General features: G+C 62.9%; 52 protein-coding genes and 2 pseudogenes (2 of these 54 running past the window's edge). 19 read left to right on the top strand and 35 right to left on the bottom strand.

The features are described from left to right. The 4 genes from P0204_RS17390 to P0204_RS17375 form a co-directional block, all read right to left on the bottom strand. Nucleotides 1-484 carry the 5' portion of a DUF1028 domain-containing protein gene (locus tag P0204_RS17390; protein WP_276223370.1) on the bottom strand. The gene continues 206 nt to the left of window position 1, outside the view, so the window shows 484 of its 690 coding nt (coding positions 1-484); the start codon lies at nt 482-484; its stop codon lies off the left edge, out of view. A 334-nt stretch (nt 485-818) separates the two neighbouring features. Beyond that, a complete protein-coding gene (locus P0204_RS17385; RefSeq protein ID WP_276223369.1) occupies nt 819-1583 on the bottom strand; it encodes a pirin family protein in 765 nt (254 codons plus the stop codon). A gap of 182 nt (nt 1584-1765) precedes the next feature. Then, nucleotides 1766-2470, bottom strand: a complete 705-nt coding sequence (locus tag P0204_RS17380; RefSeq protein ID WP_276223367.1) for a universal stress protein — start codon at nt 2468-2470, stop codon at nt 1766-1768. Then, nucleotides 2470-3894: an APC family permease gene (locus P0204_RS17375; RefSeq protein WP_276223365.1), complete on the bottom strand. Its 1425-nt coding sequence runs from the start codon at nt 3892-3894 to the stop codon at nt 2470-2472. The genes P0204_RS17380 and P0204_RS17375 overlap by 1 nt, the downstream gene beginning before the upstream one ends. A 209-nt stretch (nt 3895-4103) precedes the next feature. Between P0204_RS17375 and P0204_RS17370 the strand changes: the two genes are divergently transcribed. Further along, nucleotides 4104-5450: a 5'-deoxyadenosine deaminase gene (locus P0204_RS17370; protein WP_276223363.1), complete on the top strand. Its 1347-nt coding sequence runs from the start codon at nt 4104-4106 to the stop codon at nt 5448-5450. Between the two features lie 359 nt (nt 5451-5809). Here P0204_RS17370 and xacF read toward each other — a convergent pair whose 3' ends face one another. Next, on the bottom strand, nt 5810-7252 hold the full coding sequence (gene xacF, locus P0204_RS17365) for a 2,5-dioxovalerate dehydrogenase (protein WP_276223361.1): 1443 nt from the start codon (nt 7250-7252) through the stop codon (nt 5810-5812). Nucleotides 7253-7336: 84 nt separating this feature from the next. Here xacF and P0204_RS17360 point away from each other — a divergent pair, with 84 nt between their 5' ends. Then, nucleotides 7337-8203, top strand: a complete 867-nt coding sequence (locus P0204_RS17360; protein ID WP_276223359.1) for a fumarylacetoacetate hydrolase family protein — start codon at nt 7337-7339, stop codon at nt 8201-8203. Between the two features lie 6 nt (nt 8204-8209). Here P0204_RS17360 and P0204_RS17355 read toward each other — a convergent pair whose 3' ends face one another. From P0204_RS17355 to P0204_RS17345, 3 genes are read right to left on the bottom strand one after another with little or no spacing between them, the layout of a single operon-like run. Next, nucleotides 8210-8467 carry a DUF7968 family protein gene (locus tag P0204_RS17355; RefSeq protein WP_276223358.1) on the bottom strand — a complete coding sequence of 86 codons (258 nt, stop codon included), beginning with the start codon at nt 8465-8467 and terminating at the stop codon, nt 8210-8212. Nucleotides 8468-8523: 56 nt separating this feature from the next. Next, a complete protein-coding gene (locus P0204_RS17350; RefSeq protein ID WP_276223356.1) occupies nt 8524-9621 on the bottom strand; it encodes a Gfo/Idh/MocA family protein in 1098 nt (365 codons plus the stop codon). 1 nt (nt 9622) lies between these two features. Next, on the bottom strand, nt 9623-10798 hold the full coding sequence (locus P0204_RS17345; protein WP_276223355.1) for a mandelate racemase family protein: 1176 nt from the start codon (nt 10796-10798) through the stop codon (nt 9623-9625). Between the two features lie 84 nt (nt 10799-10882). On the opposite strand from P0204_RS17345, the gene P0204_RS17340 reads away from it, so the two are divergent. From P0204_RS17340 to P0204_RS17330, 3 genes are all read left to right on the top strand, one after another. Further along, nucleotides 10883-11689: an SDR family NAD(P)-dependent oxidoreductase gene (locus tag P0204_RS17340; protein ID WP_276223354.1), complete on the top strand. Its 807-nt coding sequence runs from the start codon at nt 10883-10885 to the stop codon at nt 11687-11689. A 2-nt stretch (nt 11690-11691) separates the two neighbouring features. Further along, the gene (locus tag P0204_RS17335; RefSeq protein ID WP_276223352.1) at nt 11692-12561 is read left to right on the top strand and encodes an amidohydrolase family protein; all 870 of its coding nucleotides are present in this window, start codon (nt 11692-11694) and stop codon (nt 12559-12561) included. 132 nt (nt 12562-12693) lie between these two features. Continuing rightward, nucleotides 12694-13149, top strand: coding sequence for a universal stress protein (locus tag P0204_RS17330; protein WP_276223350.1), 456 nt, complete (start codon nt 12694-12696; stop codon nt 13147-13149). 191 nt (nt 13150-13340) lie between these two features. On the opposite strand, the gene P0204_RS17325 is transcribed toward P0204_RS17330, so the two are convergent. The 3 genes from P0204_RS17325 to P0204_RS17315 form a co-directional block, all read right to left on the bottom strand. Continuing rightward, nucleotides 13341-14099, bottom strand: a complete 759-nt coding sequence (locus P0204_RS17325) for an IclR family transcriptional regulator (RefSeq protein WP_276223349.1) — start codon at nt 14097-14099, stop codon at nt 13341-13343. A 67-nt stretch (nt 14100-14166) separates the two neighbouring features. Beyond that, complete coding sequence (locus tag P0204_RS17320) at nt 14167-15138, bottom strand: carbohydrate kinase family protein (protein WP_276223348.1); 972 nt, start codon at nt 15136-15138, stop codon at nt 14167-14169. Nucleotides 15139-15189: 51 nt separating this feature from the next. After that, entirely contained in the window at nt 15190-15846 is a 657-nt protein-coding gene (locus P0204_RS17315; protein ID WP_276223347.1) for a transaldolase family protein, read from the bottom strand. A gap of 355 nt (nt 15847-16201) precedes the next feature. Here P0204_RS17315 and P0204_RS17310 point away from each other — a divergent pair, with 355 nt between their 5' ends. The 5 genes from P0204_RS17310 (at nt 16202) to P0204_RS17290 (ending at nt 20974) form a co-directional block, all read left to right on the top strand. Beyond that, the gene (locus tag P0204_RS17310; protein WP_276223346.1) at nt 16202-17416 is read left to right on the top strand and encodes a sugar ABC transporter substrate-binding protein; all 1215 of its coding nucleotides are present in this window, start codon (nt 16202-16204) and stop codon (nt 17414-17416) included. Nucleotides 17417-17424: 8 nt separating this feature from the next. Further along, a complete protein-coding gene (locus P0204_RS17305) occupies nt 17425-18432 on the top strand; it encodes an ABC transporter permease (RefSeq protein ID WP_276223345.1) in 1008 nt (335 codons plus the stop codon). After that, a complete protein-coding gene (locus P0204_RS17300) occupies nt 18429-19256 on the top strand; it encodes an ATP-binding cassette domain-containing protein (RefSeq protein WP_276223343.1) in 828 nt (275 codons plus the stop codon). The genes P0204_RS17305 and P0204_RS17300 overlap by 4 nt, the downstream gene beginning before the upstream one ends. A 165-nt stretch (nt 19257-19421) precedes the next feature. After that, the gene (locus P0204_RS17295; RefSeq protein WP_276223341.1) at nt 19422-20315 is read left to right on the top strand and encodes an SMP-30/gluconolactonase/LRE family protein; all 894 of its coding nucleotides are present in this window, start codon (nt 19422-19424) and stop codon (nt 20313-20315) included. A 314-nt stretch (nt 20316-20629) separates the two neighbouring features. Next, nucleotides 20630-20974 (top strand): L-rhamnose mutarotase, encoded by a 345-nt coding sequence (locus P0204_RS17290; RefSeq protein WP_276223340.1) that lies wholly within the window; start codon nt 20630-20632, stop codon nt 20972-20974. Between the two features lie 21 nt (nt 20975-20995). On the opposite strand, the gene P0204_RS17285 is transcribed toward P0204_RS17290, so the two are convergent. The 13 genes from P0204_RS17285 to P0204_RS17225 form a co-directional block, all read right to left on the bottom strand. After that, the gene (locus P0204_RS17285; RefSeq protein ID WP_276223338.1) at nt 20996-22021 is read right to left on the bottom strand and encodes an aldo/keto reductase; all 1026 of its coding nucleotides are present in this window, start codon (nt 22019-22021) and stop codon (nt 20996-20998) included. Nucleotides 22022-22086: 65 nt separating this feature from the next. After that, nucleotides 22087-23088, bottom strand: coding sequence for a TIGR03560 family F420-dependent LLM class oxidoreductase (locus tag P0204_RS17280; protein ID WP_276223982.1), 1002 nt, complete (start codon nt 23086-23088; stop codon nt 22087-22089). A gap of 86 nt (nt 23089-23174) precedes the next feature. After that, nucleotides 23175-23963 (bottom strand): SDR family NAD(P)-dependent oxidoreductase, encoded by a 789-nt coding sequence (locus P0204_RS17275; protein ID WP_276223980.1) that lies wholly within the window; start codon nt 23961-23963, stop codon nt 23175-23177. A gap of 77 nt (nt 23964-24040) precedes the next feature. Further along, nucleotides 24041-24634 carry a DUF4864 domain-containing protein gene (locus P0204_RS17270; protein WP_276223978.1) on the bottom strand — a complete coding sequence of 198 codons (594 nt, stop codon included), beginning with the start codon at nt 24632-24634 and terminating at the stop codon, nt 24041-24043. A gap of 336 nt (nt 24635-24970) precedes the next feature. Further along, a complete protein-coding gene (locus P0204_RS17265) occupies nt 24971-25819 on the bottom strand; it encodes a fumarylacetoacetate hydrolase family protein (protein ID WP_276223977.1) in 849 nt (282 codons plus the stop codon). Nucleotides 25820-25868: 49 nt separating this feature from the next. After that, complete coding sequence (locus tag P0204_RS17260) at nt 25869-26627, bottom strand: IclR family transcriptional regulator (RefSeq protein ID WP_276223975.1); 759 nt, start codon at nt 26625-26627, stop codon at nt 25869-25871. A gap of 84 nt (nt 26628-26711) precedes the next feature. After that, on the bottom strand, nt 26712-27743 hold the full coding sequence (locus tag P0204_RS17255; protein ID WP_276223972.1) for an LLM class flavin-dependent oxidoreductase: 1032 nt from the start codon (nt 27741-27743) through the stop codon (nt 26712-26714). A gap of 2 nt (nt 27744-27745) precedes the next feature. After that, complete coding sequence (rhcD, locus tag P0204_RS17250) at nt 27746-28951, bottom strand: L-rhamnonate dehydratase (protein ID WP_276223971.1); 1206 nt, start codon at nt 28949-28951, stop codon at nt 27746-27748. Nucleotides 28952-29064: 113 nt separating this feature from the next. Further along, nucleotides 29065-30093, bottom strand: a complete 1029-nt coding sequence (gene rhcE, locus P0204_RS17245; RefSeq protein ID WP_276223970.1) for a 2-keto-3-deoxy-L-rhamnonate dehydrogenase — start codon at nt 30091-30093, stop codon at nt 29065-29067. 33 nt (nt 30094-30126) lie between these two features. Continuing rightward, complete coding sequence (locus P0204_RS17240) at nt 30127-31293, bottom strand: ABC transporter ATP-binding protein (protein ID WP_276223969.1); 1167 nt, start codon at nt 31291-31293, stop codon at nt 30127-30129. 63 nt (nt 31294-31356) lie between these two features. After that, nucleotides 31357-32322 (bottom strand): carbohydrate ABC transporter permease, encoded by a 966-nt coding sequence (locus P0204_RS17235; RefSeq protein WP_276223967.1) that lies wholly within the window; start codon nt 32320-32322, stop codon nt 31357-31359. Then, nucleotides 32319-33248, bottom strand: coding sequence for a carbohydrate ABC transporter permease (locus tag P0204_RS17230; protein ID WP_276223965.1), 930 nt, complete (start codon nt 33246-33248; stop codon nt 32319-32321). The genes P0204_RS17235 and P0204_RS17230 overlap by 4 nt, the downstream gene beginning before the upstream one ends. A 59-nt stretch (nt 33249-33307) precedes the next feature. Further along, nucleotides 33308-34696 carry an ABC transporter substrate-binding protein gene (locus P0204_RS17225; protein WP_276223997.1) on the bottom strand — a complete coding sequence of 463 codons (1389 nt, stop codon included), beginning with the start codon at nt 34694-34696 and terminating at the stop codon, nt 33308-33310. Between the two features lie 262 nt (nt 34697-34958). Here P0204_RS17225 and P0204_RS17220 point away from each other — a divergent pair, with 262 nt between their 5' ends. Beyond that, the gene (locus tag P0204_RS17220; RefSeq protein WP_276223963.1) at nt 34959-35480 is read left to right on the top strand and encodes an LUD domain-containing protein; all 522 of its coding nucleotides are present in this window, start codon (nt 34959-34961) and stop codon (nt 35478-35480) included. A gap of 2 nt (nt 35481-35482) precedes the next feature. Continuing rightward, complete coding sequence (locus P0204_RS17215) at nt 35483-37663, top strand: LUD domain-containing protein (RefSeq protein WP_276223962.1); 2181 nt, start codon at nt 35483-35485, stop codon at nt 37661-37663. A gap of 18 nt (nt 37664-37681) precedes the next feature. On the opposite strand, the gene P0204_RS17210 is transcribed toward P0204_RS17215, so the two are convergent. Further along, nucleotides 37682-38551: an amidohydrolase family protein gene (locus P0204_RS17210; RefSeq protein ID WP_276223960.1), complete on the bottom strand. Its 870-nt coding sequence runs from the start codon at nt 38549-38551 to the stop codon at nt 37682-37684. Nucleotides 38552-38629: 78 nt separating this feature from the next. Between P0204_RS17210 and P0204_RS17205 the strand changes: the two genes are divergently transcribed. Next, nucleotides 38630-38932 carry an L-rhamnose mutarotase gene (locus P0204_RS17205; protein WP_276223959.1) on the top strand — a complete coding sequence of 101 codons (303 nt, stop codon included), beginning with the start codon at nt 38630-38632 and terminating at the stop codon, nt 38930-38932. 1 nt (nt 38933) lies between these two features. On the opposite strand, the gene P0204_RS17200 is transcribed toward P0204_RS17205, so the two are convergent. Then, nucleotides 38934-39755, bottom strand: a complete 822-nt coding sequence (locus tag P0204_RS17200) for an SDR family NAD(P)-dependent oxidoreductase (protein ID WP_276223958.1) — start codon at nt 39753-39755, stop codon at nt 38934-38936. A gap of 1261 nt (nt 39756-41016) precedes the next feature. Here P0204_RS17200 and P0204_RS17195 point away from each other — a divergent pair. Beyond that, nucleotides 41017-42672 (top strand): sensor histidine kinase, encoded by a 1656-nt coding sequence (locus P0204_RS17195; protein WP_276223957.1) that lies wholly within the window; start codon nt 41017-41019, stop codon nt 42670-42672. Between the two features lie 384 nt (nt 42673-43056). On the opposite strand, the gene P0204_RS17190 is transcribed toward P0204_RS17195, so the two are convergent. Further along, on the bottom strand, nt 43057-44628 hold the full coding sequence (locus P0204_RS17190; RefSeq protein WP_276223956.1) for a methyl-accepting chemotaxis protein: 1572 nt from the start codon (nt 44626-44628) through the stop codon (nt 43057-43059). A gap of 196 nt (nt 44629-44824) precedes the next feature. On the opposite strand from P0204_RS17190, the gene P0204_RS17185 reads away from it, so the two are divergent. From P0204_RS17185 to arsB, 3 genes are all read left to right on the top strand, one after another. Beyond that, complete coding sequence (locus P0204_RS17185) at nt 44825-45223, top strand: ArsR/SmtB family transcription factor (protein WP_276223955.1); 399 nt, start codon at nt 44825-44827, stop codon at nt 45221-45223. Further along, complete coding sequence (locus P0204_RS17180; protein ID WP_276223954.1) at nt 45220-45660, top strand: arsenate-mycothiol transferase ArsC; 441 nt, start codon at nt 45220-45222, stop codon at nt 45658-45660. The genes P0204_RS17185 and P0204_RS17180 overlap by 4 nt, the downstream gene beginning before the upstream one ends. 92 nt (nt 45661-45752) lie before the next feature. Further along, the gene (gene arsB / locus P0204_RS17175) at nt 45753-46916 is read left to right on the top strand and encodes an ACR3 family arsenite efflux transporter (protein WP_276223953.1); all 1164 of its coding nucleotides are present in this window, start codon (nt 45753-45755) and stop codon (nt 46914-46916) included. A 106-nt stretch (nt 46917-47022) separates the two neighbouring features. On the opposite strand, the pseudogene P0204_RS17170 reads toward arsB, so the two are convergent. Continuing rightward, nucleotides 47023-49263 (bottom strand): annotated as a pseudogene (locus tag P0204_RS17170) (PAS domain-containing sensor histidine kinase); the annotation flags it as partial. 87 nt (nt 49264-49350) lie between these two features. On the opposite strand from P0204_RS17170, the gene P0204_RS17165 reads away from it, so the two are divergent. Further along, complete coding sequence (locus P0204_RS17165) at nt 49351-50166, top strand: IS5 family transposase (RefSeq protein ID WP_276223952.1); 816 nt, start codon at nt 49351-49353, stop codon at nt 50164-50166. A 213-nt stretch (nt 50167-50379) separates the two neighbouring features. On the opposite strand, the pseudogene P0204_RS17160 reads toward P0204_RS17165, so the two are convergent. From P0204_RS17160 to dgoD, 4 genes and pseudogenes are all read right to left on the bottom strand, one after another. Beyond that, nucleotides 50380-51198, bottom strand: a pseudogene (locus P0204_RS17160) (PAS domain-containing protein); the annotation flags it as partial. 98 nt (nt 51199-51296) lie between these two features. Then, a complete protein-coding gene (locus P0204_RS17155) occupies nt 51297-51620 on the bottom strand; it encodes a hypothetical protein (protein ID WP_276223951.1) in 324 nt (107 codons plus the stop codon). A 529-nt stretch (nt 51621-52149) separates the two neighbouring features. Beyond that, the gene (locus P0204_RS17150) at nt 52150-53181 is read right to left on the bottom strand and encodes an NAD(P)-dependent alcohol dehydrogenase (protein ID WP_276223950.1); all 1032 of its coding nucleotides are present in this window, start codon (nt 53179-53181) and stop codon (nt 52150-52152) included. Between the two features lie 39 nt (nt 53182-53220). Further along, nucleotides 53221-54372 carry a galactonate dehydratase gene (dgoD, locus tag P0204_RS17145; protein ID WP_276223949.1) on the bottom strand — a complete coding sequence of 384 codons (1152 nt, stop codon included), beginning with the start codon at nt 54370-54372 and terminating at the stop codon, nt 53221-53223. Nucleotides 54373-54481: 109 nt separating this feature from the next. On the opposite strand from dgoD, the gene P0204_RS17140 reads away from it, so the two are divergent. Next, entirely contained in the window at nt 54482-55255 is a 774-nt protein-coding gene (locus P0204_RS17140; protein ID WP_276223948.1) for an SDR family NAD(P)-dependent oxidoreductase, read from the top strand. Between the two features lie 46 nt (nt 55256-55301). On the opposite strand, the gene P0204_RS17135 is transcribed toward P0204_RS17140, so the two are convergent. The 3 genes in view from P0204_RS17135 to P0204_RS17125 are tightly spaced (at most 54 nt apart) and all read right to left on the bottom strand, a layout consistent with a single transcriptional unit that may run on beyond the window. Further along, nucleotides 55302-56762, bottom strand: coding sequence for a rhamnulokinase (locus P0204_RS17135; protein ID WP_276223947.1), 1461 nt, complete (start codon nt 56760-56762; stop codon nt 55302-55304). Nucleotides 56763-56766: 4 nt separating this feature from the next. After that, nucleotides 56767-57417: a class II aldolase/adducin family protein gene (locus P0204_RS17130; protein WP_276223946.1), complete on the bottom strand. Its 651-nt coding sequence runs from the start codon at nt 57415-57417 to the stop codon at nt 56767-56769. A 54-nt stretch (nt 57418-57471) separates the two neighbouring features. Further along, nucleotides 57472-57671 carry the 3' end of an ABC transporter ATP-binding protein gene (locus tag P0204_RS17125; RefSeq protein ID WP_276223945.1) on the bottom strand. It continues 973 nt past the right edge of the window, so 200 of the gene's 1173 nt are visible here — the last part of the coding sequence; the start codon falls outside the window, past its right edge — the gene reads right to left on this strand; the stop codon is at nt 57472-57474.

Below are 57671 nucleotides of genomic sequence, written 5' to 3'. Positions count from 1 at the left end.
CTCGGTCGTCGCCACCGGCCGCCACACCGGCTTCGAGTGCCGAGACGAGACGCTCGGCCATGTCGCCGTCCACGTCGAGGTACGCATCCTCGACGGCCTCGACGACGCCGGGGCCGGCAAGGAGGTTCCCCGCGACCGTGTGCTGCTCCCCGACGCGGTGTCCGGCCCACCCGCTGCAGCGCTCGCCGGTGAAACCGAACTCGCTGTCGGACCCGACGCCGTGGACCTGCCGGAAAGCAGCGTGCTCGTCGGCCGTCAGTAGCGCCTCGCACGCGTCGTCGATCCGTTCGCCGTCGTCGGCCCGTTCGATCGCGTTCCGGCCGTGTTCCGTCTTCGTGAACGCCTGTGTCACTGCTGCCCCGTTGGCGCTGACGTACGGACAGGTCGCGCCGACTGCGACCGTGCCGGTCGTGACTGCGGCGCCGAAGGTATCCGTCTCGGGATCGCGTGCGGCTATCGAGAAGGTTCCTGGTGTATGTCGCATACTGTCCACTCTCCCGGCGAGGGCCTATATTTTTGCCTGTCGGTGAGCAAGCTATTCATACCAGCATACCCGATAGTACGTAGATGAGTGGGATATCTATCATCAGATATTCCGTATATAAACGCGTCCTATGAGAATAGAGAGTCCGAAAGGCCAGAATGCTTCAGAACAGTACAGATACAAATACAGATATGATCAATAGAGATATTGGTAGAAGTTTTACATGGTTTTCCCGTTCACATCGGGACGTATCCGTCGCTCGATAGCTGTTCCGGCTGTCCTCGGTGACTCGTCCTGACCGCCGAGAGGCGGGGTACCGAGCGTCGGCCCTGCCTCACCGGCCGATCGTCCCCTGGCGCGTGATCGGGGCGTCGGGGTCGATGGAAAACGCGACGATAATCGAGTCCTCGGTTGCGGTGACGGCTACGTCGCCGTCGTCGGTCACGAGTGCACTCTCGGTGTATCCGACGGACTCCTCGCCGATCTCGACGGCCCCCTCGAAGACGTATAGATAGGTGTGCCAGCCCGACCGGGACGGGAGCGTGGTCGTGGCACCGGCCTCCAGGCGACAGTCGGAGAAGTGGACGTCGTTGCGGACGAAAAGCGGCGCGTCACTCCCTTCGGGGCCGAACAGGTGTCGCCATTCCCCGGCGACCGAGTCGGGGATCGGCTCGTGTTGGATATGCGGATCGAGATCGAGACTGTGTGGTCGGACGAAGATCTGGAGCATCCGCAACGGTGGGTCGTCCGCGAGCGTCTCTTCCGCGTGCCAGAAACCGCTGCCGGCGTTCATCACCATCACGTGCTCGGAATCGGTCACGAGTTCGTTGCCCTGGCGGTCGTCGTGGCGCATCACGCCGTCGGGCACCCACGAGATGATCTCCTCGTTGCGGTGCTGGTGCATCCGGATCAGCGTCCCCGGGTCCATGAACGACTCGACGACGGTCGCCAGCGGCCCGTAGCCGTGGTCGTCGTGGTCGGGGACCGCTCTGCCGGGGAAGTTGAAGTGGGTCCGGAACTTGCCTTGGTTCTGCGAAACGTCGGTTCGTGGTGCCGTGTGGAGACGGGGCTGTGTCCGTGTCGAAGACGAATCGTCCATTACCGAACAAACGTCTCTCAGGCGTATATGGGTTCTGTGTGGTTGTCCTCGATGTGCCACGCTCCCCGTGACCGATCCCGATCCGCGACCGTGACAGTTCTGGTTCTGGTGAGCCGGAACCGAGTTCCTGACACGCTTGGCTGTGAGACAGTGATTCGTTGTCAGTTCCGCTCTGGGGGACGCTACACCGCTTCGTCGTCGGACGGTTCGTCGCTCCGGACGACCAGGACCGGCCCGACCGACGCCGCAGCCACGCGCTCGGATTCGTCGCCGAAGACGAGCGACCGCAGCGAGGGCGCGGATTCGCCCATGACGATAGCGTCGTGGTTCGGGACCGAATCCATCAGCGACTCGAACGGGGAGCCAGTCGACACCGACGTTTCGACGTCGATTCCGGCTTCTCGGAGCTGGGACGCGGCAGTATCTAACCGGCCGTCCGACCCGGCTTCGGGTTGGCCGGCGAGCAACAGCGTGACACCGATCTCGCGGTCACCGATTACCTCGATCACGAAATCGAGGATCCGATCGACCGCAACGTCACCGGACAACGAGACGAGCAAACTGTCGATGTCGCCGGTTACTCCGGAGATGGCGAGCGCTCGCGCACCGACTTCGTCGGCGATGCGGTCGACGGTCTGTTCTCGATCGTGGGTGAACACGAGCCGGTGATCGGCTGCCCCGCCGGCAGTCCGGAACTCCTGGCCCAGATCTTCCAGGGCGGCGGTCGCACGCTCCTCGTACTGGAGTCGAGCCTGATCCGGCGGCGTCTGTTCCGGCAGGACGTGGTAGCCGAGGACGGTTACGTCAACCGTTCCCAGCAGCTGCATCAGTCCCGGTGAGACCGTCTTCCCGGCCAGGACTTCGACGGGGACGAGTACGCGAGTCATTATAGGGCTCCTTTGAGACGTATATCGCGGGCATAATAGAAGTACCACCCGGCTGTGGCACCGATGACGCCGATGCCGACGACGATCGAGAACGGGTCCATGAACGCGATGAGACCGAAACTCGCCACTGCGCCGATCACTGGGATCACCGGACCACCCGGGACCGTGAAGTCCGGATCGTACCAGTCCGGTTCGTCCCGACGGATCGCCACCAGCGCGACACACATCAACCCGTACATGATCAGGTGGAGGAACGAGGCGACTTCGGCCAGTAACTGCACCTGTCGGGTCGCCGCCAAGACGATGACGGGGCCGCCGGCCATCCCGAGCGCGACGTGTGGCGTTCCGTATTTGAGGTTGATCCGACTGGCCCACCGCGGGAGGAGTGCGTCCTTCGAGACCCCATAGATGGCCCGTGAGGTGCTGAGAATCGAGGCGTTGGCCGACGACATCGTCGCTAACAGGCCGCCGACGATGATCACGAGCGCACCGGGAGTACCGAGTAACGCGCGGCCGATTTCGACCATCGCGGTCTCCCCAGCCGCTGCCAGCGCGTCCTGGGTGAAGACGCTCGTCGCCACGAAGATCGTCAACACGTACATCGCCGTGACGATCACCACCGAGCCGATCATCGCCAGCGGGAGGTTCCGTCCCGGCGACTTCATCTCGCCCGCGACGGTCGCGACCTGGGCAAAGCCCAGATACGACGTGAAGACCAGCGCGGCCACGGACATGATCGGTCCGATGGCCCAGACGTCTCTGGCTTCCCCGGGCGGGGTACCGGCGTCGACGAACCCGAGTGCGTCGGCCATCCCGAAAGCGAGAAACGCGAGGAGCATCGACAACAGCAACGCCACGATCCCGTTCTGGAGTTTCGCCGCGTTCTCCGTCCCAGTGACGTTCAACACCGTAAACCCGATCCCGGCGACGACTGCGATCCCGGAGACGATGGTTTCCGGACTCGAACCGACGGTAATCCCGACCAGGGCGAGGCCGTCCAGCGCGTAAAAGCCCAGGCCGACTAAGTAGAACGCCGTCGCGAACACCAACCCGAGCCACAGCGAGAGTCCGATGACAGTTCCGGCAAGCGTCCCCAGCCCGCGGGAGATGAAGTAGTACCCCCCACCGCTTTTCGGCATCGCCGTCGCCAACTCGGAGGTCGGCAGTGCGACCAGGAGTGCGATGACGCCGCCGACCCCGAACGACGCCGCGGCGGCCGCCCCGACCTCCGCGCCGGCCAGCCCGGGAAAGACGAAGATCCCGGCGCCGATCATCGTCCCGATCCCGATAGCCAGCCCACCTGAGAGCCCGATCGTCCGTTCGAGTTCGGCGTCGTCCGTGATCGTCGCCTCGTCGGTCTCGACGACGTGCTCTGCGTCCGGTGCCGTCCCCTCGATGTTGGTTCCGGTCGGTTCGCTGCTCATGTGTGTGGCGTTTCATCTCCGGGCCGGGAATAGGTACGGGGCTGTCTCGTGCCGGCGTCCGGAGAGCCGACGATAGTCGAGAGTCCCAGCCATATCTAAAACGGACAACGGGTGTTACGAAGGTCGGCGGCCCGGAGCGCTCCCGACGGACGGTTCGGGCAACGGTCCTCCCCCTGCCTTTTTTCCGGTGTCGATACTACTCCGAGTGGATGTTGCTATCAGGAACCGTCCTGCAGGATTCGACGACGGTCATCGAGGACGGGGCTGTCGTCGTCGAGGGGGCCGAGATCGTTGCTGTCGGTGATCGGGCCTCGCTCGCCGATCAGTATCCCGACCACAGGACGAAGCGATACGGCGTCGTCATGCCGGGGTTGGTGGGGAGCCATATCCACTCCGTCCAGAGCCTCGGACGGGGTCTCTCGGACGACCAGGAGCTACTCGATTGGTTGTTCGACGCCGTCCTGCCGATGGAAGCGTCGCTGACGGCCGACGAGATGGAAGTCGCGGCCAGGTTGGGCTATCTCGAACTCATCGAGACGGGGACGACGACGGTCGTCGATCACCTCTCGGTCAACCACGCCCACCGTGCGTTCCAGGCAGCCGGCGACATGGGAATTCGGGGACTGCTGGGGAAGGTACTGATGGACCAGCACGCGCCCGATGGGCTCCTCGAAGAGACGCAGGTCGGTCTCGACCGGACGGAGACGCTGATCGAGGACTACCACCGAAGTTTCGACGACCGTATCCGCTACGCCGTGACGCCACGGTTCGCCGTGTCCTGTTCAGAAGCGTGTCTCAGGGGAGCACGCGAACTCGCGGACGAACACGACGGCGTCCGCATCCACACCCACGCCAGCGAGACCCGCGACGAGATCGAGACCATCGAAGATGACACCGGGAAGCGGAACATCCACTGGCTCGACGAGGTCGGACTCACCGGCGAGGATGTCGTCCTCGCACACTGTGTCTGGACCGACGAGTCCGAACGGGAACTGCTGGCCGAGACCGGGACCAACGTCACGCACTGCCCGACCTCGAACATGAAGCTCGCGAGTGGCATCGCCCCGATCGTCGACTATCTCGACCGCGGGATCAACGTCGCGCTTGGCAACGACGGCCCGCCCTGTAACAACACGCTCGATCCGTTCACCGAGATGAAACAGGCGAGCACCCTCCAGAAGGTCGATCGACTCGATCCGACGGTGACGCCGGTCCAAACCATCTTCGAGATGGCGACGGTAAACGGGGCGAAAGCCGCCGGGTTCGATCGCCTCGGCGAACTGAAACCCGGCTGGCGGGCCGATATCGTCGGTCTGTCGGCCGACGGAACCCGTGCGACCCCGCTTTACGACGTGCTGTCGTACATCGTCTTCGCTGCCCGGGGCGACGATGTCGAGTTCACGATGGTCGACGGCGAGGTACTCATGGAGGACGGTGAGGTAAAGAGCGCAGACGCGGACGGGATCAGACGGTCGGCAAACGAGGTCGCGGAATCGCTCGATCTCAGCCACCCACGGATGCGCTCGGAGGGCGACGGACCCACCTCGGACCGGTAACCCATTCCCTACCGCTGAGGTTTTAGACAGATAGATGGGCATATTAGAAGTAGTATCCGTGATTCTAGGTACAATCATCCTAATATAGTTCCAGTAGTGCCATAGTCCGACACAAACACGGAGTGAATGAATCTATCCACCCATTTACGAGATGTCATCTGGATATTTCGGACGATATCTTCACATCCACCTCTATTTATCCGAAGGCGTCCTCGAATACTGGTTCGTTCGACCCACTCGTTCGAAGGGGTTCCGCTCTATCGTGGTGTCATCGGGATCTCCGTCTTGATGTTCCAGGTCGAGTCGGAAATCGACCTGTCCCGATTCCCTCGACGGGACCGCTCCTCGGAGGCGCCCCGTCAGTAGTTCATGTACACCGTCTTCGAGATGGTGTAGAAGTCGAGTCCGGCGTCGCCCTGTTCGCGGTAGGTCTCGCTGGAGGAGTCTTTCATCCCGCCGAAGGGGACGTGTAACTCCAGTCCGGTCGTCTTCTCGTTGACTTTCACGACGCCGGATTCGGAATCCCCGACGAACTGGTTGGCTTCAGAGAGGTCCTGCGTGACGATACTGGCCGAAAGGCCGTAGCGAACGCCGTTAGCGACCTCGACGGCCTCCTCGTAGCTTCCGACCGGGATGACGGCAAGCACCGGCCCGAAGATTTCCTCCTGTGCGATCCGCATGTCTGGCTCGACATCGGAGAACACGGCCGGTTCGACGAAGAAGCCGTCGCCGGCGTCGACCTCACCGCCGCCGGTTTCCAGGGTCGCTCCCTCGTCGACGCCGATGTCGACGTACTCCAGCGTGCTGTCGAGTTCGCTCTCGCTGACCTGCGGCCCCATCTCGGCCCCGTCCAGTCCCGGACCGACTTCGATGGCCTCGGCCGCGGCGACGACGCCCTCGACGAACTCGTCGTAGATATCCTCGTGGACAATCGCCCGCGAGGTGGCCGTACAGGCCTGTCCGGTGACGCCGAAGGCCCCGCTGGCGGCGATGTCGACGGCCTCGTCCACGTCGGCGCTGGGCATCACGACGGCGGGGTTCTTGCCGCCCATCTCCAGTTGGATCCGCTTGCCGGTCTCCTGTGCCTGGTCGCCGACGGTGTCGCCGACCGCCGAACTCCCCGTGAACGAGACAGCGTCGACGGCCTCGTGTGTCGAGAAGGTTTTGCCGACCTCGCTGCCGGGGCCGGTGACGTAGTTGAGAACACCGTCGGGGAGCCCGGCTTCGTCCAGACACTCGACGAGCTTCCGCGAGACGTTGGGGGCTTGCGAGGCCGGCTTGAACACGATCGTGTTCCCCGTCGCCAGGGCCGGCGCGATCTTCCAAGCCGGGATGGCAACCGGGTAGTTCCACGGGGTGATGAGACCCGCGACACCCAGTGGTTCGTTCACCGTGTACAGCCGCGTGTTCTCGCTGCTGGAGGCTTTCACCGTGCCCCCGAGGTCGCTGGCTTTCGCGCCGTAGTACGCGAAGATGTCGATGGCGCGCTGGACCTCGCCGGCCGCCTCGGGCCGGGCCTTCCCCTCCTCGCGGACGAGTGTCTCGGTGAGTTCGTCCTTGCGGTCCGCGAGGTTCTGCCCGGTCGCGCGCAGAACGCGCCCCCGCTCCGGGCCAGGCGTGTCGGCCCACGCTGTGCTCGCCCCGGCAGCGGCTTCGACGGCCGCCTCGGCGTCCGCTGTCCCCGACTGCTGGAACTCGCCGACGATGTCCGATCGGTCTGCAGGGTTGTGGACCGTGAAGGTCTCCCCGGTGTCAGCGGCGACCCATTCGCCGTCCACGTAGTTGTGGTAAGTTTCCGTCATCAACCGCACTGACGCGGTCGACTTACGAGAAGCTTTGGGACGAGCATCGGAACCGACAAGTCGATGCCCACCACAGTCAAACGTATGCGATATTATCGGACAGTCGGAGCCGGCGGTCCCCGCCTCGTTGCCAGGGCGGGCGCCGACGCCTACGACCTGACTGCCGTCCGGCCGAACGTGACAGCGTTCGAAGACCTCGCGTACGTCGCGAACGTGAGCGATCGGACCGTCGACGAGGTGGCCAGCGACCTCATCGACGCGACCGAGACGATCGCTGTTCCGGAGGAGACGGCCGTCGGTGTCCCGACTCTCGTCGACGAGGTGTGGGCGGCGGGGGTCACTTACGAGATCAGCGAGCAGGCCCGCGAAGCGGAGAGCGGGATGCCGGAGATGTATCTCGATGTCTACGGCGCCGAGCGTCCGGAGGTGTTCTTCAAGGCGACCTGGGACCGAGTGGTCGGTCCGGGCGACGCCGTCGGTGTCCGTGGGGACTCCGAATGGAACGTCCCCGAACCCGAACTGGGGATCGTCCTCTACGAGGGCGATATCGTCGGCTACACCGTCGGCAACGACGTGAGCAGCCGCTCTATCGAGGGCCAGAACCCGCTCTATCTCCCGCAGGCGAAAGTGTACGACCGCTGCTGTTCGCTCGGCCCGTGTGTCGCGACACCCGATGCCGTCGGGGACCCTCACGATCTCACGATGACGATGACCGTCGAACGCGACGGCGAGACGGTCTACGAGGGGGAGACCTCGACCGGGGAGATGGTCCGGACCTGCGAGGAGTTGGTCTCGTACCTCCGTCGGCACAACACCGTCCCCGAGTCGGCAGTCCTCCTGACGGGGACCTCGCTCGTTCCGGAGGAAGGGTTCACGCTGACACCGGCCGACGAGATCCACATCGACATCGAAAACATCGGTGGCCTCACGAACGACGTGACGACTGTCTGATCCCGGTCAGCCGTCGCTCCGCTCGTAGTCGAACGCCGTCTCCGGGCCGATCCGGTGGCCGCCCTCGACTGCGCGCACCCGGAGCGTGACTGCCGTCGTCTCGCCACAGCCGTCCGGCACGACCTCGGTCCACTCGTCGCCGACCGCCACCGGACCGGCCTTCGATCGGCGGAGGTACTGCACGTAGACAGTCTCGCGTAGTTCCTCGGCGACGGCGTCGTCTCCGGTGTAGGCGAGCACGACGCGGTCGGCGTCGGGAGGCATACCGACGTTGAGCGCCGAGCCGAAAAAACACTTCCGCCCGCTCTCGTGGGCCTGAGTTACCAGGAGGTGATATTCACGTCCCGAAGCGGGCGGTCCAGCGGGACCGACACCTGTCCGCCGGTGTAGTGAGAGATGTAGAAGCCGGCGATGATCTCCAGCGATCGGGTCGCCTCCTCACCCGTCGAGGGGTTCTCGATGGCCCCGTCCAGGACAGCCACGGCGTCGCCAGCGGCGTTGGCGAAGGCGTCGCGGTAGTCCTCGTCCCACGTCCAGGCACTCTCGATTCCCGGCAGGTCGGCCTCGACGTGGGTGCCGTCGTCGAGCCGCCAGTACCGCCACTCCCCGTCGTCGTTGTTGAGGTAGAGTTTGCCCTCGCTGCCGACGAACTGGAGCGTCATCGAGGACGCCTCCCGAGGGATCGTGCAGTCGATCGTGACGAAGCTCCCGTCGTCCATCACGACGAACCCGCCGCCGCCGGCGTCGTCGACACGCTCCCCCGCTTTCAGCGAATCGACTGCCTCGTTCTCGCCGGTGATGTAGCCGGAGACGCGCTCCGCACGGGCGTCTAGCAGATACACCAGCGTGTCAAGCAGGTGTGTGGAGTTGCGCAACAGTTCCATCCGGAACTGTGTAGCGACGGAGTGGACCTCGCCCAGGAGATTCTCGTTCTGAATGAGCTCCCTGAGCTGCTGGAGTTTCGTCGTGAACCGGAACGAGTGGTTGATCAGCAGTTCCGTCTCCGTCTCCTCGCAGACGGCGACCATCTCCTCGGCGTCGCTGACCGAGGAAGCGATGGGCTTCTCACACCAGATCAGCCCGGGATCGGCCGCCGATTCGGCGGCGTCGATGACGTGGTCCGCGTGGAGATACGACGGCGTACAGACCGAGACCATATCGAGGTCCTCCGCCGCGAGCATCGACTCGTGGCCGACGTACCGCCTGTCGGATGGAATCTCCCAGGCCTCACCGAACCGGTCGAGTTTCTCCTCGTCGACGTCGGCGACGGCAACCAGTTCGACGCCCTCGGTCGCGTCGTACCCTCCGGCGTGGCTGGCCTTGACCTTCTTCTGGCCGATGTCTTCCTCGTCGTGCATCCCGAGGATACCCATCCCGGCGATCCCGCCAGTCCCGATGATGCCAGCTCTGTAGGTCATATCACTCGTAGGTGTGGACGCTGCCGGTGGCGTTTGCCTCGATGTAGTCCCAGTCGTAGTCGACGCCCAGGCCCGGCCCCTCGGGGACCTCGACCATGCCGTCGTCGTCGACCGTATCGAGCATGTCCGAGTAGCCGCCCTCGTACACCGGCGGCTGGGTGTTCGGACAGTCGGGGTGGACCAGGGCGAGTTCGTAGTAGTTCGTGTTGCGGATCGCCGCGATACAGTGTCGCTGGGCCGGTCCCGGCGCGTGGAACTCCACGTCCATCCCGAACCCTTCGGCCACCTTCGCCCGCTTCATCGCGCCGGTGATCCCGCCGTCGTACTCGGGATCTGCCCGCAGGAAGTCGGTCGACTCGTTGGCGGCGAAGTCGGTTGCCGGCTCCAGGCCCCGGACGTGCTCGGTCTGGAGGATGGGAGTGTCGAGGGTCTGTCGGAGTTTCCGGTGGGCATGCTGGGAGACCCCGCCGTCGCGGTAGGGGTCCTCGTACCAGAAAAAGCCCTCCTCGTCGAGCGCGCGACCGAGTTTCAGGGCGTCGGCGTAGGTCTCTAGTTCGCAGGCGGGATCGTGCATCAGGTCCATCTCGTCGCCGACGCGCTCGCCGACGGCGTGGACCGCGTCGACCTCGCGGTCGAGGTCGCGGGACCCCTCGCTGCCGCCCCAGCCGTGGATCTTGAAACCGCCGTACCCCATCGAGTGACACTCCTCGGCGAAGTCGGCGAAGGCCTCCGGCGTGTCCAGCCCGCCGTTCTCGTCCCCGTGATAGGTCGAGGCGTAGGCGGGGAACCGCGTCCGGTAGGTCCCGAGCAGTTCGTGGATGGGGGCGTCGTACTTCTTGCCGGCGTAGTCCCACAGGGCGATGTCGATGGGGCCGATCCCCATCCGGTCGTACTTCCGGAGCGCCCGTTTCACCTCGCTCCAGTGTCGCTCCCGGTCCAGCGGGTTCTTCCCGACGAGGTAGTCGGCGAAGGTGTTGATCTGGGCTGCACCGGGAGAGTTGCCGCCGACGTACTCCCCGGTGATCCCCTCGTCAGTGTGGATCTTCAGGCCGAACAGTTTCCGCTCGGTGACCGAACCCGGTTCGTACACCAGGTTGAACCCGTGTTGGTCTGTCCCGACGTCCTCGATCGGATAGGCGAACTCGACGGACTCGATGCTAGTTATCTCTGGCGCCATACTCTATCCTTGTGACACCGGGGGAGATAAACATGGGGCCTTCCACCGGTGGTTTCATTTCGCCGTGGCGAGTATCCACCCTGCATGGTCGGACACACCAGCTACGACTTCAGCGGTGAGACCGCAATTGTTACCGGTTCCACGAAGGGAATCGGTCGGGGAATCGCCGCTGGACTGGCCGACGCCGACGCCAACGTCGTCGTCAACTCCCGGACGGAGTCGGCTGTGGAGTCGACCGCCGAGGAACTCGGCGACCGGGGCTCGGGTCGCGTCGTCGGTATCTCAGCGGATGTCGGGTCGACCGACGACATCGATACGCTCGTCGACCGGACCATCGACGAGTTCGGCCAGGTCGACCTGCTCGTCAACAACGCGGCCGTCTGGCCGGAGGAGGAGTCGCTGGTCGATTCGGACCTCGAACAGTGGAACCACACGATGGCCGTCAACGTCCGCGCACAGTACTACGCCGCAAAGCGGGTCGCCCGGCACATGATCGACGAGGACATCGAGGGCTGTATCGTCAACCACACGAGCCAGGCCGGCGACCGCCGGACGGGTCCGTTCGGGCTGTACGGCATCTCGAAGACCAGTATCAACGGCCTCACGTGGCGGATGGCTCAGGAACTGGCCGAACACGGTATCCGGATGAACGCCGTCTCGACCGACGTGACCGAGACGGCACAGCTCCGCCACGAGGCCGAACAGGAGGCGACGGACCACCCCGACCGGACGGCCGACGAGATACTGCGAGCCCGGGGCGAGCAACGGCCGCTGGGCCGGCTCGGACAGCCCGAGGACCTCGCCGACGCGGTGCTGTGGCTCGCGAGCGACCGCGCTGACTACGTCGTCGGCGACATCGTCCGTGTCAGCGGGGGCGGCAACCTGGAGTGACCATGCGTCTCGTCGACACCCACACCCACACCTGGGGACCGGACACCGCGGAACTGCCCTGGTCCGAGAGGGTCCTCCCGCCGGGCTGGGAGGGGCCTTACACCGCCCACGATCTGATCGAGGACATGGACGCTGCCGGCGTCGAGGAGGCAGTGACGGTGACGACGCCGATGTACGGCCGCGGCGTCCGGGCCAACGAGTACACGATGCGGTCAATCGAGGCGTACCCGGACCGTCTGTGGGGGGTCGGCCTGATGGACTTCTACGGCGACCCCGACGAGGTGCGGGCGGCGCTGCGCCGTGTCGTCGGCCACGACCGGATGCTGGGCGTCCGGATGCACGCGTGTCTCGACTACGAGGAGCACTCGACGGAACTGAACCGGACCGCCGACTGGATTCTCGACGACGAACTGGCACCGGTCTGGGACGAGGCCGCCCGGCTGGGGACGACCGTGTTCGTCTTCCCGAAGGCCGAACAGCTCTCGATGGTCGCAACCCTCGCGGAACGGCACCCGGAGGTGCAACTGGTCGTCGATCACATGGCGTTTCCCGACGAGACGACGGCCCCGGATGCCGCGCCCTGGACGGGTTTCGAGGCGGTGGCCGACCACGACAACGTCGCGGTCAAAGTAAGCTCGCTCCCCCGCTCAAGCGAGGAGAACTGGCCCTACGAAGATCTGTGGGGCTACGTTCGCAAGCTCGCGGACTGGTTCGGCCCCGACCGTCTGCTGCTCGGGTCTGACTACCCGTGGATGGACGACTGGGCCGAGTACGAGGCCTGTCTGTCGTGGGTCGAGGAAGCGCCGTTCCTCTCGGCACGGGACTATTCGTATCTGGCTCACCGGACGTTCGAACGGGTCCACGGAGTGTGACCGGGGCCACTATCGAACGTGTCGAGACGGGAGAGTTGGCTTCCCGCTCCCGGCCGTGAGACTGCTATCGGTACCGGCTGCCGCCGGTGAAGACCCCAAACACCTAATTGGCCGTCACACGAAACCTCTCGTATGGCACACGACCGGATACTGCTGGCAATCGGGCCGGACGACCGTGACAGCCTGGACACCCTCGTGGACGCTACCATCGACCTCGCGGAACCCTCGGACGCGACCGTCTCCCTTCTGTATGTCTTTCCGCGGGACGACTACGAGACGATGATGGAACAGATGGACATCGACACGACGACCAGCGGGCTCACGGCCGACGAGGTCGCACAGCGCCACGAGAGCGTCCGGGAGCCGGCCGACCGGCTGGAGTCGCTGGGTATCGACTACAATATCGGGGGCGTCTCCGGCGGGAACCCAGCGGACCAGATCGTGCGAAAGATCGAACAGACCGACGCGGACGTGGCCGTCGTCGGGGGGACCAAGCGGTCGCCGACTGGGAAGGCGGTGTTCGGTGACCACGCCCAGCAGACCCTCCTGAACGCTCCCGTACCGGTGCTATACGTCAAGCGGGAGTAGGTGGGAGGATCGAACCCCACTTGTTCCGCAGAAGTGAACGTGCTACCGCCAGAAAAGAACGGTAGCGGACGCTAACGTAACATGCGTACCTTTGTTATACGGGTCGGTGAGACGGTCGGTACGCTGTATCAACGCCGGCGTTCAGTAGAGCGGAACAGCATAGCACTTCGACCGAACATTCGTCCGAGCGATCACGAGTACACGAGGTTGATTTCGATGACGTTTGCGGCCGACCGGAGCAGTTCGGGGATCTCCTCGTGGAAGCGGTCACCCTCGATACGTGTCGTCGGCCCGGAGACGCTGAGTGCCCCCACGAACTCCCCGCCCTCCGGCACGATCGGGGCGGCGACACAGCGCAGCCCCGAGAGCCGCTCCTCGCGATCGTATGCGTACCCCCGCTCCCGGATCTCGGCGAGCTCCGATTTCAGCTCCGCCCGGTCCGTGATGGTGTGTTCCGTGCGGGCCGGGAGACCGTGGATGTCGACGATCTCGTCGACGCGTTCCTCGGGTAACTCCGCGAGGATCGTCTTCCCGAGTGCCGTACAGTGAAGCTTCACCCGTTTGCCCGCGTACGTATCGACTGCGACAGCCTGGGTACCCTCGGCACGGGTGATGTAGACGCCCTCGCCGTGTTCCTCGACCGCGGCGTTGGCCATCTCGCCCGTCTTTTCGGCTAGGGCCGCGACCTCCGGGCGGGCCTTCTCGTAAATGTCCATTCGGTTGCGCTTGTACTCTCCCAGTTCGAGAAACCGCAGTCCGACGCGGTAGACACTGCCTTCGTTCGTGACGTACCCTTCGCCCTCCAGCGTTTGGAGATGGTTGTGGATCGTACTCTTCGCGATGTCGAGGTCGTCGGCAACCGCCGTCACACCGGCTCCGTCCAACCGTTTCAGCGACTCGATGATCCGCAGCGACGTTTTGGTTGCGGTGATCGTGTTTTCCTCTCCCATACAGTGATGGGGAACCGCCACCCACAAAGCTCTGTTCACTAGAGCGGAACAGCCGTCCGGGTAGGCACTACGACAGCCAGGGGATGTCGTCGTGGAACTCTCGGAGCGCGTCGGGTCCAGTCAGCGCCGTTACGGCACCGGCCTGTGTCGTCGTGACAGCGCCGGCGGCGTTCGCGAGCGCCAGCGCACGGTTCGGGTCCCGGACACCGTGTGTCAGTGCGGCGATGAACGCTGCGAGGAACGCGTCACCGGCCCCGGTGGCGTCGACGGGATCGACGTCGTATCCTCCGTGGTGTACCTGCCCGGTCACTGGGCTGTCGTCGGTACCGTAACAGAACGCGCCCGCGTCTCCGAGGGTCAGGACCACAGTGTGTGGTCCCTCGTCGGCGACGGCACGCGCCAGTTCCCCGGGCTCCTCGGCCTCGAACCCCGCCACCGATAGCTCCTCCGGCGTCGCTGTGACGACGTCGACATCCGGTAGCGCGCCGCGGACGACGGCACGGAACTCGTGGCTGCTGTGCCACATATCGGGCCGCCAGTTGGGGTCCAGCGACACGGTACAGCGGTCGCTGGCCCGCGACTGGAGTTCGAGCGTCGCCGATCGGCTCGGCTCGACACTCATCGTCACGCCGGTCGTGTGGACCCACGACACCGAGTCGAGGGTGTCGTCCGAGACGGTTCCCTGTTGCAGTCTGGTGTCGGCTCCCCGCTCCCGGTAGAAGACGTACGACGGCCCCCGTTGCGCGTCGTGATTGACCAGTGCGACCGTCGTCCGCGCTGTCTCGTCTGTCACGAGCAGGTCGGAAGGGATGTCGGAGGCTTCGAAGTGCGCCCGGAGGAACTCCCCGAGGCCGTCGGCGGCTAGCCCCGTCCAGCACAGCGGTGGGACGCCGAGTCGGTCCAACGCCATCGCGGCGTTCCCACCAGACCCCCCGAAAGACGGTTCGTATCCGCCGGCGTCGCCCGGTGGACCAGGGTGACGCGGGACGAAATCCACGAGCGTGTCGCCGGCGACCAGGACTGTCGGTTCCGTCGTCATGAGGTCCGATTGAACCCACCAGTATTTAGTGATTCGTCCGGGTTCCGGCGCTCACTCCGACAGCGGGGGGTCACGGTCGCCCCAGTCGGCTGCGAAGCCAGCGACGCTCTCGTCGGTCTCCGGGGCGCCGACGTGGTCGTCGAGGACAGACGGCGACAGTGTGATCGCGTCGACCCCGGCCTCGTAGAGAGCGGTCGCCTGCGTGGTGTTTCGGATACTCGCCGCGAGCACCTCCGTCTCGAACCCCTGTGTGTCGAAGATCGACTGGATGCGGCGGGTCGTCGCGAGTCCGTCGGCACCCGAATCGTCGATGCGCCCGACGTACGGAGCGACGAAGGTCGCGTCGTTTTTTCCGGCCAGCACCGCCTGCTCGACGGTGAAGACCACGGTCGTCCCCGCCGGGATCCCATCGGCACGGAGCCGTCCCAGCGCCTCGAACCCCGGCCGTGTTGCCGGAATCTTCGCGACGACGTGGTCCGCCCAGTCCTGGTAGCCACGCGCCTCGCGAACCATCCCGTCCGCGTCCTCGGCGAGCACCTGCGCGAACACCGGTCCGTCGGTGATCCCGGCTGCGGTCTCGACGACCTCCCGGTATCGGCGGTCCGTCCCGGCGACGATCGAGGGGTTCGTCGTCACGCCGTCTATCGAACAGAGTCGGTCAGCGGCCCGGATCTGTTCCGGCGACGCCGTGTCGATATAGAGATTCACAGCGCCACGTTCGGTAGCCGGTTGCATGAACCTATTGCTCGGCTGGGAGTATCGGTCCGCTCGCCTTGTCGATCCGTTCATCGCTCTACCAAAAACACACACCGAACAAACATGGTATGCTATCTCTCATCGTCCTTCAGTTACCATAGACCCGCAGTACTGGGGTTCTATCCCGAAGACCTCGCTACTGTCGGATTCGGTATGGTACTATATTTTCAAACACAACTGTTCGCAAAGAATCCACGCCCGCACAGACTGAGGCCGGACAGACGGACGCAATCGCCTGCGTAACGGCCGGTTTTGCATCCTCTATCATCGACAATCTTTATGTAGTACCGAGATAAATCAGTATAACATGCGAGGTAGTGACAGGCGAAAGTTCCTGAAAGCGACCGGCGCAGCAATAACAACCATCTCACTTGCGGGGTGTGGTGGCAACGGCGGCGGCGACGGTGGAAGCGGCGACGGTGGAAGCGGTGACGGGGGGAGCGGCGACGGCGGGTCCACTGGGGACGGCGGCAGTGGCGGTGGCGGCAACTCCCTCGACAAGATCGGGATGTCCGCGTACGTCCGTGGTGGCTCCTGGATCACGGCCTACATCGAGGCCGCGGAGTTCTACGCGGAGGACCAGGGTATCGAACTCGACGTCCGGCCGAACCAACAGAGCGCACAGAAGCAGGTCTCGGACATCCGCGAGTTCGCCAACAGCGACCACGACGCGATCCTCGTCGGCGTCTGGCAGACCGGCGCTGCAGAAGGGGCCATCAACCAGGCGATCCAGGGTGGCACGCCGGTGTTCGCGACGAACGCCGACACCTCCAGCTCGGAGATCCCGCTGTACGTCGGCTTCAGCAACTACGACGGCGGCGCGAGTTCGGGCGAGGAGATGGTGACGGCGCTGGACGAGCAGTACCCCGACAAGGACTCCTACCGCGTGCTGAACATCCGTGGCCCCCAGGGGAACCAGTCGGCCAATCAGCGTTCGCAGGGGTTCCTCGACGTGATCGCAGAGCAGGACAACGTCGAAGTCGCCCAGACGCTCAACGGGGAGTTCGCCCGCGACGTCGCCCAGTCGACCGTCCAGGAGTACATCCAGGCGAACGGTCGTGTCGACGGGATCTACTCGGGGAACCTCTCGATGGGCCTCGGTGTCGTGGGGGCGTTGCGCAACCTCGATATGCTGGTCCCGCGAGGGGAGGACGGCCACGTCTGCCTGACCCAGATGGACGGCAGTCCCGAGGTGAACCCACTGGTCGGTGAGGGGATGATCGACGCGGCAGTCGACCAGCCCAACTACTTCTACAACCCCATCGCGATGTACTACATGCGGGAGTACGTCGAGAGCGGGATGGACGAAAGCGTCATCCCGGAGGTGGGATCGGAGGTCACCGCAGACCAGTTGACCATCGAGTCCGGCCAGCACAAGGGCGTCGAGATGTGGTCGGAACCGATCTGGGAGCCCGGAGTCATGCGCGAACAGAACGACCATCCGTGGTTCCGGACCAACAGCATCGTCATCACGGAGGAGAACTTCGACCAGCCGTTCCTCTGGGGTAACGTCTGGGGCTAACGCTACAGATGGCAACGGAACAAGGATTCATCGGCCGGACCTTCGGGGACCGGGACGACGTGATGCTGACACTGTTAGACAACATGATCTGGCCGATACTGGCCATCGTCCTGCTCGGGGTACTGGTGTTCGTGCCCCAGACGTTCAGGTCGACCCAGTTGATCCTGTGGGGAGCAGTCCCGATCGGGTTGCTCGTCCTGGCCGAGAGCCTCTGTCTCCTGTCGGGACACTTCGACCTCTCGATCGGGTCGATCGCCGGCTTCTCGGCGATGTTCACCGGGATGCTCCTCGGGACCTGCCCGAGTTGCTGGTCGGTGACGACCAGCCCGTGGATCGGCTTCGGCGTCATCCTGCTGGTCGGGTCGCTCATCGGCCTGGTCAACGGCGTGATGATCGCGAAAGTGGGACTGAACCCGTTCCTGCAGACGCTGGCGTTCCTCATCATCTTCGAGGGCGCGAAGACGGCGATGCAGACCCAGCCAGTCACGGGCCTGCCGGCCCTGTACACGCAGGTCGGTGCGACGCCCGAGTTCGCGATCGCGGTGATGCTGGTCGCGTTCCTGATCGCCGGCCTGGTGTTGCGGTACACCTCCTTCGGCCAGGCGGTCTACGCGCTGGGGAGTTCCGAACACTCCGCCCGCGAAGTGGGGATCGACACCGAGCGGCTCATCATCCTCATCTACACCATCAGCGGCGTGCTGTCGGCGATCGCCGGCCTGATGCTGACCGGGTTCGTCGGCGTCGTCCCGCCGTTGATCGGCGAAGGACTCGTGTTCCAGGCGTTCGCCGGCGCAGTCATCGGCGGTATCAGTCTCTTCGGCGGTCGAGGGAAGATCACCGGCGCGCTCGGTGGCGTCATCCTCATCCAGGTCATCCAGTCGGCGCTGAACAACAGTCCGGTCGTCGGCGCGACACAGATCCAGATGATAAACGGCATCGTCCTGTTGGCCGCGATCCTGCTGTACAGCACGCAGAGCAAGCTCCGCGCTCGCATCCTCGCGAGTGGTGCGGTATGAGCGTCGAAGACGAGGGGACGACGGAACAGCACCACGCGGAGAGCACCGACACCGGGACGGCCGGAACTCCGAAGCTGCGCGCGGAGAACCTCACCAAGCAGTTCGGCCGTATCGTCGCCGTCGAGGACGTCTCACTCGACATCCAGTCTTCGGAGGTGTTCGCGCTCGTCGGCGACAACGGTGCCGGCAAGTCGACGCTGATGAACATGCTCAGCGGCGTCCACGCACCCACGAAGGGGCAGATATACAAAGACGGCGAGCCGGTCAACTTCAGTAACCCTTCGGAGGCCCGCAACAAGGGTATCGAGACGGTCTATCAGGACCTCGCGCTGATGGACGACCTCGACATCGCGACGAACATCTTCATGGGCCAGTTCCCGCGGAACGGGTTCGGTCCGTTCCGGATCATCGACTGGGACGAGACCTACGAGCGGGCCGAACAGATCATGATGGATCAGCTCGGCCGCGACGTGGACATCAAGACGGAGGTGGAGTTCCTCTCGGGCGGGCAGCGACAGCTCGTCGCCATCGGCCGGGCACTCGCGTTCGATCCGGACGTCATCGTCCTCGACGAGCCCACGAGCGCGCTGTCGGTCGACGCGACCCGGCTCGTCCAAGACACCATCGACAAACTGGCCAACCAGGGGATCACGATCATCATCGTCAGCCACAACATCGAGTCGGTGCTGAATCACGCCGACCGGATCGGCGTCCTCTTCCGGGGCTCGCTCGTCGACATCAAGCAACCCGACGAGACGAACTTAGAAGAGCTGAACGAACTGATGACGACCGGGACGCTGTCGAGCGGGCGTCTCGACGACTAGCGAGGAACCGACCGTGGGGAGGTTCCTCGGGCCTAACGAACGGGAAGCGTAGCGACTCGTGAGTGCGGTACTGAAGACCACCGGGAAGCGACGCGCTCGGTAGAACCCGTAAATCCCGGGTCATTGACCCCTCGGTTTTTCGGTCCCGACGGCCGTTGGTCCGGTATGAGCACGCCCGAACAGGTCGTCGACATCGAATGTGAGACCGGCGAGGGGCCGCTGTACCATCCCGACGACGAGCACGTCTACTGGTGTGACATCCCGAGAGGTCGCCTCTATCGGTACGATCCGGCAGCGGACGACTACGAACAGGTCTACCGGGACGACAGCGAGCGGATCGGCGGGTTCACCGTCCAGCAAGACGGCTCGTTGTTGCTGTTCCAGGAGGCTGGTGCAGTCCGACGACTCTCCCGTGACGACTGGACGACCGAGACGGTCGTTTCCCCGGACCCCGGCCGCTTCCACGAGCGGTTCAACGACGTCATCGCGGACCCCGAGGGGCGGGTCTTCGCCGGTGTGATGCCCGATACCGAGCGGGATCTCCCCGGACAGCTCTATCGGCTGGACACCGACGGGACGTTCACGCTCGTCCGGGAGTCCTGTGTGCTCCCGAACGGGATGGGGTTCACACCCGACCTGTCACAGCTGTACTTCACCGACACCTGCGAAGTCGACCCGGCCGAGCCCGGCTACATCTACCGGTACGACTACGACCGTGCGACTGGAGGGATCTCCGACCCCGAGGTGTTCGTCGACGCGAGCGATATCGACGGCTACCCCGACGGGATGACCGTCGACGACGAGGGACACGTCTGGTCGGCGTTCTGGGACGGGAACGCGCTCCACCGGTTCACGCCCGACGGGACTCACGAGCGGACCGTCACGTTCGACCCTCGGAAGGTGTCGTCGCTGACGTTCGCCGGCGAGGACGACACGGCCTACGTGACGACGGCCTGCGTCGAGAGCCGCGAGACGGAGGGTGCGGGCGCGGGAAGTCTCTACCGCGTGGATCTCGGCGTGACCGGTCGGCCGGAGTTTCGCTCCGCCGTCGTCCCCTGAGCCGGCAGCCGTCGCCCCGCGCCCAGCGGACGCCGGCCATCCAGTCCCAGCGGACGACCGGGATGTCGACCTCCCCGCAGTTCGGAGCAACTGTTTGAACACTCGCTGTCCTCGTCCCGGTCCTCGCAACCGAGGCGGACGCGGTCCGAGTTGGGGACCCCACCCCAGGACGGCGACGTTCAGTCCGATCTCGGACAGCCAGTTCGAGAACCCGGGGAGCCGTCGTATGACTCGGTGCGGCTGTCGCCGGGGGCTCACTAACACCCACTGCTGCCTCCGAAACGCTGATTTGCCAGCCCCGAGTGGAACCGGGTATGGCAGATACCGAACGCGCCGTCTACGTCCAGCGACTCGACCCCGACCAGCGCGAGGCCTACGTCGAGGCCCACGACCAGGTCCCCGAGGGCGTGACCGACGCGATGGAACGGGGCGGCGTCGAGGAGTTCGAACTATACGTCCGGGACGACATCGCGGTCTGTATCCTGGAGTGTGCGGACTTGGACGCCTACCTCGACGCCGTCGACGGCGACGAGGCCGTCGCCGACTGGGAACGGTACACCGGCCAGTTCAAACGGTCGGGCGTCGACGCCGACGCCGATCCGGAATCGGGCATCCCGTTCATGGAACGGGTCTGGCAGTTCGAACCCGACGACGAGTGAGACCGGGTTCCGACGCCGCCGTCAGTGGCCCCAGAGGTTCCCGTCGGGGTCGTAGCGGGCGTCCATGATGCGGTCCCACTGCGCGTCCGAGAGGGAGACTTCGGTCGCGGCGACGTTCTCGTCGAGTTGCTCGGTCGTGCGCGCGCCGACGATGGGGACGCAGGTGAACTCGTCCCACTCCATCAGCCAGCGCAGCGACACCTGCGCGGGCGTGGCGTCGACCTCGTCGGCGATCGTCCGGATCTCGTCGAGAACGTGCCAGCCCCGTTCCGAGAGGTAGTAGTCGTCGAAGAAGTCGTCGAAGCTCCCCCGAGCGCCATCGGGTGCCTCGACGGCCTCCGGGTCCTCGGGGTCGGCGCGTTCGTACTTCCCGGTGAGGAAGCCGCCAGCGAGCGGCGAGTACGGACAGACCGCGATCTCCTGATCGGCACACACGTCGAGGTAGTCGCTCACGTCCTCGTAGTAGCCGGCGTGGTGGAGCGGCTGGGTGACCTCGAACCGTTCGAGGCCCTCGACCTCGGACTTCCAGAGGGCCTTTGTCAGTTGCCAGGACGCCATCGTCGACGCACCCAGGTAGTTGACTTTCCCCTCGCGGACGAGGTCGTTGAGCGTCCGCAGCGTCTCCTCGATGTCGCTGTCCTCGTCCCAGCGGTGGATGTAGTACAGATCGAGGTAATCGGTCCCGAGGCGGTCCAGGGTCCCTTCGACCTGTTCGCGGATGTGTTTCCGGCCTAAGCCGGAGTCGTTCGGTCCGGGGTCGCCCCAGCCGTCGAACGGGAAGTACACCTTCGAGGCGATGACGAAGTCCGACCGGTCGTACTCTTCGAGCCACTCCCCGATGTACTCCTCGCTGGTGCCGTGTGGAGAGCCGTAGACGTTCGCCGTGTCGATGAAGTTGATCCCCCGCTCCCAGGCCGCGTCCAGCAGTTCGTGGGCCTCCTCCCGTCCCGTCTCGACCACGCCGTTTGTCTCCTTGCCGAAGCGCCAGGTCCCGAGACAGAGTTCCGAGACACGAGTCCCTGTGCTGCCGAGCTGTCTGTAATCCATCGTACCAGTCATTCGGACGGCTCTGTAAAACGGTTTTCCATCCCGACGACGGGTTCGGTGGGCCGTTACCTGAACTGAGGGGCGACCTCGTCGCCGAACAGCTCCATCCCACGGGAGTCGGGAAAGTCCAGAAAGAGCAACTGAAGCTTCTCGAAGCCGAGGTCGCGGATACCCTCGATCTGCTCGGCGACCTGGGCGGGCGTCCCGATGAGCATGTCCCCTTTCTCCCGGGCTTCGGCGGCGTCAGTGAGTTGGTCGTCCATGTCCGACTCCTCGCCCCACGGGAGCGGGAAGATCTCCTCGACGGCCGACTCGACGGCGGCTTCGTCCTCCCGGACGAGGACGTGTGCGAGCCACGAGCGGTCGACCTCGTCTGGATCGCGCCCCTCGTTTTCGAGGTACTCGTCGAACTTCCGGGCCTTGAACTCGATGGAGCGCCCGCGGGCGCGGCCGCTGATCTCGACGTTCCACTCGTCGGCGTGGCGGGCGGCGAGGCGGAGCATCTTCGGCCCCGCGCCGCCGACGACGATCGGCGGGTGGGGCTGGCTGACCGGTTTCGGCTCGTTCAGCGCCCCGTCGATCGTGTAGTGGTCCCCCTCGAAGGTCGGCTCCGCCTCGGTGAACATCGCCTTGACGACCTGGATACCCTCTTCGAGCATCTCGATCCGGGTCCCCACGTCGGGGAAGTCGAAGCCGTAGGCGCGGTGTTCTTCCTCGTGCCACCCGGCCCCCAGCCCCAGCCGGAGCCGTCCCTCCGAGAGGACGTCGACCGTCGTCGCCATCTTCGCCAGCAGCGCTGGGTTGCGGTACGTGATCGACCCCACCAGCGGCCCGAGGTCGACATCCTCGGTCCGCTCGGCGAGCGCGCTCAGGAGCGTCCAGACCTCGAACTCCTCGGCTTTCGGGCCGAGCATGAAGTGGTCTGGTGCCCACAATCCTTCGAGGCCGGTGTCGACGGCCGTGTCCACGCCCTGGAGGACCGTCTCCCGGTCGAGCGTATCGAGCATCGGAGTGTCTCGGTGAACGCCAGCGCCCGAATAACACTGGACCATCCAGTCGAACTGCATACGTCGACTGGTACCGGACGGCGAATAACTGTTTGGGGTCGACAGGTAAGCGAGACGAGTGCCCTCGGGCGTGACCCCGAGGCGGTTCACAGCCCGCTGTGTGCGAGCCAGCCGCCGTCGACCGCGAGGTTCGCGCCGGTGATGAACTCCGCCTCGTCGCTGGCGAGGAAGACGGCAGCGTCACCGACGTCTTCCGGTTTCCCGAAGCGGGGCACGAGCGTGTGTTCCTCCGCTTTGGCGACGTCCTCGTCGGTGTTGATGTCCTGTAGCGGCGTCTCGATGTAGCCGGGGTTGATACAGTTGACACGGACGCCGTCCGGCCCGAGTTCGATCGCGAGGTCCCGTGTCATGTTGACGACGCCACCTTTCGCCGCCGCGTATGGTGGGCCACCGCCGCCTTCGAACCCCCGGACAGAACCGATATTGATGATCTGACCCTCGCGTTCGACGAGGTGGGGAACCGCGAACTTGGCGCAGTAGAACGCCCCGCTCAGGTCGATGTCGATGGAGCGTTGCCACTCCTCGATCGTCGTCGATTGGGAGTCCCCGTCGATCTGGATGCCGGCGTTGTTGACGAGGACGTCGACCCCGCCGTAGGTCTCGACTGCCGTCTCGACCATCGCGGCGACGCTGTCGGGGTCGCCGACGTCGGTCTCGACGTACGTGGCATCGCCGGCCGTCTCCTCGGCGATGAGGGCGTCAGTCGGGGTGGTTACGTCGCTGTCGTAGCGCGCTCCCTGTTTCGGTTCTCGCCGAACGTCGGCCACGACGACGTTCGCGCCCTCGTCGCCGAACCGCCGTGCGATACCGCGTCCGATCCCACTCGCCGCACCGGTGACGATAACTGTCCGGTCTGCGTGTCGCTCTCCAGGCATAGCTAGAGATTTACAGCCAGTGACTTAACGGTGTCCGCGTCGCCGGCCGATGCCGACGCTGTCGGTTGCTATCGACACTACATAGTTTCACCTGGCGCTTCGGCGATGGCCGTTGTCAGCCAACACTCCTCGCCGGACGGTGTTCGCTGCCGTTCGACACGCCAGTGGTAGGTCGTCGTCGACCCGTCGTCGTTGACCCGGAACGGCTGGACCGCGACGCGCCCGTTTCGCTCCACCGGCCTGTGGGTCACGGACTCCGCTTCGAGAAGTGGCCGATACCGTGTTCGGACCGTCTCGACGTAGCTCTCGACGGAACCGAAACTCCGGCGAGTGTCGGGCGAGAGGAACCGCCACATCGTTTCGATCCCGCGCCGAGTTCCGTTGTCCGTGAGTAGCGCACCGAGTTGGATGTGAACCACCCGTGCTGGTGGACGCTCACAAGTCCGCTGTACGTCTCGATACGCAGCCGCCGACTCGGGTTCGAACTCGCTCCACTGCCCCAGCCAGACACCGCCGAGTGCGCGGCCGTTCGGCGGGGGCGTCGGTGCCGGTGTCTCGGTGGTGGGCACCGGTGCCGGCGTGACGGGTTGTGCCGGCGTTGACTCACTGGGGCCGAACACGGCCTGACACCCGCCGAGACCCAGACAGAGGGCCACGACAGCGAGCGTCACACACGCACGGCCTCGGTCCATATACGCCACACGGTAGCACGCGTCTTTGCTCTTCCGTTCGGGTCCTGCTCGGCCGGTTAAAGTATGGAGAGGGTTTACTCCCCACTCATCGGCAATTATTCGGTATATATGGTCAAAGATAGTCAGGTATAGACGCTATCGGGAGAATACACAGACAAAGCCCCGATAATTCAGGTGATAGGGATGTATTCAATTTACCCATCGCCAAATACGCCAGTGTCCTGCAGTAATTGGCCGTTCTCAGCGATATCAGCTCGTGAAACGGTGAACGAAGTGATTCGATAGGTAGAAAGCGGCCAAACGACCGGATGGCCGTCAGTCCCGGTCGGCGACGACGGGGTTGGTCAGCGTCCCGATGCCCTCGATCTCGACGTCGACAGTGTCACCCGGTTCGAGTAACTCCGGCGGGTCACGGAAGATACCGACCCCTCCGGGGGTTCCCGTCGAGATGACGTCACCGGGCCGCAACGTCGTGATCCCACTGATGTAGGAGACGACTTCCTCGACGCCGAAGATGAACTCCTCGGTGTTCGACGACTGCATCGTCTCGCCGTTGACACGGCAGGCAACGTCCAGACTGGACGGGTCGAGCCGGTCGTCCGGGACCAGTGTCGGCCCTATCGGTGCGAACGTGTCGTAGCTCTTCCCACGGAAGAACTGCCCGTCGTCGAACTGTGCGTCCCGCCCACTCACGTCGTTTATCGCGGTGTAACCGGCGATGTAGTCCCGCGCGTCAGCAGTGGAAACGTCCTTTGCAGTCCGGCCGATGACCACACCGAGTTCGACTTCGAAGTCGACTTCGTCGAGTTCGGCGGGGTGGACGATCGGATCACCGGGGTTCGTGACCGACGTTCCTGACTTCCCGAACAGGAGTGGGCGTTCGGGTACGTCCTCGTCTTGCTCCTCAGCGTGGTCGTGGTAGTTCAGTCCGACACAGATGATCTTGCCCGGCCGAGGAACCGGTGCAAGCAGGGTCGTCTCCGACGCCGGGATGGCCGTTGCTTCCATCGCGTCGGCGGCGTCTTCGACGACTCGGAGGAAGCCAGCGTCGGTCAACTGTTGGTACGTGATCTCCTCTCTGAGTCCCGCGAGCGGGACGATCTCCTCGTCGCGATGGATGCCCCACGACGGAGCCCCACCGGTCGTGTATCTGACGAATTTCATCACGGTATACTGTCGAGCGCTGGAACCTAATTGTTGTGTTTGCCCGCGGTCACGAATACGTCAGGTTTACTTCGACGACGTTCGCACTGCGCAGGATCTGTGAGGGGATTTCGTCGGTAAAGCGGTCGTCCTGCATCCGACTCTTCGGGCCGGAGACGCTCACGGCCGCGATGGCACGGTCGTCCTGGTCTAGTATCGGGGCAGCGACACATCGCATCCCTTTGACGCGTTCCTCGTCGTCGTAGGCGTAGCCCCGCTCACGAACGTCTTCGAGCGTCTCGTATAGTTCGGACTGGTCGGTGATGGTCTCGTCCGTGATCGCAGGAAGCCCGTGCCGTTCGACGATCGCCTCGACCTCCGATTGGGGCCGGAAGGCCATGATTGTCTTTCCGAGGGCAGTGGTCTGGAGCGGGACTCGCATCCCTGCGTGTGTATCCAGTTGCACCGCGTCCGGCCCACGCGCTCGATAGAGAAACACGCCGAGACCGTGTTCCTCGATCATCAAGTTCGCGTGTTCCCCGGTCGTTTCTGCCAGCTCTTCGACCTCCGGACGCGCTATTTTGAAGACCTTCTTGCGGGACCGAGCTTGATCACCCAACTGCAGGAATCGGGTACTCACGTGGTACTGACTGTCCTCTTTGACGAGATACTGTTCCTCTTCGAGCGTTCGCAAGTGGTCGTGGACCGTGCTCGTCGGCTTGTCAAGCGCGTTTGCGACGTCCGAGACACCGGCACCGTCTCGCTCTCTGAGTAACTCGACGATCTCCAGTGAGACCTTCGCCGCCTTGACTGGGACCTCCGGGCTCATATGCGACAGTAGACACGGTTCGACAAAAGAAGTTCCGCTATTACCGGATACATCTCCGAGGATATCAGCCCCGAAAAGCCGCTGTTACCGGAACTCCGACACGACCTCGTCGGCGAACAGTTCCATCCCCTCGGTGTCCGGGAAGTCGATGAACCAGCCCTGGAACTTCGTGACGCCGGCGTCGATCCGCGCGTCGATCGCCTCGGCACACTCCTCGGGGGTTCCCATAACGAAGTACTCGCGGGCGTCTTCCTCGGTCCGGATCGGCGCCTGGTCCTGGTACTCTTCCTCGAACTGGATCGGGAGCATCAGGTCCAGCAGCCGGTCCAGTTTCTCCTCGTCGCGCGTACAGATAACATGGCCGTCCCAGGAGTACTCGATCTCGTCGGAGTCACGACCGACAGTCTCGCAGTGGTCCTCGATGACGTCGATCTTGTGTTCCAGCGTGTCGACGTCGCCGTTGAACACGTCCGTGTTCCAGACGTCGGCGTGTTTCGCGACGAGTTTCAGCGTCACCTCCTCGCCCTGCCCGCCGACGAGGATCTCGGGGTGAGGCTCCTGGACTGGCGTGGGTGCGCAGGGCGCATCCTCGATCTGGTAGTGATCGCCGTCGAAACTCGCCCCGTCGCCGCCGGCGTCCCACATCCGTTTCATCAGCCGGATCGACTCGTCTAGCCGCATCAGCCGCTCGAAGCCGTCACGGTACTCCCAGCCGTAGGCGTCGTACTCCGGTTCGTGCCAGCCGGCACCGAGGCCGAGTTCGAGCCGGCCCTCGGAGACGACGTCCAGCGTGGCCGCCATCTTCGCGACCAGTGCCGGGTTGCGGTAGTCGTTACAGAGTACGAGCGACCCGATATTGATATCGTCGGTGAAGCCGGCCATCGCCGACAGGAGCGTCCAGCATTCGTACTCGGCACGGTCCCGACCGAGCATCAGGTGGTCGGGTGCCCAGGCGGCGTCGAATCCCAACTCCTCGGCTTTCTCGATACCGCGGCGAGTCGTCTCCCAGTCCAATACCTCGTACTCCGGCGTATCACGGTGGACAGGCTCGTCGTCGCCGGCATCGGGCGCACCCGCGAACACCGGAACGTTGTATTCGAATTTGATATCAGCCATCGTTACTCGATCGCGAAGTGTTCGAGTGCGTCGTGGTTCAGCTGCGTACTAACACCGGGTTCGTCGGGCAGCGGGATCGACCCGTCCTCGGGTGAGGGCGGGTTCTCGAAGATGGCGTCGGCGTAGGTCGACTCCTGTTCTTCCTGCTGCTCTTGGAACCACTCCGGCGTCGGGAAGTACTCCGCCATCGGCATGTTTGTGTGCCCTGCGATGGCGTGGAGTGTCGGGTTGGTGCCGGCGTGAGGAACTACGGGCACGTCGTGGACTTCCGCCATATCTGCGACCTTCTGGAGTTCCGTAATCCCCCCGACGCGGCCCACGTCGGGCTGGAGGATATCGACGGCCTCGCGTTCGAGCAGTTCCTCGTGGCCCCAGCGTGTGAACTCGTGTTCGCCGCCGGAGATGGGCATCGGTGCAGCCTCTCGAACCTCCGCGTAGCCGTCGATGTCGTCGGCGATGACCGGCTCCTCGACCCACGCCATGTCGTACTTCCCGAGGCGCTGGGTCATCTTTTTCGCGTAGTTCACGGACCAGCCCATGTAGGCGTCGCCCGCGATGTCGATCTCGTGGCCGACGGCATCCCGGACGGTCTTGACGATCTCTTCGTTTTTCTCCATCCCCGAACGGCCGTCCTCCGGGCCGTGGAGGAAACGGAGTTTCACCGCGTCGAAGCCCGCCTCGGCGTACTCGATGGCTTCGCGTTCGAGTTTCTCCATGTCGACAGGGTGGAGATTAGACGCGTAGGCGGGAATCTCGTCTTTCGTGGGACCGCCGAGCAGTTCGTAGACGGGTTTCCCGACCTCTTTCCCGGCGATGTCCCACAGCGCCTGGTCGACGGCACTGATCGCCATGACGGCGACGCCCTTCCGGCCGTAGGGAAGTGTCGCCCGGTACATCTGCTCCCAGAGGCGCTCGCGCCGCGTCGGGTCCTCGCCGATCACGAGCTTCGAGAGCGTCTCCTCGACGACAGTTGCGATGGCGCCTGTCCCCCAGTTCCCGACACCGACCCCGGTGACCCCCGCGTCGGTCTCGACTTCGACGACGACGTCGCCGACTGGCCCCATCCACTTCCGTCGTGCTTGGGGGTTCTCGCCGTCGACGTTACGGTACTCGTCGTACTTCGACATGATGGTGACGAGGGGAAATTCGATGAACTCACCCCAAGACTCGTTGCTCACTTTGGTCGCTGAAACGTCTGTAATCTCCATCGTACGATACTACGACCGTTCGGCGTAGCTAAAGTCTTTTTGTCGCCGATCACTGGTCGGATGAAACGGTCGTGACTACTCGTCCGCGTCACGGTCTGGCGCCGATGTCGTGGTCAGTTGAACTGGAAGACTGGTTTGCAGGTCTCGGAGGCGAGAAACGCCTCGAACGCGTCCCGAGGCTCGTCTACGTCGTAGGACGTATCGATGATGTCATCGACGGCGATCTCTCCGCGTTCCATCAGCCGGAGCGCCTGCTCGAAGTTGGTCCACGTCGAGCCATATGAGGTGTTGATGTCGACCTCGCCACGGACCGTCGATGTGAGCGTTACCTGGCTGCTGTCGTTCGGAATCCCGACGACGACGATCTGTCCACCTTTCCGGACGTGGTCGTTCGCCGTGACGATACCCGAGTGGTGGCCGGTCGAATCGAACACGACGTCGAAACCGATCCCGTCGGTGTGGCGTTCGGCTGCGGCGTCGAGATCTGCGGACTGGACGTCGACAGTCGGGATGCCGAGATCTTCGAGCAACGGGAGGCGATAGCTCGCGTCCTGATCGAGTCCGGAGACGACGACGTTGGCTCCCAGCGAATCCGCGACGGCGGCGACGAGCACGCCGATCGGACCGGGCCCCTCTACGAGAACGGTATCGCCCGGCTTCGTCACCGACTGTTCGAGCACGGCACGTGTCGCGATACTCGTCGGTTCGGTGATGGCAGCGTGGCGAAGCGGGACGCTCTCCGGGACGGCGTGGACGTGTTCCGGTGCGACTGCGACGTACTCGGCGTAGGCTCCGTCCCGGTGCATCCCGGTGATCGAGAAGTTCTGACAGACGTTCGGCTGTCCGTTCTTACACTGGAAGCAGTGCCCACAGTCGTGTATCGGTTCTTCGATGATCCTGTCACCCGGGGCGAACCCCTCGACGTCGTCGCCGACCGCTGTTACCTCGCCGGAGTACTCGTGGCCCATAATCCGCGGAATCGGGATCCACTCGTATCCGCCGTCGTACTTGTATGCGTGTGCATCGCTGCCACAGAGCCCCGCGGTATGCACTTTGACGAGTAGCTCGTCGGGGGCGATCGTCGGTTGGTCTCGTTCCTGTATCTCCACGGATTTGGGGCCTGTCTGGACGATTGCTTTCATGATTGGTAGTAGGTAGGTGCCGAGGTCGTGCGGTTATGCTTCGACGCTGTCGACCGATGCCTCATTGTCACCCCGCTCGCTCACCAGCCGTCCCTTCAGTAGCGCCTCGCTCTCGGCGTCGAACAGGTAGACGTGTTCGGGTGCGATGGTGAGCGACAGTTGGTCCGTCGGTTCGATGTCGTGGAAGTTGCCGACTTTCGCCGTCACGTCCCCGAGGAGCGACGTGCTGTGGACGATCGCTTCGGTCCCGACCGGCTCGACGACACGGACATCGGTGTCGAACTCCGGCCCGTCGGTTGCCCGGTTCCGGGCCTGGTAGAGGTCCTGTGGCCGAAAGCCCACGAGAACGTCCTCGGTCGTGATCTCCGCATCGACCAGGGCCTTCGGAACGTCGAACGAGAGCAGGTCCATGTCGATACGGTACGCGTCACCCCCGTCGGTGATGGTCCCGTCGAAGAGGTTCATATCCGGGCTTCCGACGAACTGCGCGACAAAGAGGTTCGTGGGCTCGTTGAAGACCTGATCGGGTGATCCGAGTTGCTGGAGTTGCCCGTCGTTCAGAACAGCGATCTTGTCGGCGATCGTCATCGCCTCCTCCTGGTTGTGGGTCACGTACGCCGACGTGATCCCGACTTTCGACTGGAGTTCGTCGATCTCCGTCCGCATCGTCTTCCGGAGTTTGGCGTCCAGATTCGCCAGCGGCTCGTCGAACAGGAACAGCCGGGGTTCGCGGATGATGGCGCGCCCGAGCGCGACACGCTGTTTCTGGCCGCCCGAGAGCTGTGCCGGCTTGTTGTTCAGTAACTCCTCGATCTCGAGCATCTCGGCGACTTCGGTGACGCGTCCCTTGATCTCGTCGGCAGACATGCCGTTGTCCTCCCGACGGAGCCCGAACCCGAGGTTCTCACGGACAGTCATGTGTGGGTACAGGGCGAAGTCCTGGAACACCATGGCAACGTCACGGTTCCGGGCCTTCACGTCGTTGACGACCGTCCCGTCGAACCTGACCTCCCCTTCCGTCGGGTCTTCGAGCCCGCCGATCATCCGGAGCGTCGTCGTCTTCCCACAGCCACTGGGTCCCAGTAAGACGAGGAACTCACCGTCCGGGACGTCGATGTGCAGGTCCTTTACCGCGACGACACCGTCCGTGGACGGATCGCCGAACACTTTCGTGACACTATCTAGTTCGAGGTGTGTCATTGAAAAGTGGTACCGTCCAACGCATCTTAAAGCTAGCGTCCCGTCGGTGGGCTGAGAGGGGGATTACCCCTTTATTGCGCCGCCAGTGAGCCCCTGCACGAAGTATCGCTGGATGTAGGCCAGGCCAGCGAGCACCGGGATCGAGACGATGATCGAGGCCGCCGCGACGACGTTCCACTGCGTGTTGAACCCCTGCACGAAGGTCAGCAGTCCCGGCGGGACAGTGAACTTCGAGTTGTCAAGCAGCGTCAGCGCGAACACCAGTTCGTTCCACGCGAGCAGGAACGCGAAGATGAAGGAGGCGATGAGCGAGTTCCGCGCCATCGGGACGAGCACGTACCAGAACGTCTCGAAGGGCGTACACTGGTCGATCCGAGAGGCTTCGAGGATCGAGTCCGGGAAGTCGTCGAAAAAGCCCTTCATGAGCCAGACCACGAACGGCGCAGTCATCGCGCCGTAGATGAGGACGAGCGCGAGATGCGTGTTGAACAGTCCGAGATACGAGATGAGCTCCCACTCGGGAACCATGATTGCGGTTCCCGGAAACATCAACGAAGCTAACAGGAGGCTCATCAGGAGGTTCTTCCCGCGGAAGTCACGGCGCGAGAGGACGTACGAGGCCCCCGTTCCGAGAACGACGGCGATGACCCCGGCCCCGACGGCGACCTTGAGGCTGCTGAGAACGAGTCCCAGGAGGTTGATGTCGATCGCCGAGGTCACCGTGACTCCGAACAGGTTCTGGACCACCCCGGCGTACCCGCCCGCCTGGATCGACGACTCGATGACGAGCCGGAACCCCTCGAACGAGAAGTCGTTCGGGAAGACTGTCGGTGGAATCTGCTGGATCTCCGACGTCGTCTTGAACGCGGTCACGACCATCCAGTACAGCGGGAACAGGATGAACGAACCGATGAGGAGCGTCAGGAGGCCGATTGCCGTCTTCCGGACGTAGCCACCCGCTTTCGAGTCGTAGAGCCACGACTGGTTCTTCCGGAACTCTGCTGTCGGATCTGTATCTTGTGTCGTCATGACATTTCACCCTGAACCTTGTCGTAGAACTGGATGTAGTAGTACGAGAACACCAGCAGCACGACGAACAACATCACCGAGAGTGCGGAAGCGAACCCGACCTCGAAGTCGACGAACGCCGACCGGTAGATCATCACCGGGAGCGTACTACTGGAGACCCCGGGACCGCCCTTGGTCATCACCCACACCATCGAGAAGTTCCTGACGTTGTAGATCAACATCAGGAGGAAGCCGATAGCGAGGTTGTACTTCATCATCGGGATCGTAATGTACCGGAACTGCTCCCACGGCGTGGCACCGTCCATCCGCGCAGCCTCGTAGAGGTGCTCGTCGATACCCTGGAGCGATGTCAGCGTGAGAAGCGCGAACAACGGTGCGAGCCGCCAGATCATCCCGATGATGGGCGGCCACAGCGACAGCTCCGTCGACCCCAGCATGACGATATACTCGTCGACGATACCGATCTGGACCAGCAGTTCGTTGATAATCCCCTGTGAGCCGCCGAACATGAACTGCCAGATCGACGCGCCGACGACCCGTGGGAGCACCCACGGGATCAACACGATCGCGCTCGCGACACTCGTATACGGGAGCTTCTCGTCGAGAAGCCACCCCATCAGAAACCCGAGGACAATCGCTACCAGACTGCCGACGGTCACCCAGATAGCCGTGTTCCAGAGGACCTGATGAATGTCCGGGTCCGTCCAGATCTCCACGTAGTTCGCCAACCCGACGAACTCAGCCTGGTCGGGCTGGAGCAGGCTCTTCGTGAAGAAACTGGAGTAGATCGCCTGCGCGATGGGGTAGAGGATGAACACCCCGACCAGCGTCATCACTGGCAGGATCGGCAGGTACACCCGGAGACTCTCCGGAACGTGTCTAGCCACGTTCTCGTAGGACGACTGTGCGTGGTCTACGTAACTCATGGTTGAATCGTATCTACCTCCATTGTGAGTGGGTTCCAATGAGAATATCTCCCGCCCGCTCAGGCGATGTTCTCGTCGACGACTTCCTGGATCTGGGAGTTGGCACTGCTACAGGCCTCTTCTGCCGTCGCGTTGCCGAGCACCACTGGCTGGATGACCTGGGTGTTGATGATGCTCTGCATCTGCGCGATGCCCGAAAACGAAGGGAACCGGGAGGTTCGGGTGAACAGATCGTCGTTCTCGTAGAGCGTCACGAGGTCGCCGAACTGGCTCTGGAACAGATCGCTCGGGTCCTCGAAGGCGCTCTGTAGCGTGGGAACCCGACCCCGAATCCCGACGTCGGCGTCCGCGCTGTAGGTCCAGGGGGCGAGTTGATCGGGCTGGTTCCACCAGTTGATGTAGTCGAAGGCGGCGTCCTGTTCGGCCCCGCTTCCGGACCCGGCACCCAGCATAAAGCCCTGGGCGTTCTGCAACAGGAGGTCCCGGGGTTCGAAGTTCCCCGAAGGGGATTCGGGCAACGGCGCTCGGGTAACGGTATGTCCTTCGCCGTCGAGCCACGGCTGGGGTGCTCCGGTCGTTTGGTAGATCGCGTTCGCGTGCGAGTAGGTGATGAGGATTCCCGACTCACCCTCACGGAGCAGTCGACCGGCCGCGATGTGGTTGTTCTCCGCCATCGAGTCCGGAAACAGACCCGCCTCGGCGATGTCCTGATACAGTTTCACGGCGTCGACGAAACCGGGCTGATCGACGGTCGCTTCCATCGTCTCGGGGTCGAAGTACCGGCCGCCGTTGGCGTACACGAAGCCGATGAAATACCCCGTCGTCAGACCGAAGTCCGTTCCCGGCGCGGTGATCGCCGCCGATACCTCGTCGATTTCCTGCATCTCCTGGCCCAGTTGCAGGAGTTCGGGCCAGTTCCGTGGGGGCTGATCGAAGCTCGTCTGCTCCAGATAGTCCGTCCTGATGTCCACGAACGGTCCAAGGTCGGCATAGCCCCCTGGAAGGCCCCACTGACGCTCGCCGCTCGTTTCGCCGAGGCCCTCGTAGACGACGGTGTCGATGTTGGCCTGGATAAAGTGGCTGTTGACCTCCTCGAGTTGGTCCTGGTACGCGTCCTGGTCGAGGGGCTGGATCGCTCCTGCGCCGACGTAGTCGGGGATCTGTTGACACTGGCCGGCCATCACGTGAGGCAGGTTGTCGTTGGCCGCCGCAGAGGCGATGATCTGGTACTTCTGTCCCCACTCCTGGTGCTGGTAGCTGACGTTGTGTGTCTCGTAGTTGTCGTAGTGTCCACTGATGTACTCCCGTTCGGCCGGGATGCCGCCGAACAACCAGAAGTCGAGGTCCTGTGGTCCGGAGCCGCCGTCACCGCTTCCACCGTCGCCGCCACTGCCGCCGCTGCCACCGCTCCCGCCGTCACCGCCACACCCGGCGAGGCCGGCGGCCATCGCGGTGCCGAGTCCAGTCAGATATTGTCGCCTGTCGAGTCCAGTGGGTGAGCCATCGGTTGTCATGATACGCTATCTTGTAGAAGGCGTGTTGTATATAATAAATTTACCGGAATTTACAGTGTCGGTTTCAGGAAATTGCCGACATCTCCGCCCCACTGAACCGGGCGGAGACAAGGGTCGAACGGGTCGGAACCGCGACGAACAGGCCCGTATACTAACCAAAACTAAATGATGGAGCGGTCCTGAAGTTCGGACACGAATGACCGAAAGCGACTCACCCTTCGCGGCATCTCTCGACGAACTAGGCGTGACCGTTACGAGCACAGATCGGGCGGGGGTTCCTGCGGCCATCGACGAGGCGGTCGTCGAACCAGCTGTGGGCGTCTCCCCAGGCGAAGAGTTCGCACACGGGGACTTCCCGCTCGCGGAGGCCGGGATCGACCTCGATCCCACGCCGGCGGCCCTCGAAGCAGCCACGACAGGTGTCTCGGTCGCCGAACTCGGAATCGGTGACTACGGCTCGCTCGCGTTGACTTCGACCGGTGACGGGAGCGAGTTGGTGAGTCTGTTCGTCGAGCGTCACGTCGCGTTGCTCCACGAAGACGATATCGCTCCGGACATGGACGAAGCCGTCGAAACCCTCGAAAAGACGCTCGCTCGGACACGCGGGAGTACGATCATCGCAACGGGGCCGAGCGCGACGGCCGACATGGGGGCGCTCGTCAAGGGGGCACACGGCCCGGAGACAGTCCACGTCATCGTCGTCGAGGGGGGTGAGTAACGATGGCTACCGCAGACGAGCTCCGTGAACTGATGCGGACCGAGGGGGCAGCAGTCGCCGAGAACACCCAGGGATTCAACGAAGGGCGGTACCGCTCGGTCGCGGAGCTATCCGACTACGAGGAACTGAAGTCCGAGGCCCGCGCGATCAAGGAGGACGCGATCGAACGGCTGCCGGAACTGCTCGACGAGCTGACCGAAACTGTCGAGGAGAACGGCGGGACAGTGTACCTAGCCGACGACGCTGCCGACGCGAACGACTACATCCGCGAGGTGGTCGCGGACCGAGACGCCGACCGCGTCGTCAAGAGTAAATCGATGACCAGCGAGGAGATCGAGGTCAACGACACGCTCGAAGCCGACGGTGTCGACGTCGTCGAGACGGATCTCGGCGAGTGGGTCCTGCAGGTAGCCGACGAGGCCCCGTCACACATCGTCGCGCCGGCGATCCACAAGTCCCGCGAGAGCATCGCCGAACTGTTCAACGAAGTGTTCGACCCCGACGAGCCGCTGGAGACTGCCGAGGAGCTGACCCGCTTTGCTCGCGAGAAGTTGGGTGAGAAAATCGTCGACGCCGAGGTCGGACTGACCGGTGCGAACTTCGTCACGGCGGAGTCGGGGACCATGGCGCTGGTCACGAGCGAAGGCAACGCACGGAAGACCGTCGCGGCCACCGACACCCACGTCGCTGTTGCGGGCGTGGAGAAGGTGATCCCGACGGTCGGGGACCTCCACCCGTTCGTCGAACTCATCGGCCGGTCGGGCACCGGACAGGACATCACCTCGTATGTCTCGCTGTTGACGCCACCGGTCGAGACACCGGTCGTCGACTTCGACGACGACGAGACGCCGCTCTCGGAGTTCGATACCGACCGGGAGTTCCACCTCGTGTTGATCGACAACGGCCGGATGGCGATGCGGGAGGACGACCAACTGCGGGAGACGCTGTACTGTATCCGCTGTTCGGCCTGTGCGAACTCCTGTGCGAACTTCCAGAGCGTGGGCGGACACGCCTTCGGCGGTGAGACGTACTCCGGTGGGATCGCAACCGGCTGGGAAGCAGGTATCGAGGGCCTCGACGTGGCAGCGGAGTTCAACGACCTCTGTACTGGGTGTAGCCGCTGTGTGAACGCCTGTCCGGTCGAGATCGACATCCCGTGGATCAACACGGTCGTCCGTGATCGGATCAACCGCGAGGGCGACGAACCCGCCGACTGGCTTGTCGACGGGCTCACTCCCGACGCCGAGCCCGACTCGCCGTCCCTCCAGAAGCGGTTCTTCGGGAACTTCGAGACTGTCGCCAAACTGGGAACGGCGACCGCACCCGTGTCGAACTGGCTCGCCAGTACCGGGTTGTCACGGAAGGCGATGGCCTGGGCGCTGGATATCGACCCCCGGCGTGAGCTGCCGAGCTTCGAGCGCGAGACGTTCGTCGACTGGGCTCGAAACCGCGACTCGACTGTCGAGGACCCCCAGCGACGGGCCGTGGTCTATCCGGACCTCTATACGAACCACGTCCAGGTCAGCCGGGGGAAGGCGGCCGTGAAAGTCCTCGAAGCGTTAGGTGTCGACGTGGTCGTTCCGGCCGTCGCGTCGAGCGGCCGCGCGCCCCTGTCTCAGGGGATGGTTGCGACGGCCCGGACCCACGCACAGCGAGTCACCGAGACGCTGGCACCGCACGTCGACGACGGGCGAGACGTGATCGTCATCGAACCGAGTGACCACGCGATGTTCCAGCGTGAGTACGAGAAACTGCTGGACGAAGCGACGTTTACCGATCTCGCCGAGAACAGCTACGAAGTGTTCGAGTACGTCTACGGACTCCTCGAAAACGGTGCCGCGGTAGGTCAGCTCCCGAGCGGGGACGACGAAGCGCTCGCGTACCACAGCCACTGTCAACAGCGGACGCTCGGCCTCGAAGCCCATACCGTCGCCGTCCTGGAGCAGTGTGGGTACGACGTCGTGACCTCGGACGTCGAGTGTTGCGGGATGGCCGGGAGCTTCGGCTACAAGTCCGACTACTACGAACTCAGCATGGATGTCGGTGACCGGCTCCGGGAGCAGTTGGAGGCCAACGGGGTACAGGATCGCCGAGTCGTCGCCAGCGGGACCTCCTGTCTCGAACAGATCGACGCACTGCTCGAACGACACCCCAGTCATCCGATCGAACTACTGGCAGAGTAGCCGGCGTCACCGGACCCATCACCCGAGGCCGACGTGCCGGCGGAACGCCCGCCCCGTGATCCACTGGCGGTCTTTCTTCGACAGCGAATCGACCTGTCGGAGCCAGTTGTACGACTCGGGATAGGTGGCAACGTCGCTGACGTTAGGGAAGTCAGAGCCCCAGACCACGCGGTCCCGACCGAACGCGTCTAGGAACCATCGGACGTGGTCGTGCATGTCGGTGTACGGGAACGCAGCGTCGGACATGTGCGGTATCTCGGAGACTTTCACCGCGACATTGTCGTAGGTAGCGAGGTCAGCGAACTGTGCGAACGTCCCAGATTCGATCGGCGTCTCGGGGCCAGCGTGTGCGAAGTGGTCGAAGAGATAGGTGAGTTCCGGATACGCTTCGACGACTTCGAGGGCCTGGTCCAGTTGGCTATGGTCACAGAGGAGTTGAACGACGGCGTCGGTTTCGACGGCGGCATCCCAGAACGCAGTCTCCTGAAGTGACTCCCGAAGCCAGGTCGCGTCCGGATCGAACGTCTCCCACATCCGATCGTAAGGACACGCCGCGCCCAGCCGAAATCCGAGAACCCCATCGGTCTCCAGACACTGTCGGAGGTGGGCTGGCGCGTCCTCCGCGAACGGATCGAGCATCACGATACCGGACAGCCGATCGGACTCGGCCACGACCTCTCGCGTGTACCAGTTGTCCGTCCAGTCACAGATCGGGTATCCGACGACGACGGCCTCGTCGATACCGTTCCGGTCCATGTCGGCCAGCAACCGGTCGGCTGTGTAGACTGTGTGAACGTCGAAGGCGTCGACGAGGTCCAGTATCGGCCCGTTCACCCACGGGTGGTCGTCGGTGGCAGGCCCCCAGGCGTGGGTATGGGTATCAAACATACCACGAGTGTCGTCGTTCGGGCTACTAAATCTTACCACAGAAAAACTAAGCCCGAGTGTGCCAGAATTGTGAAGCGTATGCCACGCATAGCGTTTCACCTCCGCATCACGGAGGGACAGCGAGAGGCGTACCGCGAGGAACACGAGGACGTCCCCGACGCCTTGGAGTCCGCATATCTCGATTCCGATGCGGGTATCGAGACATACAGCGTGTTCGAGAAAGAGGGACACGTCTTCGGGTTCATGGAAGTCGAGGACCCGTCGGTGATCAAGGAGATCATGGCGGAGAGCGACGCGCAGGCGGAGTGGGATCAGGTGATGGACCCCATCCTCCTCGACGAGGACGATCCGTGGATGGACGAGGTCTACCGGATGATCTGAGTCAAGCCTCCAGATACCCACCATCGACGGCGATTGACTCCCCGGTTATCCACTCCCCTTCGTCTGAGAGCAACAGCACTGCCATGTGGCCGATCTCCTCTGGGTGTCCCGGTCTATCGAGGATATGTGTCGCGAGCGATTCAGAGAGGATCTCCGCTTCCGACTGGTCGCTCAGTGCTGCTTTCTCCGAGAGCCACGTATCGACCATCGGTGTCTCGACAGTTCCGGGCTTGATCGCGTTCGCCGTGATCCCGTGTTCGGCGAGTTCCTTCGCCAAGACCGTCGTTAGTGCCAGTACCGCCGCCTTCGATGCCCCGTAGGCTCCCTGTCCAGTGAACGGGCGTTCCGCTCCGACAGACGAGATATTGACGATTCGTCCCGCGATATCGTCGGCGATCATCTGCTCGGCGACCCGTTTGGCGACGAAAAAGGCCCCTTTCGTATTGACTGCGAAATGTCTGTCCCATTCGGCTTCGCTCGTGTCCAAGAGCGGGACCGATCGCTGGATTCCTGCATTGTTGACGACGCCGTGGATCGGACCGAGAGCACCACGGGCGTCCGCAACACCGCTGTCGACGGAGTCCGCGTCGGCCACGTCGACTTCGACCACTGTCGCCTCACTCCCGGTCTCTCGAACCCGAACAGCCGTCTCACCGGCTGTCTCGGTGTCGATATCGAAGATCGTAACGTCAGCACCGGCCTGCGCACATCGCAGGACGATACCGCGCCCGATTCCCTGTGCGCCACCCGTGACGACGATATGGCGGTCGGTGAGGCGCGAATCGAACTCGCTCGAACGATCGTCTGACTCTCCTGCAGACATATCTCCCGCTCTGTGGCGGATATACGTAAACGTGTAGGTGTGGGGCCGTTAGGAGGGATATTTTCCAGGATCCGATATTACCGGATCAGATTCCATCGAAAACTGTTAGCGACTGCCATGGTAGCGAGTGGCGTTTGTTCCGCTCGGGCGTTCTAGGTGGAGTAGCAGCCCCTCAACGGCTTCATACTCTCGATATCGAGCCACGACGAGAGCCTGTGACTGGATTCCTCGTACCGTGATAAGTCCGTTAATATCGGATATTCTCTGTTATTATCGGACAGTAGGGACAACACCGGAGGAATCCCGGTTGTTTCGGACGATCTGATTGCGCTCACGACTGGACGGTCAGAACGAGGGGACAGGTGTAGTTCGTCCAATGTAGTCTTTTCATGTGAATCCCTCCCCGTCTCGATCGAGAGATCATTGGCACATCGTTCTATACCGATCAGAATGGATTATCTGCTGATCGGCACCACCGCGGATGCGGTCGGGTACGCGTTGTTCTTCAGTAGCGCCGATACTTTACGGTACACAAGGATCTGCCGCAACCAGCAGAATCTGGGTCAGTGGCCGACTTTTCCGGTAATACCGGAGTATATCCGCTCAAGCCGACACAGTTCGGAATTCGATGGGAAACGGATAGCCGGACACACGATACAGAGTTGCCGGCGGTACTGCCATCACATAACACAAGTACACACGTTATTCTATGGCAGGGCTTGTTATATCGTTGATGTGGAAGGGACGTGGAAAGATGCGAGGGAGATCGGCGGCGGCGGTTCGGCTAACAGATCAGAGAATACAGTTACATCCAACCCGAATTAGGATATGTTTCTCGTATATAACCCAGTATATTTTCTAAATCTGAGTGTATAATCGTAATTGGTGGTATATTCTCTCCGTTTAACTTTAATATAGATCTTGTACCCACACATTCGAATAAACGAATTATGAATGGCGATCGTCAGAATAGAACTGGACAATCGAGCCCTCGACGAGGAGAAGACGGCGGTCGGAACAGATCAACTACCGATGTGCTCGATTCGAGGCCAGGGGAACGGCGATCTCAAACTAGTGTCGGAAGACACAACGGCCAGTGCCGTCAACGAATCGCGTGACGGACACAGCCACTCCGCGTTGGAGTCCCCTCACATCCTGGAGTTCATCCGTCCAGCGGGACTGGACTGTCGCGGTGGGGCGAGTATCAATTGTCGAAAGTTCGGCACAGGAATCAAGCCAGTTGGGCACGTATACCTTGTAGATGGATATTTTCGGTGTTCCTCTGGCATTTCTGTCGTATGTTTTCGCCTACGGGCTCGCAGCGCTCGGCTGTGGGGTCGCAGTCGGCCGTGCCAGACAGATCACGGACCTGGACACCCGGCGAGGGTTGGTCGCATTGTTGGTCGGAAGCGGCGGCTGGGCAGCACTACAACTGGCCTTTCTCGTCGCTCCGACGCCTGCGCTGCGCTACGGGGCCTACACGCTCAGTCTGATCGTCGGACTCACCACCGTCGGCGCCTGGCTCTACTTCGCCTCCGCCTACACCGGACGTTCATTCCACCGGGACGCGTTATACAGGCGTCTCGCAGTGGGACTGTATCTCGCGATCGTCGCAGTGAAACTCACGAATCCGCTCCACGGCTGGTACTTCCAGACGGCCTTCGTCACCACGCCGTTCCCGCATCTGACGATCATGCACGGCACTTTCCACTGGGTCGTCACCGGCCTCTCGTACGCCCTCGTCGCGGTCGGCTTCTTCATGTTGTACGAACTGTTTCTGGATGCCGACTACGACACGCGACCGCTGGCGGCACTCGTCGGAATCACCGGTTTACCGGTCGTGTTCGATATCGTCGGCTTCGCGAGCGACTTCCTCATCGATATCAACTATGAGCCGCTCGGAGTGGCCGTCTTCGCGATCGGCGTCCTCTACGTTTTTGAGGAGGAGTTTCTCGCCGTCCAGCTCACGAGCGGTGTCGACGCGCCGATCATCTATCTGGATACCGACGATCGGATCAGTCACTACAACAGACGCGCCGAGCGGCTCTTTCCGGCTCTGGATGGAGCAACGGGGGAACCGCTGGACGCTGTCGTCCCGCCGGCGAACACGGAACTGGGTGACCGGAACTGGATTCTCGACCGGACCGACGACGGTGAAACCGAGCACTATCTGGTCAGCGATACGCGTTTCTCGCTAGGGCAGACCGATATCGGGCGGATGGTACTCTTTTCCGAGGTGACTCGCACCGAACGACAGCGCCGGGAACTGGAACGGCAAAACGAGCAACTGGAGGGGTTCGCCGCCGCAATCCGACACGAGCTACTCAATACGCTGCAAATTCTCAGCGCCAGAGTCGATATCGCTGGCACCGCGATCGATGACGGTGAGGTGAATCTAGCGCGTGAGTCCTTACAAACCGCTTCGGACACGTCCGATCGGATGGCCGATATCGTCGACGATCTGGCGAAACTCGCCCGGTACGGACAAAGTGTCGAAGACCACGAGGCCAGGACGGTCAATATCGGGAGTATCGCCGAAGAGGCGTGGGCGATCGCCGACGTCGAGGACGTTACCCTCTCGATCGACACTGATGCCGAGCTTACGGCTGACCCCGAGCGACTGCAGACACTGTTCGTCAACGCATTCAGGTTCGGCGCACACAACGGCGCGACCGAGATCACCGTCACTGCCACAGATCGTGGGTTTACGATTACCGATGACGGAACGCCGACTGGCGACACCGATCCGGCGTCGTATTTCGAGTACGGCAGCGCGATTCCCGACGCCGAAGCCGGGCTGACGCTCCCGAATCTTCGGATGCTCGCCGAGACTCACGGCTGGGAGGCCACACTCGATCAGTCGTATCAAGACGGCATCCGCATCATCGTCTCGGGTGTCAGTACGCTCGAACAGTAGCCTCGACTCCCCTCAGCGAAGGGACGACCCATGCGCGGTCCGCCAGAAACACCGTGATCCAGGAACTGCTGGCGACTGTCTTCGAGATCAATGCGGAGCGTATCGAAGCCGACCACGGTCGGGTGGTAGTTCCGCTAGATCCGATCGAGGAGTCCCCGAGCCGGTCGAACCCGTCGGAACCGGTGTCGAGAGGAGACGCTGCGTTGGACGATACTGTACACCCCGGGAATCGCGGGGTGTGGCTGCCGGTTCAGAACCGTTCGTCACTGTGTGAGTACAGCCACGGACTCGGGGTCCAGAACTACTCGGTTCCTCGGTCTGACCACCGTCGGTTTCGAGCTGTGAGCCTTCGACGACCCCTGTCCGGGTGACCCCGGTATCTCTCTACCCGTCCTCGTCGGTGTCGGCGAGTGTAAACGCCGACAGGTCGTCGTGGAGCTCATCCGAGAGGGTGTCGATCGTCTCGGAGACGCGCTTGACGTTGTCGACGTTCTCGGTCTGTTGATCGACCTCGGTCGAGATATCAGTCATGTGGTCGTCGACCTGTCGGCTCTGGTCGGCGACCGCTTCGACGGTGGTTTTGACTGTCTGTGCGTTCTCGGCCTGATCGTCGGTCGCATCGGCGATCTGGACGATCCCCGTCTCGGTTTCCTCGATCGCCGTGTCTATCTCCTCGATGTGGTCGACAACGTCCGACACGGCGTCGGCACCGGCTTCGATCTCCGCACTACTGTGCTCGATCGCCGCCGTCGTCGATTCGATATCCGTACGGAGCGAGTCGAGTGTTGCCGAAATCTCTTCGACCGCGGTTTTCGACTCCTCGGCGAGCGCCTTTATTTCGTCGGCGACGACGCCGAATCCGTCTCCGTCGCCGTCGGTGTGTGCGGCCTCGATGTTGGCGTTTAACGCCAGTAAATTCGTCTCCTCGGCGATGTCCGCGATCATCTCGGTCATCTCCTCGATGTTTTCCATCTGCGCTTCGAGGTTGCTGACGTGGTCGAGGTTCTCTTCGGCGCTATCGACGGCGGCGTCCATCCGGTTTACTGCGGTCTCCGCCGACTCGGTCCCCGTATCAGCCAGCGACCGAGCCTGTGATGCCTGTTCGGAGATCTTCTGTGTGGTCGCGGTTATCTCCTCGATAGACGCCGAGAGGTCCGTCGCAGACTGCTCGGCCGCCCCAGCGGTCTCGACCTGTTCGCTGACCGTCGCCGCGGCGTCGGTACTGTAGTCGTCGATGCGAGCGGCCGCGTTCTCGGTCTCGGTGGCGGCGGTTCCGAGACGGTCGCTGAGGGTGTCGAGCTGGGCGGCACCACGCTCGACATCGGCCAGCATGTCGTTGGTGCTGTCGACCGCTACACCGAGGTTGTCGGCCATCGAGTCGAACACCTCGTAGACGGCAGTGATGTCCTCGAAATCGGCGTCGGGTTCGGGGACCGACGGGTCGATAGCGTAATTCCCGCGGCTGAGTGCGGCGAGCCACTCCCCGAACTCCGCGGCGACATCCGACTGGTAGGCACGCAACTCTTCGAGTTGTGCCTCCCGGCGCTGTGCGCTGACACGCTCGGAGACGTCGCGGTTGATCTCGATCCCGCCGACCAGCGTGCCGGTATCGTCGAACAACGGGTAGAGATACCGCTCGACCGAAATCGTCTCACCGTCGTCGGTGACGATCTCCTGGTCGAGCCCACACAGGGGTTCGCCCGTATCGAGTACCTTCCGCATCGCCGTGTTGTCGGCGTTATCGTACTCGAAAAGGTTCGTGTCCATGAGTTCACCGACGGCCCTGTCGAAGAGCTCGCGACAGCCACTGTTCGAGTAGACGAACCGTCCCTCGGCGTCCACGACAAAGATCGGATCGGGGGAGAACCGGAGATAGCTACACAACAGCGCGTCTGCCTCGGCTGTCTCGAACGGAGAGTCGATCGCCTTCTCGACCTCCTCGTCACTATCAACCAAACAGCCATCCCGGCTGTCCCACTGGCTGTGAGGGGAAGACTCCCCGGCTGAGTCGGACTCGTCAGCACTGACGGTCGAGAACAGGTGTAACATGTGACCTGTAATCATACTACGCAAGCATAAATGGCTCGCAATCGCAATAATTACCGTCTCGATCCCGACACAGTTATCTGAATGACTGTTCAACTACTCAGTCATGGGCTCCCAAACGGGCCGGCTCGAACGACTCATCACCGAAGAAAACGGTGGATGCTGTGAAGCCGACGTCGAAGACCGGCTCGATTCGTTGCGCTCGTATCAGTCAGCGGCTCCGGAGAGCCCCGACGCCGATCTCACGGCGCTCAAAACCCTCGGAAACGAAACACGATACAACATCGTCCGGTTGCTGAACGCCGCGGATCGAGAAGTGTGTGTCTGTGAGATCAATCCCGTCTTCGCGGTCAGTGACAGTGCGATCAGCCACGCGCTCTCAGACCTCTACGACGCCGGACTCGTCACGCGTCGCAAGGACGGAACGTGGAGGTACTACGAGACGACTCCACGGGCCGAGGCGCTTCTGGCTGCCCTCGACGAAACGCAAGAGGGCGACCGATGACCGACACACCGATTCGTGTGGCGTTCGTATGCGTCCAGAACGCCGGGCGATCACAGATGTCGACCGCGTACGCCGAGCGCGAGCGGGAACGCCGGGGACTCGAAGCCGACATCGAAATCCTCACGGGTGGGACCAGTCCTGCCGAGCGCGTTCACGACGTTGTCGTCGAGGTAATGCGGGAGGACGGATTCGACCTCTCGGACCGAACACCCCGGGAGATATCGACGGCCGAACTCGAATCGTGTGAGTACGTCGCGACCATGGGTTGTTCGACGCTCGAACTCGACCCGGCTAGCGATGTCGACGTCCGCGACTGGGCGCTTGCTGATCCTGATGGAAACGACCTCGACCGTGTCCGGGAGATCCGCGACGAGATCCGGGACCGCGTGACTGCGCTTTTCGATGAAATCGAACGAGAGATCCCAAGAGATGCCTGAAATGACCCCCGTCTCGGCGGAGTCGACCGGTAGCACACAGACCACGGGACCACACCACTGTCTAGTACTCCCCGAGCGTCGAGAGGGCTCGGATGAGTAACGCCGAGGTCCACGAGCACGGCCCGAACTGTGACTGTGAGAGTTGTGGCGACCCACGGTCGATGGATTTTCTCGATAAGTACCTCACTGTCTGGATTCTCGGTGCGATGGCTGTCGGTGTCGGACTCGGATTCGTCGCTCCCTCGGTGACCCAGCCGATTCAGGGCTTTCATCTCGTCGAGATCGGCCTCGTCGCGATGATGTACCCCCCGCTGGCGAAGGCCGATTACTCACAACTCCGAGCCGTATTCAGCAACTGGCGCGTTCTGGGGTTGAGCCTCGTCCAGAACTGGCTGATCGGGCCGACGCTCATGTTCGGGCTCGCGGTGATTTTCTTCAGCGGACTGGTTCCTGGGCTCCCTGCCCGTCCGGAGTTCTTCCTCGGCCTCGTCTTCATCGGGATGGCCCGCTGTATCGCGATGGTCCTCGTCTGGAACGAACTCGCCGAGGGGTCGACCGAATACGTCACCGGCTTGGTCGCGTTCAACAGCCTCTTCCAGATCATTACCTACGGTGTCTACGTCTGGTTCTTCGGGCTGTTTCTGCCGCCACTGCTCGGGATGGAGACGCTCGTCGCCGGGATCGAGAGCTTCGACGTGACGCCGATGCAGGTGGTCCGGGCCATCGTGATCTTCCTCGGGATCCCGTTCCTCGGCGGATTCCTCACACGGTACCTCAGCATCCGAGCCAAAGGCGAGGAGTGGTACGACCAGGCGGTGATCCCGAAGATCGATCCACTGACCCTCGTCGCACTGCTGTTCACCGTCGTCGTAATGTTCGCCACACAGGGTGAGAACATCGTCGCTGCACCCGGTGACGTCCTCCTGATCGCCATCCCGTTGACGATCTACTTTGTCGTGATGTTCCTCGTGAGCTTCGGGATGGGGAAAGGGATCGGAGCGGACTACTCGACGACGACGGCGATCGGTTTCACCGCCGCCTCGAACAACTTCGAGCTCGCGATTGCGGTCGCCGTCGCGGTGTTCGGTGTCGGGTCCGGCGTCGCGTTTACCACCGTTGTCGGGCCGCTTATCGAGGTCCCGGTGTTGCTCGCGCTGGTCAACGTCGCACTGTACTTCCAGCGTACGTTCGATTGGAGTGGGGCCACGACCGGACAACACACCACGTCAGCTGCCAAGCCCCCGGAGGACGACTGACGATCAGCCCCGGTTCAGTGACTCTTCAAGCGGACGGTCGTCGCTTGCTGCCGCTGACCGTTCGGCCGAATATCGGCGATACCGGGAGGGGACGACAACACTCCGTTCAGGCGTCGCTTCCCCCGACACCGGTGATCTCGAACCGTGCGCCGCCGGCAGCGCTACTGGTCACCCGGATGTCCCACCCGAAGGTATCGGCGATCTCCCGGACGATATTCAGACCGAACCCAGTGCCACCCTCCGCAGTCGAGTACCCCAGATCGAACACCCGGTCGTGCTCGTCTTCGGGAACTCCGGGCCCGTCGTCGGCGACGTAGAATCCGTCCGCTACCTCCCCGACTGTTACGGTCACGTCAGCGCCACCGTGTTCGATCGCGTTCCGGAAGAGGTTCTCTAACAGTTGTTGGAGTCGGCTCGGGTTCGCCTGGAACGTCCGTTCGGTCTCGACGACCAGTGTGGCGTCCGCCGTCGCGACAGTCTGCCAGCAGCCGGTACTCACGGCTGCGAGATCGACCGGTTCCGACTCGGACTCTTGTTTCCCCTCCCGTGCGAGCGCCAGGATGTCGTCGATGAGCGCCTCCATCCGGTCGTGGGCGTTGCTCACACCATCGAGGTGCTCACTCGCACACTCCTGTCTGGCCAATTCGAGGTGTCCCGTCGCGACGTTCAACGGGTTCCGGAGATCGTGGGAGATGATACTGGCAAACTTGTCGAGACGCTCGATCTGGCGTCGCAACTCCTGTTCACGCTCGACTCGGTCGAGAGCGGCCGTGAGCGCCGTGGCAAGGATCTCGATGACCGTCTTCTCGGATTCGTCGAACGCGTCTGTCGTTGTCGAAGAAACGATGAACACACCGTGCTCACCCAGCGGATGGATGACCGCACTCCGTGTCGGCGTCACCTCGGCTAACCCGTCGTACTCGCGTGTATCCTCGATAACGAGGTGCTCGCCACGTTCGAAGGTATCCCAGACGAGCTTCGAGGGCGGGTCGGTGTCAGCCTGCCGGTCGTAGGTGGGCGGTTCGTTCGACCCCTCCCGAGCAGCATCCAGAAACGCGATCGGTTCGAGTCGATCCGGATCGTCGCCCAACAGGTGACAGCCGCTTAGTTCAGCGCCCAACAGGTCCTGTGCGGTATCGACGGCAACTTGAGCGGTCTCTTCTACCGTCGTGGTTTGCATCAACGTCTCTGTCCGCTGTTGGAGCTGTGTGAGGGCTTGCTCGCGTTCCCGCCGATCGGTGATGTCCCGGCTGTTGGCCACGATCCCACGAACCGCGTCGTCGTCGAGGTAGTTCGTCCCTCGGATTTCGATCCAGCGCCAGCCCTCGTCGGCTGTTCTGAAGCGGCATTCAACGGTTACGGTGTTTTTCGGTTCAGCGATCAGGTCGGTAAACTCCTCGAATACCGCCGCTTCGTCGTCGGGGTGGATGAAGTCGAACCCGTTCTGGCCGATGAGTTCGTCCGTCTTGTAGCCCAATATCCGCTCGACAGCGGGACTCTGGTACGTGATCGTACCGTCGTCATCGAGAACCGTAATGATATCAGTCGATCCTTCGAGGTAGGCCTCGTACCGCTGTAGTTTGCGTTCCCGCTCCTTGCGCTCGGTGATATCGCGGTCGGAAATGAGCAGTGAGACGACCTCTCCATCGTCGTTGGTGACCGGCCTGATGACGCCCGCGACCGTATACGGGTCGCCGCTCGGCCCCACGAGATCGGCCTCGAACTCCACGTATTCCCCGCCCGCAGCACGCTCGATCCACTCGCGGACGTCCCGCTGGATCTCCGCCGAATGATCGAACCACGGGGTTATCGGGAACGGCGTCCCGATAATCTCCGCACGCGTCGCAGCGACATACTCCATCGCCGTCTGGTTGATATCGATGACCGTCCCGTCGGTGTCGATCAATCCGACGAGGATGTTCGGATCGTTGAATATCGATTGGTAGCGGCGCTCCTTCCGTCGGAGTCGGCGTTCCCGCTCTTTCTTGACAGTCACGTCCTGTTGAAAGCCGACCCAGTTGGTTATCTCACCGTCGTCACCCCGAACTGGCGCGATCGAGACACGGTTCCAGAATTCGGTCCCGTCGGAACGGTAGTTCCGCAGTTCGACAGTGACCGGTTCACCCGCATCGATCGCCGTCCGCATCTCCGCCACTGGCTCACGAGCGGTCTGTTCACCCTGCAGAAACCGGCAGTTCCGCCCGCGAACCTCCGCCTCGGCGTAGCCCGTGATGTGTTCGAACTGTTCGTTCGCGTATACGATCGGATTGTCGTCACGGGACGGGTCCGAGATCGTGATCCCGACCGGGGATTCGTTTATCGCCCGATCTTTGAGTTCGAGTTGCCTTGTTTTGCCTGCTAATGGCGGCAGCCTCAGACGCTCAGACGGGAATATTCCGTTAAGCTAACCCGGAAATGGACGCCGTCTGGCGATATGGTATCGCTCAGACGGCTAGCGTGGATGTGTCGAGAACTTGCCAAAGAACACGTAGACGATCCTGACGTACCCGCCGCGCCGGAAGGCGCGGACGGGTACGCCGAGTGGACACAGATAGCGTTGATTCTGTTCCGTGTCGAACTGGAAAAGAGTCTACGAGAAACTGAAGACTATCTCAACGAGATGTCCGGTATTTTAGCTGTATTCGGCCTTGAGGAGGCTCCACACTACAGCTCGATTTGTCGGTGGGAGGATGAGTATCGGATGCGTGAGCTCCGCCGCCTGCTCCGCACTTCGGCGGAGCAGGCGGGCTGGAGCGGTGAAGCAGCGATTGATGCAAGTGGCTTCCAACGCGATCAGACGAGCTACCACTACCGCGACCGCGCAGACTTCTCATTCCAGAAGATGAAGACGACGATTCTGATTGACGTGAACACGCTAGCAATCAAGGATACTCATTACACGACGCAGAAGGCGTGGGACGGCCATATTGGGATGCAGGTCTTCCGCCGGAACGCGGAAGACCTGCGTGTGTTGTCTGCTGACGCCAACTACTCTTGGAGCGACCTCCGTGAGGAGTGTCGCTCCAACTCAACGCGGCCGTTGATCAAGCACCGAGAGCAGACACCGCTACAGAAAGCTCACAATGCACGAATGAACGAGGACTACAACCAGCGCTGGATGAGTGAAACCGGGTTCTCGCAGTTGAAGAAAGACGACGGCGAGAAGCTCCGCTCCCGGAGCTGGCACGGCCAGTTCCGGGAGCTCACACGCAAGTGCATCGTGCATAACCTAACGCAGGCGGCGAGTTAGGCTCGCCGCCTGCTCCCCTTCTCCGGACATATCCAGGAGAGGTATCGCCGTCGTCACTTGACCGTGGGAACAAAATGCCATAGTTCTGATCATTCACCAAGCACCAGTAGTGACAGCTACTGCATCGTCTGGTCCCGAAATTGTGCCGCTGACGCTGTGAAAATGTGTCTGAGTAGCCCTATCCGGCCGTTGTCTTGTGATTAAACAAGGCAGTTCGAGTTCTTTCTCGCGTTCTCTCCGGTCCGTGATATCGCGGAACTGTGAAAAGATCGCCACGGTCTCCCCGGCGTCGTCGGTGACGACCCGGTTATGCCATTCACAGACGATCCGCTCACCGTCCTCGCGGACGTTCTCGTTGATACTGTGATACCCGTCTTCGGCCGCTAAGAGGTTCGAAACGATATCCGCAACCTGCTCGCGGTCGGACTCGGGAACGAGCCGTTCCCACGACTCACCCACCAGATCGTCCTCGGTATACCCGAGGATTTCTTCGGCTCGCTCGTTGATGCGGGCGACTTCGAACGCCTCGTTCCACTCGATGACGCCAAGCGGTGATTGGTCGAAAAACAGCGACAGGCGCTTGCGGCTGGCTTCGATCTCGTGTTTCGACCGGTACTGTTCGACAGCGTTTGCGATCCGGTTTGCGAGGACCGTATACTGACTGGTCCCCGTCTCTTTTTGCAGGTAATCCGTCACGCCGGCGGAGATCGCTTCGCTGGCGACTTCCTCGCTCCCTTTGCCGGTATAGAGAATAAACGGCAGATCCGGATACTCCGCACGGATGGTTTCGAGGAAGGCGATTCCGTCCTGTCCCGGCATCTCGTAATCAGAGACGATGCAGTCGAACTCCTCGTCAGCGAGCCGTTCTAGCCCCTCGCCGGCACTCGGAGCCGTCTCGACAGCGAACCGTTCGTCCGCGCTCTCGACGAACGTCGCAGCCATCTCAGCGAGATCCGGATCATCGTCGACGTGAAGCACACGTATCTGTGTGCTCTCCAACCCAACGGCGGGAGCCTCCACGAAGTCAGCCATACTGCAGATACGCTTGAGGAGCGCAAAAGGTATTTGGGAAAAGTTCACACGACAGGAGTTGTGACCGAATCCCGAAGTTCCGATGACGTGGGTGCACGTCACTCCGAGGACTCGCAGAGTGCGAGACGTGCCTCGTCGGCAGTGACGCTAATTATGATGACTTCCAGGCCGTGTCGAGTAGCGATGTTGCGTATGCTTTCCGGGGCATTGTCCGGGTCAGTTTCCACAGCACTACGCCCCGGGAGGGCGAGAATCCGTATCCAGAGTGGTTGATTCTCGTGTTTCAGTCCTCCCTCGCGTGGGATGGTCCCGGATACCCACTCACCGGACAGCCCCGGCACGGCCGTATTGCCGCTGTCGAACTCGAATCCAGAATAACCCGCCGCCTCGAGTTCTCGTCTCACACGTTCCCAATCGGTCATCGGTCGGTTACTCGAACGAGACCGATATAAAATCTCAGCTGGATGGTCTGTTCTTCCGCGTGGCCGGTTGGAACATTCCGAGAGGAGCATCGTAAATGATTGGTCGTTCCTGACTGGTTGCTTCCATATTTGTGAAGACCGTCAGCCAATACGGATAGTTACGTGACTACTACTCGGTATCAAAGTGTATCTAGGGGCTAGTGGAATTATATTCCGCGATACTAGATCTATTAACGAAATTTTCCCTACTTTACCGTATTTTTTACTCAGAGTTTTTAAGTTGCAGCTCTATATGAGGCTATTCTGATTCTCTATTTGTCGTAAGTCTAATTTTTCCATATAGGTAGGAAGAGGCACAGCCGAAGGATCGTCCTGGGTCGTCCGCAATGGACCCGAAGGTGACTCCTCCGTGGGGGGATCGGAACAATCGGACAGGTTTCCGAACCGGTCACGCTGTTGTCGTTCGATCGGGTATGGTTGGTCTTCGGGCTACGATAGCTGTGAGGCGATGCGGTCGGCTGGGTGATCGTCAGGAATCCACCGAGATCATTCCTTTCAGGACGGTCGGTTCCATCGCTCGGTGGAAGGCGTCGTCGATCGCTTCGAGCGACGTTTCGAAGTCGATGATGCCCTCGACATCAACCACGCCGTCTGCGAGCAGTTCGACGGCCGCGTCGTACGTGTTCTTGTACCGGAAGGAGCCGTGGACATCGATCTCGTTGTCGATGAGCGCCAACACGTCGAGCGGGACCGTGGCTTCGTCGGCCAGTCCCACGAGGACGACGGTCCCACCACGCCGGACGGTATCGACCGTCGACTGGATGGACGAGTCGGCTCCGGAGGCTTCGACGACGACGTCCGCACCGACGCCGTCGGTGTACTCGTCGACGGCTGTTTCGACGTCCGTCTCGGTGACATCGATCGTGAGATCGGCCCCTCGCTGCTCGGCGACGGCCAGTTTCTCGGCGACGACATCGGTGACGACGATGTCTGTCGCACCGGCGGCGCGGGCGGCCTCCATCACCATCAGACCGATCGGGCCGGCCCCGGTGACCAGTACCGTATCGCCCGTGCCGACGTTCCCCCGACGGCAGGCGTGGATACCGACCGAGAGGGGTTCACAGAGGGCTCCTTCGGCGGTGGAGACGGAATCGGGCAGCTTGTACGCGAAATCCGCCGGCCACGCGACGTATTCGGTGAACGCGCCGTCGTGAGGTGGCGTCGCCATGAACGTAACGTCTTCACAGAGATGGTACTCGCCCCGTTTGCAGTGGGGACAACGGCGACAGGGGACGCCGGGTTCGAGGGCGACCCGGTCGCCGACATCCAGCCCCGTGACGTTCTCGCCGGTCTCGACGACTTCCCCGGCGCTCTCGTGCCCGAGGACGAGCGGCTCCTCGACGACGTAGTCGCCGATACGACCGTGCTCGTAGTAGTGGACGTCCGACCCACAGATACCGACATCGTGGACGGCGACGAGGACGTCATCGGGACCCGGTGACGGTCTGGAGCGGTCTTCGAGTTCGAACTCCGTAGGCTCGACTAAGACGGCAGTACGCATAGTCGTGGGCACGTCTTACGGCAACAAAAATACACGGGGTCACCACTCGGCAATGCTGCCGTCCTCGTGGTGCCACACCGGGTTGTACCAGTTGACATCCGACCGGGCTTTCTCCCGGACGTACGCTTCGTCGATTTCGATCCCGAGCCCGGGACCGGTCGGCCGTTCGACGTACCCGTTGTCGAACTCGAAGAGCTCGGGGTCTTCCAGCAGCGCCAACCGCTGACTCGACTCGGGCTCGTGGAGTGTGAGATCCTGTTCCTGCATGACGACGTTCTGGGAGGTGAAGCCGACCTGCAAACTGGCGGCGAACGCGACGGGACCGAGCGGACAGTGTGGGACCACGGCCACGTCGAAGGTCTCCGCCAGCGAAGCGACCTTTCGCAGTTCGCTGATGCCGCCGACGTGTGTGACATCCGGCTGGACGACGGAGACGGCGTCGTCGACGAGGAGTGATTTGAAGTCGTATCGGGAGTAGTGCCGTTCCCCGGTCGAAAGGGGGATGCTGGTCTGCTCGTTGAGCGTGCCGTATGCCTCCCCGTGTTCGGGTGTCAACGGTTGATCGACGAACATCAAGTTGTACGATTCCAATCGTCGGAGCAGTTCCATCGCCATCGGCTTCGAGACGCGGCCGTGGAAATCCACACCGACGAACGCGTCGCTCCCGACTGCCCCCCTGAGTGCGGCGATCCGATCGACGACTCGATCGACAGCCGCGGTCGTCTCGATCGGCCGGAACTCCCGAGGGTTGTTGAGCTTGAACGCACGATAGCCCCGTGCGTAGTCCTGTTTCGCGGATTCGGCGATCTTGTCGGGCTGGGACCCACCGATCCACTGGTAGACGAGCATCCGGTCGCGGACGTGGCCGCCAAGCAAGTCGTGGATCGGAGTATCGTAGTGGCGCCCCTTGATGTCCCACAACGCCTGGTCGATGCCGGCGAGCGCGCTCATCAGGATCGGCCCGCCACGGAAGTAACCACTCTGGTAGAGCTTCCGCCAGTGATACTCCGTCCGAAGCGCGTCCATCCCCAACAGATACCCCTCGACGAGTTCCGAGACGGCTGCCCGAACCGTCTCCAGTCGCCCCTGGATGATCGGCTCGCCCCAGCCGACGACCCCCTCGTCGGTCTCCAACTTGAGCAGTAACCACCGGGGCGGGATGGCGAACAGTTCGTAATCGGTGATTTGCATGCATCCCACATCGGACAGTACACACTTGAAACAGCAGGTCAGCGACGCGGTCACTGGCCCGCCAGTGTGTGGTTTTATAATCGTGGAAATCGCTACCACGACTGTTAGCATGAGTCTACTAGAGAGTTTCTCCCTCGACGGAGAGACGGCTATCGTCACCGGCGCAGCACAGGGACTCGGGAAGCAGATGGCCAGCGGCCTCGCCGAGATGGGTGCCGACGTCGCTATCGCCGACGTGAACGAGGAGAAAGCCCAGCGGACGGCGGCCGAACTCGACGGCGAAACCGATGTCGTCGCGACCGAGGTGGATGTCACCGACGAGGCGTCCGTCCAAGCGATGGTCGACGACGTGACTGCCCGCCTGGGTCCGATCGACGTGCTCGTCAACAACGCGGGCATCGTCGAGAACTCGCCGGCCGAGGAGACGAGCATCGACTCCTGGCGACGTGTCGTCGCCGTCAACCTCGACGGGGTCTTCCTCTGTGCCAAACACGTCGGCCAGCAGATGCTCGACCGGGGAGAGGGACGCATCGTCAACATCTCGTCGATGTCCGGCTTCGACGTCAACGTCCCACAGAAGCAAGTGAGTTACAACACCACGAAAGCCGGGGTCAGGATGTTGACCCAGTCGCTAGCCGTCGAATGGGGGGACCGCGGCGTCCGGGTCAACGCCGTCGCGCCGGGGTACATGCGCACGGAACTCGTCGACGAGGTGCTGGCCGAGAACCCGGAGATGGAGGAGACCTGGCTGGAGAACACGCCGATCGGACGGCTCGGGCGGCCGGAGGAACTCAAAGAACTCGTCGTCTACCTCGCGTCGGACGCCTCGTCGTACATGACCGGCTCGACCGTCGTCATGGACGGTGGGTACACCTCCCGGTAACGGATCGGATAGTTACGTTTCGAGGGCGGAGAAAGACGCTGCGGAGTTACGCCGACGGGAGGTCGGTCATCCGTGTTTTCGCACGATCCCACCCGTCGGTGTCTGTGGGCTCGTACCGCGTCGTCTCGAAGGCCGACTCGACGAGTCGGCGACCCGCCGCGAGATCAGGCACAGTGTCGACAGCGAGTGCCTGGGTCAGTAGGTTCCCGATGGCTGTCGCCTCGACCGGCCCGGCGACGACCGGGCGGTCGGTCGCGTCGGCGAGCAGTCGACAGAACAGTTCGTTCCGGACGCCACCGCCGCCGAGATTGATGCTGGACGGCGGATCGTCGACGACGGCGGCGAGTCCCTCCAGTTCCAGTGCCGTCTTCGTCACCAGACTGTCGAGGAGACAGCGGACGATACCGCCCTGGCCGGTCGGTACCGGCTGGTCGGTCCGGCGGCAGTACTCCCGGATTTGGTCGGGCATCGGCGCGTCGATACCGAACGCCTCGGCGTCCGGGTCGACCAGCGCGGCCCGCGGGGGGGCGTTCCGGGCGGCATCCAGCAGGTGGTCGTACGCGACCGGCTCGCCCGCCGCCCGCCACGCCTCGCGGCACTCTTCGAGCAGGAAGAACCCGTTGACGTTCTGCAGGAGGCGAACGGTCCCGTCGACGCCGAGTTCGTTCGAGACGGCGTGTTCGAAGCCCGCGTCGGACCGGATCGGCTCGTCGCGTTCGACGCCGAGGATGAACCACGACCCAGTGTTGAGGAAGGCGGCGTCCCCGTCCAGCGGGAGGCCCGCGACGGCCGCCGCCGTGTCGTGGCTGGCCGGCGTGACGAGTTCGGGCGTCGCCGAGATGCGCTCGGCCACGTCGTCGGCGATCGGTCCCAGTCGCTGACCGGGTTCCTCGAGCGGCGGGAGGATCTCCGTCGGCAGCGACAGCTCCTCGAGCAGGCCCGTCGCCCACGACCGCTCGCTCGGGTCGACCATCTGGGTGGTCGAGGCCACCGTCACCTCGCCGGCTTGTCGGCCGCCGAGCAGCGTCGTCAGGAGCTGGGGCATCATCAACAGACTGTCGGCCCGTTCGAGCAGTTCCGGTTCGCGCTCAGCGAGCGTGTGGAGTTGCCAGAGCGTGTTCGGCGTGTTCCAGTTGGTGATGCCGGTCGCCTCGAAGAGCCGGCGTTTGCCGACCGCGTCGAACAGCTCCTCCCGAGTCGCCGTCGCGTCCGGGTCCCGGTAGGAGACCGGATCTCGGAGGACCGAACCGTCCGAGAGGAGGCCGAAGTCGAGTCCCCACGTGTCGACGCCGACGGTATCGATACCGTCTGCCTGTTCGGCCGCGATCTCGATCCCCTCGACGATCCGCTCACGGAGCGCCGAGAGGTCCCAGACGTACCGGCCGTCCCGTTCGACCGGGCGGTTGTCGAACCGGTGGACCTCCCTGACATCGAAGGCAGTCGGCGTCACGCTCCCGAGATACACAGTGCCGCCGCTGGCACCGATATCGATGGCGACGTGGTTCATGGGGTCACTGTCCGTAGCTGTCGAGTTTCCCGCGGAGCCGATCGATCTCTTCGTCGGGCAGGATCTCCGGATCGCCGATCGCACGCGCCTGGTGGTGGATGCGCGCACAGTACTCGACCATCAGCGCCACGGTGTAGGCGTCCTCCAGCGAGTCGTCGGCGGTCAACACGCCGTGGTTACGCAGGAGCGTCGCGTTGTACGAGTCACCGAGGGCCTCGACGGCTGCGTCGCCGAGGTCCTGGGTCGCGTGTGTCTCGTACTCGGCGACGGGCACCTCGGTGCCGGTAAAGGCGAGCAGGTAGTGTGAGGCCGGAATCGCCTCGCCGAGCGAGGCAAACGTCGTCGCGTACGGCGAGTGGGTGTGGACGACGCCACCGACGTCCGGTCGCTGTTCGTACACTTCCAGGTGCATCGGCAGTTCCGTCGACGGATCGATCTCCCCCTCGACGACGGTCCCGTCGGTACGGACGACTGGCACGTCCGGGGGGGCGATCTCCTCGTAGGGGACTCCGGAGGGGCTGATCGCGATATGGTCCTCGTCGAGGCGGGCACTGAGGTTGCCGCCGGTCCCGGTCGTCAGGTCGTCTTCGAGCAGGCTCCGTCCGTACTCGCAGATTGCGTTACGTGTCTCGTAGTGGGGGATATTCTGTGTCATTGGCGTTGTTTGTGCGTAGATAGTTGCTGTGTGGGTGTGACTGCCCGTCGGTGCTCAGTCCGCGGAACTGTCGGCGGTCTGAATGCCTTCTTCGAGGGCGAACTCGATATCGGCGTCGAGTTTCCGCTGGTGGATCGTCACACCGGTGTTCGCATCGAAGAGATGGACGTCTTCGTCGGGGATCTCGATGTAGACCTCCGCCCCTTCCTTGATCAGGCGTTGGCCGTCCGTCTCGACGATGAACGTCTGTTCGC

This window comes from Haloarcula halophila (assembly GCF_029278565.1).
Classification (GTDB): Archaea; Halobacteriota; Halobacteria; order Halobacteriales; family Haloarculaceae; genus Haloarcula; species Haloarcula halophila.
Note: the sequence above shows the minus strand (reverse complement) of the source record. Positions and strands in the feature narration are given on the sequence as shown.

Bases quoted from the DNA above. Each gene is read 5' to 3' on its own strand.
- P0204_RS17285 (WP_276223338.1), bottom strand. From the start codon at position 22,021: ATGGATTACAGACAGCTCGGCAGCACAGGGACTCGTGTCTCGGAACTC.
- P0204_RS17215 (WP_276223962.1), top strand. From the start codon at position 35,483: ATGGCTACCGCAGACGAGCTCCGTGAACTGATGCGGACCGAGGGGGCA.
- P0204_RS17330 (WP_276223350.1), top strand. From the start codon at position 12,694: ATGGCACACGACCGGATACTGCTGGCAATCGGGCCGGACGACCGTGAC.
- arsB (WP_276223953.1), top strand. From the start codon at position 45,753: ATGAGTAACGCCGAGGTCCACGAGCACGGCCCGAACTGTGACTGTGAG.
- rhcD (WP_276223971.1), bottom strand. From the start codon at position 28,951: ATGGAGATTACAGACGTTTCAGCGACCAAAGTGAGCAACGAGTCTTGG.
- P0204_RS17150 (WP_276223950.1), bottom strand. From the start codon at position 53,181: ATGCGTACTGCCGTCTTAGTCGAGCCTACGGAGTTCGAACTCGAAGAC.
- P0204_RS17370 (WP_276223363.1), top strand. From the start codon at position 4,104: ATGTTGCTATCAGGAACCGTCCTGCAGGATTCGACGACGGTCATCGAG.
- P0204_RS17280 (WP_276223982.1), bottom strand. From the start codon at position 23,088: ATGCAGTTCGACTGGATGGTCCAGTGTTATTCGGGCGCTGGCGTTCAC.
- P0204_RS17185 (WP_276223955.1), top strand. From the start codon at position 44,825: ATGGGCTCCCAAACGGGCCGGCTCGAACGACTCATCACCGAAGAAAAC.
- P0204_RS17350 (WP_276223356.1), bottom strand. From the start codon at position 9,621: ATGACCTACAGAGCTGGCATCATCGGGACTGGCGGGATCGCCGGGATG.
- P0204_RS17200 (WP_276223958.1), bottom strand. From the start codon at position 39,755: ATGTCTGCAGGAGAGTCAGACGATCGTTCGAGCGAGTTCGATTCGCGC.
- rhcE (WP_276223970.1), bottom strand. From the start codon at position 30,093: ATGAAAGCAATCGTCCAGACAGGCCCCAAATCCGTGGAGATACAGGAA.
- P0204_RS17205 (WP_276223959.1), top strand. From the start codon at position 38,630: ATGCCACGCATAGCGTTTCACCTCCGCATCACGGAGGGACAGCGAGAG.
- P0204_RS17385 (WP_276223369.1), bottom strand. From the start codon at position 1,583: ATGGACGATTCGTCTTCGACACGGACACAGCCCCGTCTCCACACGGCA.
- P0204_RS17180 (WP_276223954.1), top strand. From the start codon at position 45,220: ATGACCGACACACCGATTCGTGTGGCGTTCGTATGCGTCCAGAACGCC.
- P0204_RS17235 (WP_276223967.1), bottom strand. From the start codon at position 32,322: ATGACGACACAAGATACAGATCCGACAGCAGAGTTCCGGAAGAACCAG.
- P0204_RS17275 (WP_276223980.1), bottom strand. From the start codon at position 23,963: ATGCCTGGAGAGCGACACGCAGACCGGACAGTTATCGTCACCGGTGCG.
- P0204_RS17325 (WP_276223349.1), bottom strand. From the start codon at position 14,099: ATGGGAGAGGAAAACACGATCACCGCAACCAAAACGTCGCTGCGGATC.
- P0204_RS17165 (WP_276223952.1), top strand. From the start codon at position 49,351: ATGGTATCGCTCAGACGGCTAGCGTGGATGTGTCGAGAACTTGCCAAA.
- P0204_RS17225 (WP_276223997.1), bottom strand. From the start codon at position 34,696: ATGGCCGCCGGCCTCGCCGGGTGTGGCGGTGACGGCGGGAGCGGTGGC.
- P0204_RS17360 (WP_276223359.1), top strand. From the start codon at position 7,337: ATGCGATATTATCGGACAGTCGGAGCCGGCGGTCCCCGCCTCGTTGCC.
- dgoD (WP_276223949.1), bottom strand. From the start codon at position 54,372: ATGCAAATCACCGATTACGAACTGTTCGCCATCCCGCCCCGGTGGTTA.
- P0204_RS17320 (WP_276223348.1), bottom strand. From the start codon at position 15,138: ATGACGACGGAACCGACAGTCCTGGTCGCCGGCGACACGCTCGTGGAT.
- P0204_RS17345 (WP_276223355.1), bottom strand. From the start codon at position 10,798: ATGGCGCCAGAGATAACTAGCATCGAGTCCGTCGAGTTCGCCTATCCG.
- P0204_RS17195 (WP_276223957.1), top strand. From the start codon at position 41,017: ATGGATATTTTCGGTGTTCCTCTGGCATTTCTGTCGTATGTTTTCGCC.
- P0204_RS17135 (WP_276223947.1), bottom strand. From the start codon at position 56,762: ATGAACCACGTCGCCATCGATATCGGTGCCAGCGGCGGCACTGTGTAT.
- P0204_RS17355 (WP_276223358.1), bottom strand. From the start codon at position 8,467: ATGCCTCCCGACGCCGACCGCGTCGTGCTCGCCTACACCGGAGACGAC.
- xacF (WP_276223361.1), bottom strand. From the start codon at position 7,252: ATGACGGAAACTTACCACAACTACGTGGACGGCGAATGGGTCGCCGCT.
- P0204_RS17255 (WP_276223972.1), bottom strand. From the start codon at position 27,743: ATGGCTGATATCAAATTCGAATACAACGTTCCGGTGTTCGCGGGTGCG.
- P0204_RS17220 (WP_276223963.1), top strand. From the start codon at position 34,959: ATGACCGAAAGCGACTCACCCTTCGCGGCATCTCTCGACGAACTAGGC.
- P0204_RS17155 (WP_276223951.1), bottom strand. From the start codon at position 51,620: ATGACCGATTGGGAACGTGTGAGACGAGAACTCGAGGCGGCGGGTTAT.
- P0204_RS17305 (WP_276223345.1), top strand. From the start codon at position 17,425: ATGGCAACGGAACAAGGATTCATCGGCCGGACCTTCGGGGACCGGGAC.
- P0204_RS17300 (WP_276223343.1), top strand. From the start codon at position 18,429: ATGAGCGTCGAAGACGAGGGGACGACGGAACAGCACCACGCGGAGAGC.
- P0204_RS17130 (WP_276223946.1), bottom strand. From the start codon at position 57,417: ATGACACAGAATATCCCCCACTACGAGACACGTAACGCAATCTGCGAG.
- P0204_RS17290 (WP_276223340.1), top strand. From the start codon at position 20,630: ATGGCAGATACCGAACGCGCCGTCTACGTCCAGCGACTCGACCCCGAC.
- P0204_RS17375 (WP_276223365.1), bottom strand. From the start codon at position 3,894: ATGAGCAGCGAACCGACCGGAACCAACATCGAGGGGACGGCACCGGAC.
- P0204_RS17340 (WP_276223354.1), top strand. From the start codon at position 10,883: ATGGTCGGACACACCAGCTACGACTTCAGCGGTGAGACCGCAATTGTT.
- P0204_RS17140 (WP_276223948.1), top strand. From the start codon at position 54,482: ATGAGTCTACTAGAGAGTTTCTCCCTCGACGGAGAGACGGCTATCGTC.
- P0204_RS17210 (WP_276223960.1), bottom strand. From the start codon at position 38,551: ATGTTTGATACCCATACCCACGCCTGGGGGCCTGCCACCGACGACCAC.
- P0204_RS17310 (WP_276223346.1), top strand. From the start codon at position 16,202: ATGCGAGGTAGTGACAGGCGAAAGTTCCTGAAAGCGACCGGCGCAGCA.
- P0204_RS17240 (WP_276223969.1), bottom strand. From the start codon at position 31,293: ATGACACACCTCGAACTAGATAGTGTCACGAAAGTGTTCGGCGATCCG.
- P0204_RS17380 (WP_276223367.1), bottom strand. From the start codon at position 2,470: ATGACTCGCGTACTCGTCCCCGTCGAAGTCCTGGCCGGGAAGACGGTC.
- P0204_RS17265 (WP_276223977.1), bottom strand. From the start codon at position 25,819: ATGAAATTCGTCAGATACACGACCGGTGGGGCTCCGTCGTGGGGCATC.
- P0204_RS17335 (WP_276223352.1), top strand. From the start codon at position 11,692: ATGCGTCTCGTCGACACCCACACCCACACCTGGGGACCGGACACCGCG.
- P0204_RS17230 (WP_276223965.1), bottom strand. From the start codon at position 33,248: ATGAGTTACGTAGACCACGCACAGTCGTCCTACGAGAACGTGGCTAGA.
- P0204_RS17260 (WP_276223975.1), bottom strand. From the start codon at position 26,627: ATGAGCCCGGAGGTCCCAGTCAAGGCGGCGAAGGTCTCACTGGAGATC.
- P0204_RS17295 (WP_276223341.1), top strand. From the start codon at position 19,422: ATGAGCACGCCCGAACAGGTCGTCGACATCGAATGTGAGACCGGCGAG.